Annotated in this window: 50 protein-coding genes, 2 tRNA genes, 1 other RNA gene and 1 pseudogene (1 of these 54 running past the window's edge); 21 read left to right on the top strand and 33 right to left on the bottom strand. The window is 43.2% G+C overall.

From position 1 onward, the window contains the following. On the top strand, positions 1 to 226 hold the 3' portion of the coding sequence (locus DWV53_RS00845) for a glycoside hydrolase family 127 protein (RefSeq protein ID WP_118150999.1). The gene continues 2,249 nt to the left of window position 1, outside the view; only the last 226 of its 2,475 coding nucleotides appear in the window; the start codon falls outside the window, past its left edge; it ends in the stop codon at positions 224 to 226. A gap of 230 nt (positions 227 to 456) precedes the next feature. On the opposite strand, the gene DWV53_RS00840 is transcribed toward DWV53_RS00845, so the two are convergent. Beyond that, positions 457 to 1,263 carry a tyrosine-type recombinase/integrase gene (locus DWV53_RS00840; RefSeq protein ID WP_118150997.1) on the bottom strand — a complete coding sequence of 269 codons (807 nt, stop codon included), beginning with the start codon at positions 1,261 to 1,263 and terminating at the stop codon, positions 457 to 459. A gap of 60 nt (positions 1,264 to 1,323) precedes the next feature. On the opposite strand from DWV53_RS00840, the gene DWV53_RS00835 reads away from it, so the two are divergent. Then, positions 1,324 to 2,679 carry a restriction endonuclease subunit S gene (locus DWV53_RS00835; protein ID WP_118150995.1) on the top strand — a complete coding sequence of 452 codons (1,356 nt, stop codon included), beginning with the start codon at positions 1,324 to 1,326 and terminating at the stop codon, positions 2,677 to 2,679. On the opposite strand, the gene DWV53_RS00830 is transcribed toward DWV53_RS00835, so the two are convergent. The 4 genes from DWV53_RS00830 to hsdR form a co-directional block, all read right to left on the bottom strand. Further along, positions 2,659 to 4,248: a restriction endonuclease subunit S gene (locus DWV53_RS00830; protein WP_118150993.1), complete on the bottom strand. Its 1,590-nt coding sequence runs from the start codon at positions 4,246 to 4,248 to the stop codon at positions 2,659 to 2,661. The two genes, DWV53_RS00835 and DWV53_RS00830, sit on opposite strands and share 21 nt — an antisense overlap. 135 nt (positions 4,249 to 4,383) lie before the next feature. Then, positions 4,384 to 5,490: a PDDEXK nuclease domain-containing protein gene (locus tag DWV53_RS00825; RefSeq protein WP_118150991.1), complete on the bottom strand. Its 1,107-nt coding sequence runs from the start codon at positions 5,488 to 5,490 to the stop codon at positions 4,384 to 4,386. Positions 5,491 to 5,576: 86 nt separating this feature from the next. Beyond that, on the bottom strand, positions 5,577 to 7,085 hold the full coding sequence (locus tag DWV53_RS00820; protein ID WP_118150989.1) for an HsdM family class I SAM-dependent methyltransferase: 1,509 nt from the start codon (positions 7,083 to 7,085) through the stop codon (positions 5,577 to 5,579). Positions 7,086 to 7,101: 16 nt separating this feature from the next. Next, entirely contained in the window at positions 7,102 to 9,456 is a 2,355-nt protein-coding gene (hsdR, locus tag DWV53_RS00815; protein ID WP_118150987.1) for an EcoAI/FtnUII family type I restriction enzme subunit R, read from the bottom strand. A gap of 655 nt (positions 9,457 to 10,111) precedes the next feature. Between hsdR and DWV53_RS00810 the strand changes: the two genes are divergently transcribed. Both DWV53_RS00810 and DWV53_RS16030 read left to right on the top strand, forming a co-directional pair. After that, a complete protein-coding gene (locus DWV53_RS00810; RefSeq protein WP_259318879.1) occupies positions 10,112 to 11,662 on the top strand; it encodes a VapE domain-containing protein in 1,551 nt (516 codons plus the stop codon). Continuing rightward, positions 11,640 to 11,942 (top strand): DUF3874 domain-containing protein, encoded by a 303-nt coding sequence (locus tag DWV53_RS16030; RefSeq protein WP_259318878.1) that lies wholly within the window; start codon positions 11,640 to 11,642, stop codon positions 11,940 to 11,942. The genes DWV53_RS00810 and DWV53_RS16030 overlap by 23 nt, the downstream gene beginning before the upstream one ends. Positions 11,943 to 12,084: 142 nt before the next feature. Here DWV53_RS16030 and DWV53_RS00805 read toward each other — a convergent pair whose 3' ends face one another. Beyond that, positions 12,085 to 13,530, bottom strand: a complete 1,446-nt coding sequence (locus DWV53_RS00805; protein WP_118150985.1) for a PepSY domain-containing protein — start codon at positions 13,528 to 13,530, stop codon at positions 12,085 to 12,087. Positions 13,531 to 13,689: 159 nt separating this feature from the next. Here DWV53_RS00805 and ssrA point away from each other — a divergent pair. Continuing rightward, positions 13,690 to 14,087: a transfer-messenger RNA gene (gene ssrA / locus DWV53_RS00800) on the top strand. A gap of 64 nt (positions 14,088 to 14,151) precedes the next feature. On the opposite strand, the gene DWV53_RS00795 is transcribed toward ssrA, so the two are convergent. The 4 genes from DWV53_RS00795 to rsmA are packed head-to-tail and all read right to left on the bottom strand — an operon-like array spanning position 14,152 to position 17,465. Continuing rightward, positions 14,152 to 15,066: a helix-turn-helix domain-containing protein gene (locus DWV53_RS00795; RefSeq protein ID WP_118150983.1), complete on the bottom strand. Its 915-nt coding sequence runs from the start codon at positions 15,064 to 15,066 to the stop codon at positions 14,152 to 14,154. Between the two features lie 49 nt (positions 15,067 to 15,115). Continuing rightward, positions 15,116 to 16,048 carry a ribosome small subunit-dependent GTPase A gene (gene rsgA / locus DWV53_RS00790; RefSeq protein WP_118150981.1) on the bottom strand — a complete coding sequence of 311 codons (933 nt, stop codon included), beginning with the start codon at positions 16,046 to 16,048 and terminating at the stop codon, positions 15,116 to 15,118. A gap of 34 nt (positions 16,049 to 16,082) precedes the next feature. After that, positions 16,083 to 16,643 carry a ribosome recycling factor gene (gene frr, locus DWV53_RS00785; RefSeq protein ID WP_006847159.1) on the bottom strand — a complete coding sequence of 187 codons (561 nt, stop codon included), beginning with the start codon at positions 16,641 to 16,643 and terminating at the stop codon, positions 16,083 to 16,085. 12 nt (positions 16,644 to 16,655) lie between these two features. Then, on the bottom strand, positions 16,656 to 17,465 hold the full coding sequence (gene rsmA / locus DWV53_RS00780) for a 16S rRNA (adenine(1518)-N(6)/adenine(1519)-N(6))-dimethyltransferase RsmA (RefSeq protein ID WP_022121436.1): 810 nt from the start codon (positions 17,463 to 17,465) through the stop codon (positions 16,656 to 16,658). A 228-nt stretch (positions 17,466 to 17,693) separates the two neighbouring features. Between rsmA and DWV53_RS00775 the strand changes: the two genes are divergently transcribed. The 4 genes from DWV53_RS00775 to DWV53_RS00760 all read left to right on the top strand — a co-directional run bounded on the left by DWV53_RS00775 (position 17,694) and on the right by DWV53_RS00760 (position 23,495). Continuing rightward, a complete protein-coding gene (locus tag DWV53_RS00775; protein ID WP_006847157.1) occupies positions 17,694 to 18,686 on the top strand; it encodes a lysylphosphatidylglycerol synthase transmembrane domain-containing protein in 993 nt (330 codons plus the stop codon). A gap of 95 nt (positions 18,687 to 18,781) precedes the next feature. Further along, positions 18,782 to 20,245 carry an aminoacyl-histidine dipeptidase gene (locus DWV53_RS00770; protein WP_006847156.1) on the top strand — a complete coding sequence of 488 codons (1,464 nt, stop codon included), beginning with the start codon at positions 18,782 to 18,784 and terminating at the stop codon, positions 20,243 to 20,245. Between the two features lie 318 nt (positions 20,246 to 20,563). Next, positions 20,564 to 21,490 carry a magnesium transporter CorA family protein gene (locus DWV53_RS00765; protein WP_022121433.1) on the top strand — a complete coding sequence of 309 codons (927 nt, stop codon included), beginning with the start codon at positions 20,564 to 20,566 and terminating at the stop codon, positions 21,488 to 21,490. 235 nt (positions 21,491 to 21,725) lie between these two features. Next, entirely contained in the window at positions 21,726 to 23,495 is a 1,770-nt protein-coding gene (locus tag DWV53_RS00760; protein ID WP_118150980.1) for a DUF349 domain-containing protein, read from the top strand. Positions 23,496 to 23,613: 118 nt separating this feature from the next. Here the strand turns inward: DWV53_RS00760 and DWV53_RS00755 are convergent. Next, positions 23,614 to 23,684: transfer RNA gene (locus tag DWV53_RS00755), tRNA-Gln, on the bottom strand. 25 nt (positions 23,685 to 23,709) lie between these two features. Next, positions 23,710 to 23,780 (bottom strand) — tRNA-Gln (locus DWV53_RS00750). A 212-nt stretch (positions 23,781 to 23,992) separates the two neighbouring features. Here DWV53_RS00750 and rsfS point away from each other — a divergent pair. The 3 genes from rsfS to DWV53_RS00735 all read left to right on the top strand — a co-directional run bounded on the left by rsfS (position 23,993) and on the right by DWV53_RS00735 (position 27,391). Further along, a complete protein-coding gene (gene rsfS / locus DWV53_RS00745) occupies positions 23,993 to 24,352 on the top strand; it encodes a ribosome silencing factor (RefSeq protein ID WP_006847152.1) in 360 nt (119 codons plus the stop codon). Between the two features lie 70 nt (positions 24,353 to 24,422). Then, on the top strand, positions 24,423 to 26,513 hold the full coding sequence (gene ftsH / locus DWV53_RS00740; RefSeq protein ID WP_117691719.1) for an ATP-dependent zinc metalloprotease FtsH: 2,091 nt from the start codon (positions 24,423 to 24,425) through the stop codon (positions 26,511 to 26,513). Positions 26,514 to 26,524: 11 nt separating this feature from the next. Beyond that, a complete protein-coding gene (locus tag DWV53_RS00735) occupies positions 26,525 to 27,391 on the top strand; it encodes a phosphatidate cytidylyltransferase (protein WP_022121429.1) in 867 nt (288 codons plus the stop codon). Positions 27,392 to 27,868: 477 nt separating this feature from the next. On the opposite strand, the pseudogene lpxB reads toward DWV53_RS00735, so the two are convergent. Together lpxB and surE are read right to left on the bottom strand one after the other, a co-directional pair. Next, positions 27,869 to 29,008: pseudogene (gene lpxB, locus DWV53_RS00730) on the bottom strand (lipid-A-disaccharide synthase); the annotation flags it as partial. After that, positions 29,005 to 29,769: a 5'/3'-nucleotidase SurE gene (gene surE, locus DWV53_RS00725; protein WP_181992370.1), complete on the bottom strand. Its 765-nt coding sequence runs from the start codon at positions 29,767 to 29,769 to the stop codon at positions 29,005 to 29,007. The pseudogene lpxB and the gene surE, both read right to left, overlap by 4 nt. A gap of 100 nt (positions 29,770 to 29,869) precedes the next feature. Between surE and DWV53_RS00720 the strand changes: the two genes are divergently transcribed. From DWV53_RS00720 to DWV53_RS00695, 6 genes are all read left to right on the top strand, one after another. Then, entirely contained in the window at positions 29,870 to 30,634 is a 765-nt protein-coding gene (locus DWV53_RS00720) for a ParA family protein (RefSeq protein WP_117586026.1), read from the top strand. Between the two features lie 56 nt (positions 30,635 to 30,690). Next, entirely contained in the window at positions 30,691 to 31,602 is a 912-nt protein-coding gene (locus DWV53_RS00715) for a ParB/RepB/Spo0J family partition protein (protein WP_022121424.1), read from the top strand. A 56-nt stretch (positions 31,603 to 31,658) separates the two neighbouring features. Then, the gene (locus DWV53_RS00710; protein ID WP_117691774.1) at positions 31,659 to 32,345 is read left to right on the top strand and encodes a DUF5683 domain-containing protein; all 687 of its coding nucleotides are present in this window, start codon (positions 31,659 to 31,661) and stop codon (positions 32,343 to 32,345) included. A gap of 80 nt (positions 32,346 to 32,425) precedes the next feature. Continuing rightward, entirely contained in the window at positions 32,426 to 33,796 is a 1,371-nt protein-coding gene (locus tag DWV53_RS00705; protein ID WP_118150976.1) for a lytic transglycosylase domain-containing protein, read from the top strand. Positions 33,797 to 33,861: 65 nt separating this feature from the next. Further along, entirely contained in the window at positions 33,862 to 36,147 is a 2,286-nt protein-coding gene (locus tag DWV53_RS00700) for a RelA/SpoT family protein (RefSeq protein WP_118150974.1), read from the top strand. A 137-nt stretch (positions 36,148 to 36,284) separates the two neighbouring features. Beyond that, positions 36,285 to 37,274, top strand: coding sequence for a pectinesterase family protein (locus tag DWV53_RS00695; RefSeq protein ID WP_118139814.1), 990 nt, complete (start codon positions 36,285 to 36,287; stop codon positions 37,272 to 37,274). Positions 37,275 to 37,302: 28 nt separating this feature from the next. Here the strand turns inward: DWV53_RS00695 and DWV53_RS00690 are convergent, their stop codons facing one another. Further along, positions 37,303 to 37,650 carry a MerR family transcriptional regulator gene (locus DWV53_RS00690; protein WP_118150972.1) on the bottom strand — a complete coding sequence of 116 codons (348 nt, stop codon included), beginning with the start codon at positions 37,648 to 37,650 and terminating at the stop codon, positions 37,303 to 37,305. A gap of 177 nt (positions 37,651 to 37,827) precedes the next feature. Here DWV53_RS00690 and alaS point away from each other — a divergent pair, with 177 nt between their 5' ends. Together alaS and DWV53_RS00680 are read left to right on the top strand one after the other, a co-directional pair. Then, positions 37,828 to 40,491 carry an alanine--tRNA ligase gene (alaS, locus tag DWV53_RS00685; RefSeq protein ID WP_118150970.1) on the top strand — a complete coding sequence of 888 codons (2,664 nt, stop codon included), beginning with the start codon at positions 37,828 to 37,830 and terminating at the stop codon, positions 40,489 to 40,491. 171 nt (positions 40,492 to 40,662) lie between these two features. Further along, positions 40,663 to 41,172: a gamma carbonic anhydrase family protein gene (locus DWV53_RS00680; RefSeq protein ID WP_118150969.1), complete on the top strand. Its 510-nt coding sequence runs from the start codon at positions 40,663 to 40,665 to the stop codon at positions 41,170 to 41,172. Positions 41,173 to 41,352: 180 nt separating this feature from the next. Here the strand turns inward: DWV53_RS00680 and DWV53_RS00675 are convergent, their stop codons facing one another. The 17 genes from DWV53_RS00675 to DWV53_RS00605 form a co-directional block, all read right to left on the bottom strand. Next, positions 41,353 to 42,336, bottom strand: a complete 984-nt coding sequence (locus DWV53_RS00675) for a helix-turn-helix transcriptional regulator (protein ID WP_118150967.1) — start codon at positions 42,334 to 42,336, stop codon at positions 41,353 to 41,355. A gap of 295 nt (positions 42,337 to 42,631) precedes the next feature. After that, a complete protein-coding gene (locus tag DWV53_RS00670) occupies positions 42,632 to 43,105 on the bottom strand; it encodes a DIP1984 family protein (RefSeq protein WP_118150965.1) in 474 nt (157 codons plus the stop codon). A gap of 55 nt (positions 43,106 to 43,160) precedes the next feature. Further along, entirely contained in the window at positions 43,161 to 44,069 is a 909-nt protein-coding gene (locus tag DWV53_RS00665) for a hypothetical protein (RefSeq protein ID WP_118150963.1), read from the bottom strand. After that, positions 44,038 to 44,853 (bottom strand): hypothetical protein, encoded by an 816-nt coding sequence (locus tag DWV53_RS00660; RefSeq protein WP_118150961.1) that lies wholly within the window; start codon positions 44,851 to 44,853, stop codon positions 44,038 to 44,040. Before DWV53_RS00660 ends, DWV53_RS00665 begins: the two co-directional genes overlap by 32 nt. Then, a complete protein-coding gene (locus DWV53_RS00655) occupies positions 44,816 to 45,583 on the bottom strand; it encodes a hypothetical protein (protein WP_118150959.1) in 768 nt (255 codons plus the stop codon). Before DWV53_RS00655 ends, DWV53_RS00660 begins: the two co-directional genes overlap by 38 nt. A gap of 72 nt (positions 45,584 to 45,655) precedes the next feature. Beyond that, positions 45,656 to 46,282, bottom strand: a complete 627-nt coding sequence (locus tag DWV53_RS00650; RefSeq protein WP_147468711.1) for a hypothetical protein — start codon at positions 46,280 to 46,282, stop codon at positions 45,656 to 45,658. A 42-nt stretch (positions 46,283 to 46,324) separates the two neighbouring features. Then, entirely contained in the window at positions 46,325 to 46,654 is a 330-nt protein-coding gene (locus tag DWV53_RS00645; RefSeq protein WP_118150956.1) for a hypothetical protein, read from the bottom strand. Continuing rightward, the gene (locus tag DWV53_RS00640; RefSeq protein WP_118150954.1) at positions 46,647 to 46,883 is read right to left on the bottom strand and encodes a hypothetical protein; all 237 of its coding nucleotides are present in this window, start codon (positions 46,881 to 46,883) and stop codon (positions 46,647 to 46,649) included. Before DWV53_RS00640 ends, DWV53_RS00645 begins: the two co-directional genes overlap by 8 nt. 5 nt (positions 46,884 to 46,888) lie before the next feature. Further along, complete coding sequence (locus tag DWV53_RS00635) at positions 46,889 to 47,473, bottom strand: hypothetical protein (RefSeq protein WP_118150952.1); 585 nt, start codon at positions 47,471 to 47,473, stop codon at positions 46,889 to 46,891. A gap of 96 nt (positions 47,474 to 47,569) precedes the next feature. Then, positions 47,570 to 48,724 carry an AlbA family DNA-binding domain-containing protein gene (locus DWV53_RS00630; protein WP_118150950.1) on the bottom strand — a complete coding sequence of 385 codons (1,155 nt, stop codon included), beginning with the start codon at positions 48,722 to 48,724 and terminating at the stop codon, positions 47,570 to 47,572. 90 nt (positions 48,725 to 48,814) lie between these two features. After that, positions 48,815 to 48,961 (bottom strand): hypothetical protein, encoded by a 147-nt coding sequence (locus DWV53_RS15560; protein ID WP_181992369.1) that lies wholly within the window; start codon positions 48,959 to 48,961, stop codon positions 48,815 to 48,817. Positions 48,962 to 48,986: 25 nt separating this feature from the next. Beyond that, complete coding sequence (locus DWV53_RS00625) at positions 48,987 to 49,325, bottom strand: hypothetical protein (protein WP_118150948.1); 339 nt, start codon at positions 49,323 to 49,325, stop codon at positions 48,987 to 48,989. A 448-nt stretch (positions 49,326 to 49,773) separates the two neighbouring features. Then, positions 49,774 to 51,720, bottom strand: coding sequence for a hypothetical protein (locus tag DWV53_RS00620; RefSeq protein ID WP_220431992.1), 1,947 nt, complete (start codon positions 51,718 to 51,720; stop codon positions 49,774 to 49,776). Positions 51,721 to 51,775: 55 nt separating this feature from the next. Then, complete coding sequence (locus tag DWV53_RS00615) at positions 51,776 to 52,894, bottom strand: radical SAM protein (RefSeq protein WP_118150944.1); 1,119 nt, start codon at positions 52,892 to 52,894, stop codon at positions 51,776 to 51,778. A 277-nt stretch (positions 52,895 to 53,171) separates the two neighbouring features. After that, positions 53,172 to 53,576, bottom strand: coding sequence for a hypothetical protein (locus DWV53_RS00610; protein ID WP_181992368.1), 405 nt, complete (start codon positions 53,574 to 53,576; stop codon positions 53,172 to 53,174). A 237-nt stretch (positions 53,577 to 53,813) separates the two neighbouring features. Next, entirely contained in the window at positions 53,814 to 53,939 is a 126-nt protein-coding gene (locus tag DWV53_RS16025) for a hypothetical protein (protein ID WP_259318877.1), read from the bottom strand. 26 nt (positions 53,940 to 53,965) lie between these two features. Beyond that, positions 53,966 to 54,784, bottom strand: a complete 819-nt coding sequence (locus tag DWV53_RS00605; protein ID WP_147468708.1) for a hypothetical protein — start codon at positions 54,782 to 54,784, stop codon at positions 53,966 to 53,968. Between the two features lie 733 nt (positions 54,785 to 55,517). On the opposite strand from DWV53_RS00605, the gene DWV53_RS00595 reads away from it, so the two are divergent. Beyond that, positions 55,518 to 55,829: a HigA family addiction module antitoxin gene (locus DWV53_RS00595; RefSeq protein WP_118150936.1), complete on the top strand. Its 312-nt coding sequence runs from the start codon at positions 55,518 to 55,520 to the stop codon at positions 55,827 to 55,829. 91 nt (positions 55,830 to 55,920) lie between these two features. Here DWV53_RS00595 and DWV53_RS00590 read toward each other — a convergent pair whose 3' ends face one another. Next, entirely contained in the window at positions 55,921 to 57,174 is a 1,254-nt protein-coding gene (locus DWV53_RS00590; RefSeq protein WP_118150934.1) for a DUF4421 family protein, read from the bottom strand. Positions 57,175 to 57,671: the final 497 nt, after the last annotated feature.

Genomic DNA, 57,671 nt, shown 5'->3' with positions numbered 1-57,671 from the left:
CGACGACCAGCCATGGGGCGGTTGCAAGGTGCCAGACAGCTGGAAGCTCTACTATCAGGACGAGGCAGGCAACTGGAAGGAAGTTCCAGGAGCCAATGCTTATCCATGCAAGCGAGGTGTAGCCTGCATCGTGAATTTCGACCCAGTGAAGACCAAGGCAGTTAAACTCGAGCTGAAGCAGCCAGAAACTCTGTCCTGCGGTTTGTTTGAGTGGAGCGTGAAGTAACAAGATTTATTTTTTAATATTTTTCTTTCAAGAATTGCCATATTGCCATACCAGCCAGTAATCTCTCTGATTACAAAGCTGTTAGGGATATGGCAATTCTTTATTTTTAGGGGTTATCTGCCATATATTGCCAATATGATGATAACATGATTTACTGACGTATTGATTTGTTGTCGTTTATATATGCATGTCATATGATAAAACGTTTTACATGAACCTTTATTGGCATTTTACCAAGTGATAACCTTATCTACGATTTCTTGTTGCTCCAAGCTACTTCTTCGCAGATAGATACGTGTTGTCTCTATGCTTTCATGTCCCATGAGGTCGGCAAGCAAGGCTATATCGTTGAACTTCTCCAAGAAATTCTTGGCATAACGATGGCGGAACGAGTGAGGGTACACCACTTTTTCATTCAAGCCATACTTCATCGCATAGTTCTTCAACTGCTGTGATATGCCTCTTGTCGTGATGCGCTCGCCAAAGCGATTAAGAAAGAGATAGCCACTTGTGCGGTTGAGTGTCTGCAACCACTTTTCTGTTTCCGTGCGCAATGTCTTGGGGATATAGATACGCCGTATCTTGCCACCCTTGGTGTAGATGTCGTAATAGCCTACTTGCACGTGCTCAACCTTGATTTGCACAAGTTCGCTCACTCTGGCACCAGTCGCAGCTAAGAAACGCACCACAAAGTACCACTCCAAGTTGTCTTCCTTCTTCAACTTGTTTTTCAAGAAGGTGTAGTCGGCATTGCTGATGACATTCTCCAGATAAGAACGTTGCTGCACCTTGACCGACTTCAAGCGGAGTTTCGTCTTGCCCACAAATACAAGGTACTTGTTCAACGCCTGAATACGGAGGTTCACCGTCTTTGGTTTGTAAGTCTCAATCAAGTAGGTCTTGTAAACCAACAAGTTTCTCTTGTTCAACTCTTTGTGTCGAGAGCCAAACTCCTTCACGGCATACAGATATGCCGAAATCGTGTTCTTAGCCATATTGCCTTGGCTTAGGAACTCTTCAAATTTGTCTAATTCCATTTCTATTCGTTTATTAGTGAAACATAAAGTTGTCCTAATAAAATAACATAAATTTGTTCTATGAGTTCCTATTATGAGAAGATACTTGCTACGGGAGAGGTGAAGTGCATTGATGAGGAGATACCATTTGAGATACCGCAGGGGTGGGAATGGGAGCGTTGGGGTAATATATCCCAATCTATTCAATATGGATATAATGCTCCGGCATTGGAACATGGTGCAATAAAAATGGTTCGCATTAGCGACATTCAAGAAAATTGTGTTCTTTGGGACAATGTGCCATATTGTCAAATCGCAGAAAACGATATTGATACGTACCTGTTGAAAGTAAACGATATTCTCTTTGCACGAACAGGTGGTACTATTGGAAAATCGTTTTTAGTTGAGGAAGTACCAGAAAGAGCTATTTATGCAGGGTATTTGATAAGAACTAGATACAGTTCTTTACTTAATCCTCGTTACATGAAATCATTTATGGAGAGCCAATTGTATTGGGAGCAACTCAAAAATGGTACTATAGCTACAGCTCAACCAAATTGTAATGGCAAAACACTTGCAAAAATGTTGTTGCCTATACCTCCAGCAAAGGAACAAGATAGGATAGTTGGAAAACTAACACAATTGTCTCCATTCTTGAATAATTATACTCAATGCCAAGAGAGATTGAATCTGTTGAACGAGGAAATAAAGGAACAGTTAAAAAAGTCTATTTTACAGGAAGCAATTCAAGGAAAACTTGTTCCGCAACTTGCAGCAGAAGGTACTGCTCAAGAATTGCTTGACCTGATTAAGATGGAAAAGCAGAAACTCGTCAAAGAAGGCAAGCTAAAGAAGTCTGTCCTCAATGATTCTGTTATCTTCCGTGGTGACGATAACAGGTACTATGAGAAGATTGGGAAAAAGTGCGTGGATATAACTGAAGAAATACCATTTTCTATTCCTGCAAATTGGCAATGGATTAGGTTAGATCAAGGGATTTCTTTGCTATCAGGCAGGGATTTAGACCCCTCACAATACAACGAATTACATCATGGAATACCATATATTACAGGAGCTAGCAATTTTGTCAATTCAAGCTTACTTATTAATAGATGGACAGATTCACCTATAACAATTGCAAATAAAGGTGATTTGCTTCTTACTTGTAAAGGAACAATTGGCTCTATGGCATTTAATGATATTGGCCAAATTCATATTGCGAGACAGGTTATGGCTATCACATCTTTTGGTATAGATTTGAAATATATCAAGTGTTTTTTGCAGGGTAACCTTAGTATTCTTGAAAAAAATGCAAACAGTATGATTCCTGGAATATCACGAAGTACTTTGCTAGGCATGCTGTTTCCGCTGTCACCATTTAAAGAGCAGCAACGCATTGTCGCTCAAATAGAAAAACTATTTGAGCAACTGCATTAATTGCTCTATCTTTTCAACAATGCGTTGTTGTTCTACCAAAGAAGGTAAGGGTATTAATAAATTCGACAAGCTTTTACTATTAAGAGTTTTACCTTTAATTGCATCTTTCGATTCTCCGAGATTAGCAATTAGAGGTAAAATTTTGAACAGGTAATCTCTCATAGCATATTCTTTATCAACAACAGGTCGTATTGTTATAATAGCCTCATTGTGAAATGCATCAATATCCAAAATTGAAGTCTTACCTATACTTAGTTTGAAACTCATAAGAAGGCATCCTTTTTCACTGATAGGAGCGGAGAAAACTTCTTTGACTGCCAAATCTGAAACCTTTTCTTTTGTTGTGGAAATTAAGCCTCCGTCTATCATATCTGATATTGAAACCCAATTGTATTTGCCATTTATCCAATATGTCTGTTCACCTCTTGCAGGCGTTTTTCCAATAGTCATTGATGCAATGTTGGAAAATCTGCACCAGCACCAATTGCATGGCAAATCGAATGGTATTTCATCGGTGATATCATTGCATTTTTCACTTATCTGCTCATAGTACCTGTTATCGTCACCACGGAAGATAACAGAAGAAGCTAAGGCAGACTTCTTTAGCTTGCCCTCCTTCACTAACTTTTGCTTCTCTGCTTTTATCTGTTCAAGCAGTTCCTTAGCTGTGCCTTCTTCGGCTATTTGTGGTACAAGTTTGCCTTGTATAGCTTCTTGTAAAATGGATTTCTTTAAATCTCTGTAAATGTCTGTATCAATATCGTGCAACTGCTCCTGTAAATTAGAAAAATGATTCACAAAATGCAATGTGTATTCTAGTTTTGAAACAATTTTAGTTTGTTCCGCAAAAGGTGGAATTGGGACTAATGTGTTTGCAATTCTAAAAATAGCCAACTTAGGTTGCCCAACTTGCTTTGTGTTATCTCGAAATTGAGATTGTGCGTATTCAGAACGTACATAATACAAAAGAAAGTATTTATTGATAGGAATATTTGTTAGTTTAACTGCGTTTTCTGTCAAATTCATGTTGTCAAACATTTTAGGAACAAGACCTGCCTTACCAATTGTTGAACCAACGATTGTTAGATACAAATCGTCTTTTCCAATAGTGTAATTTTGAATTTGATTATAAACATCATCAGTAATATACTTTAAATCCTTACTTACAATTGTACCATCTTGCATATCTGAAACCCGGATGTAAATGTGATTAGTTTTATTATCTGTTAATTTATATCCAGCAGGTAGTCTTTTACCTCCTTTAATATCAATTAAATTTCCAAGTCTCGCCCAACTCCAAGATGTAGGTATCTCAAATGGTATCTCCTCATCAATACATTTCACCTCTCCCGTAGCAAGTATCTTCTCATAATAGGAATTGTCCTCACCACGGTAGATAATAGATGCGTTCTTGTCACGCTTGATTTTCTTCTCCTTGATCAAGCGTTCTTTCTCTTGACGAATCTTATCAAGCAAAACGCTTGCAGGTTCGTCATTGGGGTCTTGCGGTACAAGTTTTCCCTGTATCGCCCATTGTAATATGCTGTTCTTTAATTGTTTTCCGTTCATTGTCTATAATTTCAATGTATCTTTAAAAGTTATTGGACTGCCTCTGAGTTTGAATTGGTCAAGCAATGCTTGACTAATTTGTGGGACAGTGTTCCACATTTTATAATTCGCCAACAACTTGTTGGCGAATTATAATTATTTCTTGTCTTCATCTAATTCTGCTTCCAACTTGAGGTTTTCTTTTATCTCCTCTGGAGTTGGCAACATTTCCACTGCTTTAAGAATCTCATTCTCATATTCGGCCACGCCCAATGGACGATCGACACCTTTGAAAGCCCATTCTACGGTCATGTCATCCTTGTGCTTGCAAATGAGTAGCCCAATAGTAGGATTATCATCTGCCCCTTTCATCAATTCGTCAACAGCAGAAACATAGAAGTTCAACTTACCTGCAAACTCAGGCTCAAAATCTACTACTTTTAATTCGATTACTACATAGCAGCGCAGCTTAATATGATAGAAAATCATATCTGGACGGTAGACCTTTCCTGATGGCATGACAAGTTCTTTTTGTCTTGCCACATAAGCAAATCCTTGCCCTAACTCTAACAGAAACTCAGTTATGTGCCTTGACAATTTCTCTTCAAACTCACATTCGCTGTATTCTTCCTGCATCTGCATGAAGTCCAGATTATATGGACTCTTTAATACTTCCTTAGCAAGATTTCCCTGTATCGCAGGTAACTTGTCTGAAAAATTAGTGTGGGCACTTCCAACTGCCTCATATAGGTGTGAATCCAAACAGCGATTTAATGCATTTCTGCTCAAATTCTCGCTTACTACTTTGTGAATATAAAACATCGCTTCTTCTATGCTCTCTGATTTAGAGATAATTGAGATGTGATGTCCCCATGGTACATAAGCAAACACCTCTGGCATTTCCAAATCGCCAACAAGTTGTTGGCGATTTACTTGACTTGAATTATAAAAGGCATACCACTGTCTGGCATATTTAAGATTGGTATATGAGAGACCTCTACTATGAGGAAACTCATGCTGTAAGTCCAAGCTTAGATTTTTTAAAACACTTGTTCCCCATTTTGCCTCTGCTTTCATCAGCATTATATCACGCCCAAGCGACCAATAGAAGCGAAGCATGCCTTCATTGACCTTTATCGCTGCTTTTACTTGTGACTGTTTGTAACGCTTGGTCAATTCGCCAATCCACTTCTTGTATTCTGCAGAAGGTATGGATAGGTATCTGTTTACGAATATTGGTTTTTCTGTTTCTTTATTTGCCATTATTTTTCTTTTTTGCTGTTGAAATTCAGAAAAGCAATGACAACATTGCTTTTCTGAATTTGTGAGACGGCGTCTCACAAATCTTGTCATTCATCAATTTTCACTTCTATTCCCAAGATACGCTGTATCTCTGCCAATGTCTTATCAATCTCATGATCAAGAGCCTTGCGCTTCTTGAAATAGTCGGCAAGCAGTTCGGCAGGAGGCAAGATTTCTTCATCCTCTTTCGGGAACTTGCACAAGTCGAAGTTGCAATCGGTGGCGATAAGGTCTTCAACCGAATAGCAACGAGATTTCTCGTCACCATCAGCAATAATAATCTCCTTACGGTCGTTCCACCACTCACGGATTGGGTCGCAATGTTCCGACTTCATGGACTTTGTCTTGGAGAAATGCTTGTAACCCTCTGGCATATCCAAACGGTAGAACCACGTTTCCTTTGTAGAATAACCTTCTGGAGCACCATCCGCACTGGTATTGTCGAAGAACAAAATGTTCGTGGCAATCGAAGTGTAAGGTGCAAAGATACTGCCAGGCAAACGGATAATGGTGTGCAAGTTGAAATCCCTGAGCAACTTTGTCTTAATGGCAATCTTTGTGTTATCTGCTCCAAAAAGGAAACCATCAGGAACAATGACAGCAGCACGGCCATTTTTCTTCAAGCGATACATGATAAGCACCATGAAGAGGTCGGCAGTCTCGCTACTGCGCATATCAGAAGGAAAGTGAGATTTCACGTCGGCCTTTTCATTACCTCCGTATGGTGGATTCATCAAAACAACATCAAACTTGTCTCCGTCTGTATAGTTGAGAACATCTTTGGTAAGCGAGTTGTCGTGATATACCAATGGCGTGTCGATACCATGCAGCAACAGGTTTGTCACACATAGCATATACGGGAATTGTTTCTTTTCTATGCCAAATACAGACTGATTGTACTCTTTGCGGTCTTCAGCAGTCTTTACCTTCTTGTCCAATTCACCCAACCAACTTGTGATGAAACCTCCTGTACCACAAGCGAAGTCTGCCATTTTCTCACCAATCTGCGGATTGACTATCTCTGCCATAAATTCGGTCAAGGCTCTTGGGGTGTAGAACTCACCTGAGGAACCTGCCGACTGCATTTCTTTAAGGATAGTCTCATATATCTCACCGAAAGCATGACTCTCTTCATAGTCACCAAGATTCAATCCGTCTATCACATTAAGCACCTGGCGGAGCTGAACGCCATCTTTCATATATTGGTTGGCATCCTCAAAAGTTGTCTTTACTATTGCCTGACGAATTGGGGTATCAGGTGTAACCTCTATGTTTTTGAGTTCAACAAACAAGGTGTTGTTGACAAACGAAAGCAGTTCGTCACCAGTCAAGGCATTGCCACTTCCATCATCATGTGCCCAGTTGCGCCAACGGCATTCTTCTGGAATAATTGACTTGTAATCATCATCGTCCAACTCCCAATCATTCTCTTTCTCGTCATAGACTTTCAAGAACAGCATCCACGCCATTTGTTCTATGCGTTGCGCATCACCGTTGATACCGGCATCATTGCGCATGATATTGCGTACTCGTTTTACGAAATTTGATAAACTCATTTTATATTGTTTCTTTTTATGCTATATTATATATTGTCTGCTCCAACTCTTTTACGGCCTTCAGATACTCTCTCTTGCCACCGAAGAACTTTACTATATTTGCCTTAGAGCCCAATCGGCGGAAAGGATCGTTTTCAAGCACAGTGAGACTTTCAAGTTCAGAAATGCCTTCTTCCATGTACTTCTCCAGCAAATTCTCAAGTACCAGCCGTGCCTGCTCACCATACTTGGTAAATATATCACGCTTTTTCACTTGCTCAGCACGTTCCCGCCTCGTCAGAGTCTTCTTGCCGTATGCGATATGGCAGATGAAATCAAAATCATCCACATTGCTCATTTCCTGTGAAGTTTTTAATTCTGCAAGATCTATGCCTCTTTCTTTCAGCATATCAGCAATATCTGACTTTTTCTTTATTTCATTCCATTTGGAGGTAAATGTATCAATGGTAGCAAACGAATCAAGGATATTCTTCTTCATGTAGTCGGTAATACTCTCCGTGCGAAGCAGCTTGCCATCGGCATCGTAAACGGACACTACCTTATTGACAACCATTACCTGGCAGCCATCTTTATCTACAAGAGGCTTTGGACGAGTGATAGGATCACCAACTATTGGCGGTGTATCATCTACAGGCTGAACTGGAGTTTCTGCCTCTCTGGACTTTATAGGATAATCGGGATCCATCTCGATAGGTCCGTCCCAATCTGGGTCAGCAAACAAGCGTGTTACATTTCGAAAGTCCATCACCGTGAAATTGGTCTTTCCCTCATTCTCACGAAGACGGGTTCCGCGTCCTATAATCTGCTTAAACTCCGTCATGGAACCAATCTGTTGGTCAAGCACTATCAGCTTTACCATCTTGCAATCCACACCGGTAGAAAGCAGTTTGCTGGTTGTTGCAATGACTGGATATTCCGAAGATACTGAAATAAAGTAATCCAACTTGCCTTTACCATACTCATCGCTACCTGTTATGCGAACCACATAGTCAGGATTTTTCTTGCACATATCAGCATTGGCATTGGTCAATGCCAGACGCATACGCTCCGCATGTGTTTCATCAGCACAGAACACTATGGTCTTAGCCATGCGGTCAGTGCTTTTCAGATAGTTGGTTATCTCTTGCGCAACTTCCCTTATACGGTCTTCTATAATAATGTTATAATCATAGTCGCTGTTGTTATAAATGCGGTCTTCCATCTCGTTGCCGTATATATCCTTTTGTCCCTTTGTCGGTCTCCACTCATCGCCAATGTTGGTTGTGATGTTGATTACCTTGAAAGGAGCTAGGAAACCGTCCTCAATTCCGTTTTTAAGACTATATGTATATATAGGCTCACCAAAGTAGCCAATACTTGACTGGTACTTTGTTTCTTTTGGTGTTGCTGTCATACCTATATGAGTAGCCGAAGAAAAGTATTCCAAGATGTTTCGCCAGTTGCTATCATCCTTTGCGCTACCTCTATGACACTCATCAACGATAACAAGATCAAAATAGTCTGGATTAGGAAACAACTCCTTATAGTTTTTGGCATCATTCTGTCCAATCAACTGTTGATAGAGTGCAAAGAATACTTGATAAGACCCCAATTCTTCCAAGTGGTTCTTGTCTTTTGAGTAGTCTATCTTGTGCGTTACCTTTTCTAATGGTTTGAAGTCTTGCTGTATGGATTGATCAACCAATATATTGCGGTCTGCAAGATACAACACTTTCTTCTTCAAACCACTTTTAAGTAAACGCCATACAATCTGAAATGCAGTATATGTCTTGCCAGTGCCAGTTGCCATGACAAGGAGCACACGGTTTTGTCCTCTCGCAATAGCATTGACAGTGCGGTTTACAGCATTGCGCTGATAATATCGTGGCGGGAATATATTCTGACCAGTGCAAAAAGGCTGCTTTATGATAGCCAGCTCTTGTTCGTTAAGTCCGTTTCCATCGTTAGCCTCATTTTTATATCTTTCGATAAGTTCTTCTTTTGTTGGAAATTCGTCCATAGCAAAAGTGCGTTCCTTGCCTGTCAAGAAGTCATGTTCGGCAAACCCTTCACCATTTGAACTGTATGCAAACTTCACATCAAGCATTTGGGCATAGGTCATGGCTTGTTGCAATCCATGAGAAACAGAATGATTGGCATCCTTTGCTTCTACAATAGCAATGGGTGTTGCCTTATTTGCATAAAGTACATAGTCGGCAAACTTCGGTTTCTCTCTATGCACAAGATTACCATGAAGGCTAATTTTACCGTCAGTAAATTTAACCTTCTGTTCCATGAATATACTATCCTTTGACCATCCCTTGCTTGTGATGGCTTCGTTGATATAGCGGAACTTGATGTCCTCTTCTGTTAAATCTTTGCTTATGCCCATATTCAAATAATATTTTATTATCAGAAGTTCTACAACATACTTGCCAAGATATCTTTTATCTTATCTTGTTTTGTTTCATAAATTCACTGAATTTAGCTGCAAATATACATTAAATTATGCGATAATCATTATAAATTAAGCTATTTTATGTAAATTATTCCAATATAGCGATTGTTATTTCGTGTAGTTATTGTATCTTTACTGCTGAGAAGAGTTGTTTGACAGCAAACTTATGCATATTGCAGAAATTGGGACTGTTGCCAAATCATTATCTCTATTGAGGTAAAAGACTCATAATTCGCTCATTTTAAGCTATTCAGCAGATTTCAGCGTATTTTTTGAGAAAAACACAGAAAGTATTAAGCAAAAAAGCATTTTTTCGGTTCAATGCTTGGGGATTTCAATCTTTTTTCGTAACTTCGCCATCGATGCGGAAGAAATTACGTCCCGACGTAGCATCTGATACATCGCGACGTAACAACAACTGCGTCACGACGCAGCATCAGATACGTCGCGACGCAGTTTCAGATACATCCTGGCTTAGCAAGTAATGCTTTCCGAAATCCAAGTGAGCCTCTTTTGAACTCCAAGTAAGCCCTACTCAAACATTACGTAAGCCTCACTCGAAAAAGAAATAACTTTAATAACAGGACAGATGAGAATAACAATCATCAGAACCAACCGGCAACACCAGCTTTGCGTTACCAACAGAAGTATCGGACACCTTTTGGAGCGTATGCTCAAAGATGATTCCAAGTTTACCATCCAGAAATTCAGAGATATGGTTCCTTCCATGAATTTCGGTTACGATGGGTATAAAGACATGCCCACCTGGCACCGGGTATACCCTGCCGCCGAGTTTCAGAAAGATGAGAACGGGGATCTCAGGATGAAGGCATTCAACGGCCTCTTGCTCCTATCGTTCAGGAATATACTGAAACCAGAAGACGTCCTGCTCGTGAAGAAACAAGCTGCCTTTCTCCCCTCCACCCTCATTGCCGTGACCGGAGCCGATGGCAGAAGCGTGGAAATACTGGTAAAATTCTCTGATGAAAAGGGTGAACTGCCTACAGATGAAGAACATGCCGACCGACTCTACCAAAGTGCATACCGACACATCCTGCCCATCTACCAGTCTGTCATCCATGCCGAGATAGCCAGCCAAAAGCCTTCGATAAGAAGCTATTTCCTCCTTACGCTCGATACCCAACCCTATTATAATCCTCAGGCTGTCGCCTTGAAAGTAGACGAGAAACTGATGCTTCAAGAACCAACCCCATCCATACCTGAGGCTAAAAGCGACCCGACTGACAAGAAAGAAAAAGGCATGAAAGGCTCGAAAGAGAACATCGAGAAGATGATGAAATATCTGAACGAGAAGTATGACCTGAGATACAACATGGTGATGAAATATACCGAATATGTACCGAAGGACAAGGAATGGATTGGATTTCAAGCCGTGGAACCGAGAGTACAGAAGAGTCTGACACTAGAAGTGCAACTGGCAGGTATCAACGTCAGCATCAAGGACGTTAGAAATTTCCTGGAATCCAATTTCATCAAGAACTATAATCCCGTAGAGGAATTTCTGTTCATCTGTTATGACAACTGGGACGGCAAGGACCATATACGTGCCTTGGCACGTACCGTGCCTACCAACAACCCGCACTGGGAAGACTGGTTCTACACCTGGTTTCTAGCCATGGTGGAGCAATGGCACAACCGCACCGGCAGACAGTATGGCAACAGCGTGGCTCCCCTGCTCATATCCAAACAGGGCTACAACAAGAGTACTTTCTGCCGCCGTCTGATTCCACCCCAGCTGCAATGGGGCTACACCGATAATCTGATTCTCTCGGAGAAGAGACAGGTGTTGCAGGCTATGAGCCAGTGCCTACTCATCAATCTGGATGAATTCAACCAGATTTCAGCCAAGGTACAACAGGGATTCCTGAAAAATCTCATCCAGTTGCCAAACGTGAAATACAAGCCACCCTATGGCAGCCATGTACAGGAGTTCCCCCGCACCGCCTCCTTCATCGCCACAAGCAATATGGACGACATTCTGACCGACCCTTCCGGCAACCGCCGATTCATCGGCATCGAACTGACGGGTCCTATTGATGTAAGCGTGCGCCCCAACTATCAGCAACTCTTTGCCCAAGCAGAAAAGGCAATCTGTAATGGAGAAAAGACCTATTTTTGATGCAGAACAGACGGCTCTCATCATGGAGAACAACAGGCGATACCAACAAATAGATCCAGTCATGCAATGCTTCAGCGAGAGTTTTACGCCAACAGAAGACGAAAATGAGGGTACTTTCATGACTGCCGCCGCCATTTTTAGCGAGTTAAAGGCGAAATATGGGGCATCATTGGAAGCAAAAAGCCTTCTTTCGTTCGGTCGATGCCTGAAGAACATCGATGGACTAAAGAGAAAAAGAACGATGAAAGGTACTGAGTATCTGGTTATAAGGCGAAAATAGCATTAAATTCTCACAATGGCAATATATGGCAATTCCCGGCGCTTTTCCGAGAATTGCCATACGTACTTTTACGCTGAGTATCAACCATTTGCACATACAATATGGCAATATGGCAATTAAAACAACGCATTCAAACTTTTTTTTATTTTTTCTTCACCAGTCTAATGACATACCCAGACCAAAGGCACCATACGGCAAGTATTCCCATCACGAAGATAAATATATATGTAGCAATACTACCTATGAAGATTCTACCGCTATGAGCCTCCAGAGCCACAGTCCATAATGACATGGGCAGTTGGTTCATATAAGCGGGTTGTGGCGCAAAGTCGGTTCCTTCATTATACTCAGCAATGACAGGCGTATCAGAGAAATCCTGACTCATACCTGCTATCGCCTTTTTTCCGAATGGTGCGCCAGCGTTCTTTAAAGCCGCTTTCCCGGTAGAATAATCAACGGTTGTCCCCTTCACTCTATCCCAAACAAAGAGACCACTAAACGAACCGCAATACCATTTACCATCTTTGTTTTGCTGAAGGACATTCAATCCCATAACACTGACTGGTGGAGTATTGGGTATTGACTCCAACTTTCCTGTCTGGAAATTCACGGAAAAGAAACCATCCGAAGTTGACAAGAGCCAGTCACCGAACTTTTCATCATAACGCACCACACGGAGTTTGTCATTCCAAGGGTTCTTGCTATGAAGCGTCGTCCCAGGAATAGACGGCATCTTGTTCAACACCAAGGCTATCATCACAGGTGGACGAAGGCACCAACCTGTCAGGGCTATCAACAAAGTAAGCATGATGGTGTATCGGCCTATTTTGTCATGCCATTGTAGCGAAAAGCGAAGCAACCTCTTCTGTTTAGGCTTTAACCAGAAGATAAGACCTGAGATGCAGAGCAACACCAGGATGATGGCAATGCCATCTACGATGAGTTTACCAATGCTACCAAACAACTCTCCACTGTGAAGCAGCCATATCGTACGAAAGACTGTAACCTTCCCATCATACTCCTTTGGCATAGGCAATTCTATCCGGTGGAAGTTCTGATAAGGTGGCAAGGAAACATAAGCATAGGAGCGGCTGAGAACCAAAAGCGTATCTCCATGAGCAGAAATGTCGCTCAACTTCTCTTCCGGCTCTGTTGGAAGAGTTACGCTTTTCCATATTTTGTGACTCCCCAACCGGTAGAGTGAAAATGGAGATACCGACCAGACAGAACCATCATCCGTTCTGATAACATTTCTTATCTGTCGGCAGTCTGCTCCTGCTGGCATCCCCTTATTAAAGTCCTTGAATGTGGATGCTGTAGAATCCGTTTGCCAGATTCCCCCGTTTCCATACAGCAATATGGCATCATCCAAAGCAAGCGTTCCCCTCAGCAACCCGCCATTCCAATTCTTAAATTCATAGCGGCTTGGCAGATATTTCCTGCTCACGTCCACATCTTTGATAAGCGAACGGTGGTTGAGCAGAATACCCGACAAGCAGAACATCAGCATGAAAAAGCTCATACCGATACCTAACCATTTATGTTGTTTTCTCCAAGTTATTTTTTTATTTAGCATATTCATAATCATTATTACTATCTTAAATCAGGCTGCAAAGGTACATATTTCTAAGAAGGTATGCAATACCTAAAAATAATGAAAATGAGGATGCTGGCAGTTTTTTCCCTAAAAATATTTGGTAATTTCAAATTTTCGCCTTATCTTTGCACCCAATATCAGAAAATTCTCGGGGTTGACTGGATTTGACGGCGAGATGAAATGGTACGTAAGCATGCGGAGGCTCGTTGGCTACCTCCTAAATCCTAGTGAACAAAAAATTAATTGGCGAAAATAACTACGCTCTCGCTGCCTAGTCGAAGTATAGTAAACTAGCTTTATTCCAGCACAGGGTGCTGGAACGAGACATCGCTCAACGGATGTTGTTCCGAATCTTGTTGATCAAGCGGTGCAGGTAAATCGGAAATAGTTCATGTACGCCTCGTTGCATGGATGAAATTTTAGAGGATAAGGGTATGATTGGTGGTCCAGGTCCTGTCATGCCTCGAAAACCGAAGGCTGGAATAAGCATGTAGAAAGCGTATGGTTTCCTTGTGCGGACGAGGGTTCGAATCCCTCCAGCTCCACCCTATTTGATAGAAACAAAAAACTCGCAGATTCTTTCTTTAGAATTTGCGAGTTTTTATTTTGCTGTTATTGTTTTCTCAAACTTTCACGATACTTCAGAGGTGACATGTGCAGATGCTCTCTTACATATTTACCGAAGAATGAGGTATTGGAGAAGCCCAGTATACCTGAAATCTCCTTGATTGTTTTCGTTGTAGAACGGAGATAATAGGTGATATCAGCAAGCGTATACTCCGTAATCCACTCGATGGCTGTCTTGCCGGAATGGCGCTTGCAGATGATGGAGAGATATTTTGGCGTGATGCAAAGCTGCTGCGCAAAATATTCTACAGGCTGATGCTTGATTTCGCTCTGCTGCAACATCTTCAGAAACTTATCAAAGAAATCGCTGGCACTGGTTCCCAAAGTTTCTTTCGGGAGATCTGTCAGCAAAAGATTGCTCACAGCAAGAAGAGCACTCTTCAGGAGCGTCTCCACTATCTCACGGCGATATGGTTTCCACGAACTGCGGTCGTTGAACTTCGGATCCAGACAGAGGCGCACCAAGTCGGTAAACTTAGAATAGAATACCATATCCACCTCATTCATCTTCAACACCGAAACCTTGCTCACATACATGGCACGGTTCCATACCGAGATATGAGAACGAAGAATACCAAGCAAGCCGTGATTGCTGACACACATGGCTGTGCATGCAAAATCTTCCGACACCTCTTTGATGTCGAGAATTGAGTTAGATGGACTGATAAATATATCGCCCTTCTCCACGGTGAATTCCCGCCCGTTGAGTTCTGCTCTCAGGCTGCCTCTCTGACAGGATGCAATCATGTTCATCTGGAATCTCATAGGGTCTGGGTTCTGCAACACCTTGACATTATCTATAATCAAGATGTCCTCATCCAGATAGCTCGCACTGATTTCAGCACTCTGTGCGAACTCACCTTCTTCGATACGCTGCCTGACGTCCTTCTGTTCTTTCATTAATATGATTTTTTTAATTTCTTCACTCTTCGTTCTTCACTCTTCCCTATCAAAAAGCCTCTCTGTATTTGTTTTCGTCCTTATCCTCCAACATAGAGAGATAACTCTGATAGCGGCTAGCTGCAATATAATGTTCCTCAACCGCCTTGATTACCGCGCACCCCGGTTCGTGGGTATGGGTACAGTCAGAGAACTTACAATTCTGAGAGAACTTGAAGATTTCCTTAAAATAGCTGGTCAGCTCTTCCTTTTCGATATCAAAGGTACCAAAGCCCTTGATGCCCGGAGTATCAATGAGATAACCACCTTCCGGCAGTTCCAGCATCTCACTGAAGGTTGTGGTATGCATTCCGCTATTATGCGCCTCGCTGATTTCGGCGGTACGCTGCTCTGCATCAGGAATGAGCTGGTTGATGAGGGTTGACTTTCCTACCCCGCTGTTGCCGCTCAACAAAGATTTCTTATCCTTGATAAGAGGCCGCAACAGTTCAACACCTTCTCCTGTAGCTGCCGACAATTCAATACATTTATATCCGATGGTTTCATAGAGTGTACACATCATCTTCTCGTAATGCAATTCTTCTTCTGAAAGTATGTCACTTTTATTAAAGATGATGATAACAGGCACTCTGTAGGCCTCAGCACCAGCCAGGAATCGGTCGATGAAGGTAGTAGATGTCTGCGGATAATTCACCGTTACCACAAGCAGCGCCTGGTCTACATTAGCAGCCAGAATATGACTCTGCTTACTGAGGTTAGGTGATTTACGAATGATATAGTTTTGGCGGTCTTCGATAGAAGAGATAAATGCCGTACCCTCCTGATTGGTAATAAGCTGCACATAATCGCCTACAGCCACAGGATTGGTGCTGCGGATGCCCTTCAATCTGAAATTGCCCTTGATTTTACTTTCAATCAGCTGGCCATCGTCTGTCTTGACGGTGTACCAGCTGCCTGTATTTTTAATAACGAGTCCTCTCATTATCACTTATTAAATAATGTAAGTTCAGAATGATTTAGACTGTCATGATTTCCTTCTCCTTCTCGTCCATCAGGTTTTCGAGCTGCTTGATGTACTTGTCGTGGAGTTTCTGCAAATCATTCTCAGCATCCTTCTCCAAGTCTTCAGAAAGTCCATCCTTGATAGCTTTCTTCAACTTCTCCTTGATTTCCTGGCGCACGTTGCGCACCTCAATCTTAGCACGCTCAGCAATCTTATTACACTGCTTTACGAGTTCCTTACGGCGCTCACCTGTTGGCTGAGGAATACCCAAACGTACGATTTCGCCATTGTTCTCAGGAGTGATACCTACACCACTATCCATAATAGCCTTTTCGATATCCTTGATAGCCTTTTTGTCCCAAGGGCGGATAGCGATAGTACGGGCATCAGGGGTTGTAACTGTAGCTACCTGGTTCAGAGGAACCATACTGCCATAACTATTTACGCGCACACCATCGAGGATGGCGACATTAGCACGACCAGCACGAACATGAGAGAGTTCCTCTGCGAGATACATTGCTGCCATCTCCATACGCTCTGCTGCAGAATTCAAAGTTTCTTTAACGTCTATCATAATTATATGTTTTTATTTTATTAATTCTAATCTTTTCAATTCTTCGCCCACATAGTTGGTGAGTTCTACAAACTGCTGGATAGTGAGCTGTTCAGGACGCTTGGTCATGATGTCGGTGGTGTAGAAATCCTCGCGTGGGGTTACACCCGGGAACATCTGCTTGAGGCTTACACGGAGCATCTTGCGACGCTGGTTGAAGACTGTCTTAACCAGACGCTTAAACAGTTTTTCATCACAGCCAAGGTCAGTCACCTTGTTACGAGTCATGCGGATTACCGCACTCTTTACCTTTGGTGGTGGGTTGAACACATTCTCATCTACCGTAAAGAGATATTCCACATCATACCATGCCTGGATGAGCACACTGAGGATACCATAGGCTTTGTTGCCTGGTTCTGATGCCATACGCAATGCCACCTCGCGCTGAATCATTCCGGTACAGCAAGGAATGAGATCCTTGTAATCGAGCATCTTGAAGAATATCTGCGATGAGATATCGTATGGATAATTACCTGTCAGTACAAACTGCTTTCCATCGAATATCTGGTTCAAATCCATTCTCAGGAAGTCTTCACCAATAATATTATCCTTGAGTGTCGGGAAATTCTCATGAAGATACGCCACCGACTCCGAGTCGATTTCCACTGCCTTGACGGGTCTTGGTTTCTCTACGAGATATTGGGTAAGAACGCCCATACCTGGTCCGATTTCGAGAACAGGAATATCCGGGCAGGCATCCACCGTATCGGCGATGCGCTTTGCTATATTGAGGTCGGTCAAGAAGTGCTGACCGAGATTCTTCTTAGGCTTTACAGCTTTCATATCTTATCTTTATATTATATATTTTGCAAAAATACGATTATTTTTTGAGAATCCACACGAAGTATGCGATTTTTTTTATCTTTTTGGGTAAAAAAGGGAAAGAGCCACTTGTTTCTTAAAAAAAAGGCTATACTTTTAGCCATAAATGGCGCCCAAGCGTTTATTTATGCTAAAAATATGCAGATTCGAACGATATTGTCAATAAAAGTATTATCTTTGCATCTAATTATGGATATAAAGAAGATAGCAAACAACATATGGAAGGTGGCTTTGTCGCTCATTCTGGGTGGCGCCATCCTTTATTGGATGTATCGCGGATTCGACTTCAAGCAAGTAGAAGATGTTCTGCTTCACAAGATGAGTTGGACCTGGATGCTGCTGTCGTTCCCTTTTGGCATCTCTGCCCAGGTGTTCAGAGGATGGAGATGGAAACAGTCGCTGGAGCCATTAGGCGAGAAGGCCCGCTCCAGTATCAGCATCTACTCCATCTTCCTGTCCTATGCTCTGAGTCTTGTAATTCCTCGTGCAGGCGAGTTTGCCAGATGCGGCGTATTGAAGAAATGGGATGATGTTTCGTTTCCGAAAGCCTTGGGTACCGTCGTTACAGAAAGAGCCATCGATTCACTCCTCGTGCTGCTGATTACGGCGCTGGTCTTTGTGATGCAGATTCCGGTATTCCTCAATTTCTTTGAGAAAACAGGCACTAGCATGGACAGTTTACTCTGCCAATTTACAGCCACAGGTTACATAGTGACTGCTATCTGTGGCATAGCAGTACTCATCCTGGCTCACTATCTGCTCAAGCGACTCGCTATATATAATAAGGTGAAAGCAACACTGGGAGGACTCTGGCAAGGTATCATCTCGCTGAAAGGTGTCAGAAATGTACCGCTCTACATCGCCCTTACACTGGGCATCTGGTTGAGCTATTTCTTCCACTACTATCTCACCTTCCAATGCTTCGAGGCAACCTCCCATCTTAATCTGATGTGCGGTCTGGTGACATTCATCGTGGGCAGCATAGCGGTCATCGTACCAACTCCTAACGGAGCCGGACCTTGGCATTTTGCCGTCAAGACAATGCTCATACTCTATGGCATTCAGGCAAACGATGCCCTCTTCTTCGTTCTCATCGTACACTCCGTGCAAACCCTGCTTGTAGTCCTTTTGGGAATCTATGCCTGGATAGCACTGGCGTTTACCGGGAAAGTTAAAAGATAAAAGTTAATAGTTAAAAGTTAATAGTTGATAGCGGCTACGCCGTATAGCGAGAATGCCCTATAAACTATTAACTATAAATTTTAAATTAAATAAATATGGCTGACATTAAGAATTTGAACCCAGTTGAAATCTGGCGTAACTTTGACAAGTTAACACAAGTTCCACGTCCATCTGGACATTTGGAAAAGATTCAGGCTTATTTGCTCGATTGGGCAAAAGAAGCAGGTGTAGAGGCTTTCCAAGACCCAGCAGGCAACATCGTGATGCGCAAACCTGCTACTCCAGGTATGGAGAACCGCAAAGGCGTTATTATGCAGGCGCACATGGACATGGTTCCTCAGAAAGCACCAGACAGCAAGCATAATTTTGAAACAGACCCTATCGAAACCATCATCGATGGCGACTGGGTACGTGCTAATCATACAACACTCGGTAGCGACGACGGACTTGGCGTAGCTACAATCATGGCTGTAATGGAATCAAAAGATTTGCAGCATGGTCCTATCGAGGGCTTGATTACCGCCGACGAAGAGACAGGCATGTATGGTGCCAACGATCTCCCTGCAGGCGAACTGAACGGCGACATTCTCTTGAACTTCGATACCGAGGTTTGGGGCGAGTTCGTTATCGGTAGCGCTGGCGGTATCGACATCACAGCAACTCTCGATTATAAAGAGGTAGAAACCGACAAGGAAGATGCTGCCGTTAAGGTAACCCTCAAGGGATTGAAAGGCGGTCACTCCGGTATCGAAATCAACGAAGGCAGAGCGAATGCCAACAAGTGCATGGTTCGTTTCGTGCGTGAAGCTATTTCAGAACTCGATGCCCGTCTGGCTTCATGGCAGGGCGGCAACATGCGCAATGCCATCCCATTCCAGGCTGAGGTTGTTCTGACCCTGCCTAAGGAGAACATTGAAGCTTTGAATGACCTGGTAGCAGACTGGAAGGACGAAATCTGTGATGAGTTCGAAGGCATTGAAACAACTGAGAACATCGAGTTCTTCGCTGAGAATGTAGAGACTCCAAAGATGCAGGTTCCTGCCGAAATCCAGGATAATCTTGTAGATGCAATCTACGCTTGCCACGATGGCGTATTGCGTATGGCTCCATCTATGCCTGAAATCGTAGAGACCTCTTCAAACCTCGCAATCGTTGAGATTGGTGACGGCAAGGCTGCCATCAAGATTCTGGCCCGTTCCAGCCACGAATACTACAAGATGTATCTTGCCACAATGGTAGAGAGCTGTTTCAACATGGCAGGCATGAAGGTTGAATTCAGCGGCAGCTACATGGGATGGAACCCTAACCCTAAGAGCGACATTCTGGAACACGTATTGAAGGTTTACAAAGAGCAGAACGGCACAGACGGTAAGGTACAGGCTGTTCACGCAGGTCTGGAGTGCTCTATCATCCTGAGCAAGTATCCTAACCTCGATGTCGTATCATTCGGTCCTACTCTTCTTAGTCCTCACACAGCCAATGAGCGTTGCCAGATCAGTTGCGTTGCTCCTTTCTGGAACCTCGTCAAGCAGCTCCTGACAGAGATTCCTGCAAAGTAAAAAATGGGGAACGAAATTACAAAAAGATTAAAAAAGAAAGCCGAGAGTGAAAATTCTCGGCTTTTTTGTTCCAGTTTTCAAAAGAAATCATTACCTTTGCAGTCGATTTCGCAAGTCTTGTAAAATCTCTGTAGCAGATTATACAAATTCACTTGCATAAGTTTCATTAAAATAACACCAAAATGGACGATTATCACGCGGAGAACAATAATGAATTGTAAGGCGTGGAGATTCAGCAACGATGAAGCCTTTCAGTAGGCCGTACCCAAGCGCTAGTCTCCATACCCCAAACTTTTATTATGTGGAGATTAGCAAACTATGAAGACTTATTGGAATATAGACAAGAATCTGACTGTACTCAATGAGTGGCAGCCAAACTGCTGGATACAAGTAACATGTCCAACTGATGAAGACCAGCGCTTGCTGGAAGAAGAATTCAAGATCCCTGATTATTTCCTCTCGGATATCAGCGATACCGATGAGCGTGCCCGCTATGAATATGACGATGGCTGGATGCTCATCATCCTCCGTATCCCTTATGTCAAGGAAATACGCAGCCGTACCCCATACACCACCGTGCCTCTGGGTATCATCCATAAGCGCGATGTTACCATCACCGTATGCTATTATGAAACCAATATGATGATTGATTTCGTAAGCTACCAGCAGAAGCGCAGCGAGGGGTTCACCGACTATGTAGACATGACCTTCCGTCTCTTCCTGTCATCAGCGGTTTGGTATCTGAAGCGATTGAAACAGATCAATTCGCTCATAGAAAAGGCAAAACGAAACCTCGATCATGGTGTGAACAATGAGAGCCTGATTGGCCTGAGCCGCCTGCAGGACTCCCTTACCTACTTCATCACCTCTATCCGAGGCAACGAGAATCTCCTGTCTAAGTTGAAGTTCAAGCTGCAGGTGGACGAACTTGATGCCGACCTCATCGAAGACGTAAACATCGAGATGACACAGGCACGCGAAACTACAAGCATCTACTCCGACATTCTGGAGTCGACGATGGATACCTATTCGAGCATCATCAACAACAACATGAATACCACGATGCGTACCCTGACCAGTATCAGTATCGTCATGATGTTGCCTACGCTGATTTCCTCATTGTTCGGTATGAACTTAATCAACGGTATGGAAGACAGCCATTACGGATTTGCCATTGCCCTGGTTATCTCCGTGCTCGTTTCTGCACTTTCATGGGGCTTCCTCAGATACAAGCGCCTGCTCTAAGCATATACCACTCTGATATGCATTAAGTAGCCCGAAAGAGCCCATAAAACGATGATTAGCAAGAAAAAGGCAATTATAAATACAAAAAAAATTAAAAAATCGAATATCATGGCATGATATTCGATTTTTTTTTTTAAGTTTGCAACTTATTAATAATATAATTTTGTATGGGGTCGAATTGCAGATAAGCGACTACCGGCCCAAGAAACTCGAATCATAAACTAAACAAAGTGACATGATGGACTCTCAAGAAAAAGCTCTGTTGCAGCAGAGCACCCTGGAAGACCCTGCCAAGAAGGCTTATGCCACCAAGCAGGAAGTGCTCGAAAGAGTAAAGGAAATCGCTCATAGCAGCGAAAATCCAAACAAGGAGGAACTCGACCTACTCAAGACAACTTTCTACAAGATTCATCTCGCAGAAAGAGACGCACAGATGAAAGAGTATCTCGCAAAAGGCGGTGACCCAGAGAAGTATATCCTTCTACCGGATGACACCGAAGAAGCCTTCAAGGCTGAGATGCAACTCATCAAGGAGAAAAGAGCCAAGATCTTCCTGGCACAAGAAGAAGAAAAACAAGATAATCTCCGCAAAAAAGAGGAAATTATCGAAAAGATAAAGGCCATGACCACCTCACCGGAGGAGGCCAACAAATCATATCAGGACTTCAAGGCCTTGCAGCAGGAATGGAAGGAAATCAAGAACATCCCTGCAGACAAGGCAAACGAGGTATGGAAGAACTACCAGCTCTATGTAGAGCAGTTCTACGACATGCTCAAATTGAACAGCGAAGCCCGCGAATATGACTTCAAGAAGAATCTTGAAGCCAAGACCAAACTCTGCGAGGCTGCAGAGAAACTCAATGAGGAAGAGGATGTTATTTCTGCCTTCCACCAGCTTCAGGACCTCCACCAGCAATATCGTGAGATTGGTCCTGTTGCCAAGGAGTTGAGAGAGCAGATTTGGGAGCGTTTCAAAGCTGCCAGCACTGTTATCAACAAGAAGCACCAGCAGCACTTCGAAGACCTGCGTGCCAAGGAAGAGGAAAACCTCGCCAAAAAAACTGCCCTCTGCGAAAAGGTAGAGGCTGCCAACCAAGGAGAATACAAGACTGCCAAGGACTGGGAGAAGGTTACCCAGGAAATCATAGAGATTCAGAAAGAGTGGCGCACTATCGGTTTTGCCCCTCAGAAAATGAACGTCAAGATTTTTGAGCGTTTCCGCATCGCCAACGATGAATTCTTCAACAAGAAGGCAGAATTCTTCAAAGGACTGAAAGATACCTACTCTGCCAATCTCGAAAAGAAACAGCAACTCGTAAACAAGGCAAAGGAACTGGCTGACAGTACAGACTGGAAGAAAACTGGCGACAAACTCATCGCTCTCCAGAAAGAATGGAAGAAGGTAGGTACCGTACCTCACAAACAAGGCGAATTGCTCTGGAAGGAATTTCTGGATACCTGCAACAAGTTCTTCGAAGCCCGCAACAAGCAGAATGCCGGTTCACGCAGCGAGGAACATGCCAATCTGGACAAGAAGCGCAACATTATTGCCCAGCTCAAGGAACTTGTAGTTGCAGAGATTTCAGACAACGATTTCCAAAAGAAGCTCAAAGATCTTGCCAAGCAATACAGTGCAATCGGACACGTTCCTTTCAAAGAGAAAGACAAGGTCTATAAAGAGTATCATGAGGCTATCGATGCAGCCTACGAGAAACTTCATGCCACCAACGCAAAGCGCCACTTCGACAACTTCAAGAACAACTTGAAGAATGTTGCCAAGGAAGGCGGCAATGCACTCGGCAATGAGCGTGGCAAACTCTTGCGCCGCTACGACCAGTTGCGCAGCGAGATTACTACCTACGAGAACAACCTCGGTTTCTTCAATACGGCCAGCAAGAAGGGCAACAGCCTGGTAGAAGAAATGAACCGTAAGATTGAGAAACTCAAGGCTGACCTCGAAATGGTAAAGCAGAAAATCAAGGCTATTGATGCCGAGAAGAAATAAATACAATAAACCCCAGGGCGAAAGCTCTGGGGTTTATTGTTATGAATACTCCATAAAACAGAATTCCTATAAACAAAAAAAACACCTTTCATTACTGAAAGATGCCTTACCGTATGAGTTGGGATACCCGGACTCGAACCAGGAATGACAGGACCAGAATCTGTAGTGTTACCATTACACCATATCCCAAACTTAAAATAGAACTTTTTGATTGTTGGGATACCCGGACTCGAACCAGGAATGACAGGACCAGAATCTGTAGTGTTACCATTACACCATATCCCAATATCAGCAAACGAGATGTTCATTTCTCAATTGCGAGTGCAAAGGTACTAGTTTTTTTTGAACCTACAAAATTTTTCGGCACTTTTTTCTAAAAAAAGCGCAATTTCTTTAATTTTCCACATTTTTTTTGCCTTTTAAGTCGATTTTCCATTATAATAATGTATCTTTGCAGAAAAATAGAGAATATAAATTAAGTAAGAAAGAAAAGATAAATGAACACAGTTAAACAACTCGTAGAGACTATTAAAGAAGGTATACAAGAAAAGAAAGGTCAAGACATTGTTATCGCCGACCTGACAGAAATCGATGGAAGCATTGCCAAGTACTTCATCATCTGCCAGGGAGGAAGCCCTACTCAGGTTGAAGCTATCGCAGGTTCTGTGGGAGACATCGTGCGCAAGAACCTGAAAGAAAAACCTGTAAATGTAGCAGGTCTCGGCAACGACCAGTGGGTGGCAATGGACTTTGTTGACGTATTAGTACACATCTTCCTTCCGGAAGTACGTGCTTATTACGACCTCGAACATTTATGGGAGGATGCAAAGCTCACCCATATACCTGATCTCGACTAGTCAGTCTCTCCCATCCTACATGATGGATCAGACATTGTTTTTCGACTAAAAGTTATACATATAAAATAAAATGGAACAAAGCAATAATATGAAGCCTCGTGGCAATGGCGGACCCAAGATGCCACGATTTAATATGACCTGGCTTTTCACCATCTGCCTCATCACCATGATCATCCTCTTCTTTACTGGAGGAGGCGATGCGATTGGAGGCAGCGCTGCCAAGGAAGCCACATACACCCAGTTCAAACAGTATGTAGACAAGGGTTATGTGCTCAGTGTTGTGGCCAATAAAACAGAAAGCACCCTCAAGATATACATCAACCCGAAATATACGCGCGATGTATACAATATGCCGGCAAAGTCTGTAGGTCCTAACCCATACGTAAAAGTACAGTTCGGCTCGGTTGACGAAGTGGAACGCTATGCCAACCAGATGTTGAAGGAAAAGAAGATACGCTCCTTCAGCTACGACAACCAGAAGGATAACGATTTCTTAAGCACGCTCTTCAATCTGGCACCTCTGCTCTTCTTCGTATTCTTCATCCTTTGGATGTCTGGAAGATTCAGCGGCGGTATGGGCAGCGGCGGTATGGGCGGCGGCATCTTCAGCGTGGGCAAAAGCAAAGCTAAGATGTACGAAAAGGGAAATGCCATCGGCATCACCTTTAAGGATGTGGCCGGACAGGAAGGTGCCAAGCAGGAAGTAAAGGAAATTGTAGACTTCCTGAAAAACCCACAAAAATATACCGACTTGGGTGGTAAAATTCCAAAGGGAGCCCTTCTCGTAGGCCCTCCGGGAACTGGTAAGACCCTCTTGGCTAAGGCTGTTGCCGGCGAGGCTGGCGTACCTTTCTTCTCCATGAGCGGTTCCGACTTCGTTGAAATGTTCGTAGGTGTAGGTGCCTCACGTGTACGCGACCTGTTCCGCCAGGCTAAAGAGAAATCACCTTGTATCATCTTTATCGATGAGATTGATGCTGTAGGCCGTGCCCGCAGCAAGAACCCAGCCATGGGTGGTAATGATGAGCGCGAGAACACCTTGAACGCTCTCCTTACAGAGATGGATGGTTTCGGCACCAACAGTGGTGTCATCATCCTTGCAGCTACCAACCGTGTAGACATGCTCGACAGCGCCTTGCTCCGTGCCGGACGTTTCGACCGCGAAATTCACGTAGATCTCCCTGGTTTGAACGAACGTAAGGCTATCTTCCTGGTTCATCTCAAACCTATCAAGATAGACGAAACTGTAGATGTTGATCTCCTGGCACGCCAGACTCCAGGTTTCTCGGGTGCAGATATTGCCAACGTTTGTAACGAGGCAGCCCTCATTGCTGCACGCCACGACAAGAAGGCTGTTTGCAAACAGGATTTCCTCGATGCAGTAGACCGTATTGTAGGCGGTCTTGAGAAGAAGACTAAGGTGATGACTGCCGACGAAAAGCGTAGCATCGCTCTCCACGAAGCAGGCCACGCAACCATCTCATGGTTCTGCCAGTATGCCAACCCTCTCATCAAGGTTACCATCGTGCCTCGTGGTCAGGCTCTCGGTGCTGCATGGTATCTGCCAGAAGAGCGCCAGATAACCACCAAGGAACAGATGCTCGACGAGATGTGTTCATTAATGGGTGGACGTGCCGCAGAAGAACTCTTCACCGGTCATATTTCGTCAGGAGCCATGAACGACCTGGAGCGCGCCACAAAGAGTGCTTATGGTATGGTAGCTTATCTCGGTATGAGCAAGACGTTGCCAAACATCTGCTTTTACAACCGGAACGAATATGCATTCCAGCGTCCGTACTCTGAGTCTACAGCCCGCGAAATAGACCAGGAAGTTCTGAAGATTGTCAACGAACAGTATACCCGTGCCAAGAACATCCTGATGGAGCACAAGGAAGGCCACAATGCCTTAGCAGAACTTCTGATCAAGAAAGAGGTGATTATGGCAGAAGACGTAGAACATATCTTTGGCAAACGCCCTTGGTTGAGCCGTTCGCAGGAAATCATGGAAGACGAACAGCCTAAGATAGACGATGACGCCGTAAAGGAACTTCCTGAAGTTCAGGCTGCCATCAAGGAGCATGAAGAGAACCAGAAGAAGAATGCAGATTCTGATGAGACTTCCAAGAAGGATGAAGGTTCGGAAGAAAACAAGAACGAATAAAACAAACCGATATGACTGACAAACAGAAGAATCTAGTGATAAGATCCATCACAGGCGTATTTTTCGTAGTGTGCATGGTATCTTGCTTTCTCAATCCCAGGGCAATGGTTATCCTGTTCGCCCTCATTACAGGATTGAGCATCTGGGAGTATTGCGGATTAGTTAACCAGAAGGAGAATGTTACGGTAAACCGTTTCATCAGCACCGTGGCGGGTGTTTACTTCTTCCTTGCCGTGGCTGGTTTCCGCATGGGCATTGTGGGCAATTTCGTGGTTTTCGTACCTTATCTGCTCACCATCCTCTATCTCTTCATCAGCGAACTGTATACGGGCAATAAGGATGCCATCAACGATTGGGCTTACACTATGCTCTCTCAGTTGTACATCGCCTTGCCTTTCTCAATGATCAATGTATTGAGTTTCGAGACATCAGCTTTCGATGGCCAGATACATTACGACATGCTGTTGCCTTTGAGCATTTTCATTTTCCTCTGGACCAATGATACCGGTGCCTATTGCAGCGGTTCGCTTTTCGGCAAGCATAAGCTCTTTCCTCGCATCAGTCCAGCCAAGAGTTGGGAAGGCAGCATAGGCGGAGGCATATTCGTACTGATAGCAGCAGGCATTATCGGCTATATTGCCAACGATGGCGAAGCCCATCGTCTCAGCATTCTCGGTTGGGAAGGTTTAGGTCTGGTTGTGGTATTCTTCGGCACATGGGGCGATCTGGTAGAAAGCCTCTTCAAGCGTACCCTCGGAGTAAAGGATAGCGGCAACATCCTGCCAGGACATGGAGGCATGCTCGACCGCTTCGACTCTTCGCTCATGGCGATACCGGCAGCAGTAATCTACCTATACACCATCCAGTTGTTTGGATAATACTTCTTTTATGAGATAAAGGCCAAACCTATAGTTTGGCCAAGCACAAAGAAAGGCAGGGATTCCTCAAAGAACCCCTGCCTTTTTTTTCATATCACCATAAAAAACGCAAGTAGCTCCGATGGATCACGTAAGTACTTGCGATGACCCATGAAAAAGCTATACACCTTTTTTCTGTTCTTCTTCAAAGCGTTCACCCTTCTGGGCTTCCTGCGCCTCATACTGTGCCTGGGCTGCACGCTGCTGAGCCTCACGTGCCTTAGCCTCAGCCGCCAGTCGGGCTTTTTCTGCTCTTATTCGTGCCAGTTCAGTCTCTTCTTCTGCCCGTTTCTGCGCCGCCAAAGCTTCCTCTTCGGCACGTTTCTTAGCAGCCTCGGCTTCAGCTATCGCCTTCTGTCGCGCACGTTCTGCAGCCTCAGCTGCAGCTTTGGCTTCAGCTTCAGCACGCTCACGAGCCATACGGAGAAGCATTTCCCTACGCTTAACCAGAAGATCAAACATGATGCCCGCAGCCTCATCCGGCGCAACCTTATCGCCTAACTGAGTTCGAACTTCCTGATATTCTGCCAACATCTTATCCCTGCCAGGTTCTCCCGGAAGAATCAGATAAAGTTCGTTGGCAATACCATCAACCGTAAAGCGGTCGGCAAGCATCTCCGGCACAATCTCCTTATTGGCGATAAGATTCACCAGCGAGATAAACTTCACCTTGATGATATGCTTGAAACCGAAACGGATGAGATGAGGTACAGGCGTTTCATAACATACCACCTGAGGCACATCGAAAAGAGCCGTCTCTAAAGTTGCAGTACCACTGGTAACAAGAGCTGCCGTAGCATGCGACAAGAGCGGATAAGTCTTGTTACGCACCAGTTTGACAGGTGTACCTTTGATAAACTTCTCATAGTAAGCATCATCTATCGAAGGAGCACCGGCAAGCACCATCTGATAATCTTCAAAACGCTCAGCCACCTCAATCATCGCCGGCAGATTGTCTTTGATTTCCTGCAGACGGCTTCCTGCCAGCAAAGCGATAACAGGGCGATAAGTGTCAAGATTATTCTCCTGACAGAATTCCGTAAAACTCTGATGATATCCCGACCTGAACTCCCCTACTTCCTGAGCCGTAGGATTACCTACATAGTGAATAGGATAACGGTGCTTCTTTTCGAAGAACGGCACCTCGAATGGCAAGATTGAGAAGAGTTCAGCAATATCACGTTTGATGCTGCGGATCCGCCACTCCTTCCATGCCCATATCTTAGGAGAAATGTAATAATAGGCAGGGATATTGGTATTCTTTTTCAAGAACTTAGCTATCTTGAGATTAAATCCCGGATAATCTACCAGTATCACTACATCCGGCTTCCATTTCACAATATCTTCCTTGCATCTCTTCATGTTCGAAAAGATGGTACCCAAATGTAGCAGTACAGGCACAAAACCCATATAAGCCAACTCCTTAAAATGCTTGACGCGAGTGCCACCTTCAGCAGCCATCAAATCACCGCCGAAGAAACGGAATTCAGCAAACTCGTCTATTTTTTTCAACGAGCGCATCAATCTGCTGGCATGCAAATCTCCACTAGCCTCGCCTACTATCAGGTAATACTTCATAATTCAAAATTCTTTAACCAATCATAATCCGTTACATCAATCTTAGTTGGGGTAATAGCGATGTAACCATGATTCACAGCCCACTGGTCGGTATCCGTTGCCTCCGGTTCGTCATTACGGTATTCACCCACCATCCAATAATAATCATATCCATGCGGATGAGTGCGATGATCCACCTCATTGATCCAGGAGCCATGAGTCATCCGGCAACCCTTGAAACCCTTGAACGGAGGCAAAGCCGGGAAGTTGACATTCAGACAGGTATATTCTGGCAATCCCTTCTCCAGCACCATCTTAACAACCTTCAGTACCCCATCGTGCAAAGGAGTGAGATCAGCATTTTCATCATAATTGCAACTGCTGAAGGCTATGCTTGGAATATGCTGCATACAACCCTCCTTAGCTACGCCCATAGTTCCCGAATAATGATTGTTCACGCTCGAATTGTCACCATGATTGATACCGCCGATAATCAGATCAGGCTTGCGATCTGCAAGAAACTGATCCAACGCCAGTTTCACACAGTCAACCGGTGTGCCGCTACATGACCAAACCTCCACATCATTCCCCATATTGTGGCGACGCTTCAGGCGCAAGGGAGTAGTAGCCGAGAAGGCACAGGCGAATCCCGAACGGGCACTTTCCGGTGCTACAACCAGCAGGTCGCACCAGTCTTTCAGAAAGTTCACCAGGGTCTTGATTCCATTGGCATGATAGCCATCATCATTCGAAATTAATACTAACGGTTTCTTATTTTCCATAAAAATATCTTTCTTTTTGGTGCAAAAGTACGAAAAAACCTTTAAAGATAGCGACTTTCTCACAATATTTTTGTATCTTTGCCGAAAATTTACTAAGAAAATGGGAAAAATCATCGCATTAGCTAACCAAAAAGGCGGTGTAGGAAAGACTACTACCACCATTAACTTGGCAGCATCGCTTGCCACGCTAGAGAAAACTGTACTCGTAGTGGACGCCGACCCACAGGCAAACGCTTCCAGTGGATTGGGCGTGGACATCAGCGAGGTAGACTGCTCGCTCTACGAATGCATCATCGACCATGCAGACGTGCGCGATGCTATCTACACCACCGACATTGATGGACTCGACATCATTCCTAGTCATATTGACCTGGTAGGTGCCGAGATAGAGATGCTGAATCTCAAAAATCGCGAAAAGGTGATTAAGACATTGCTGCAGCCTATCCGTGACGAATACGACTACATCCTGATAGACTGTTCGCCTTCGCTCGGCCTCATCACCGTCAATTCGTTGACGGCTGCCGACAGTGTCATCATCCCAGTTCAATGTGAATATTTCGCTCTTGAAGGTATCAGCAAATTGCTTAACACCATCAAGATCATCAAGAGCAAGCTGAATCCGAAACTCGAGATAGAAGGTTTCCTGCTCACCATGTATGATAGTCGTCTACGCCTTGCCAACCAGATATACGACGAGGTGAAACGCCACTTCCAGGAATTGGTGTTCAAGACCGTAATCCAGCGCAACGTGAAGCTGAGCGAGAGTCCGAGCCATGGTCTCCCAGTTATCCTTTACGATGCAGAAAGCAATGGAGCCAAGAACCATCTGGCCTTGGCAAAGGAGATTATCAACAAGAATAGTTAAGATTTGGAAATTGAACCCTTTTAGAAAGTTCAATGTTCAAAATTAAAAGTAAAAAAATGGCAGTACACAAGAAATACAACAACGGTACAAAGAGCAACGCTTTAGGACGCGGACTCGATGCCCTCATCTCTACCGAGGGAGTGCGCACCCAGGGCAGCAGTACCATCAATGAAATTCCTCTCGACCAGATTGAGGCGAATCCCAATCAGCCACGCCGGGAGTTTGACGACGAAGCCCTACATGAGCTCGCCGAAAGCATCAAGGCCATAGGCATCATCCAGCCTATCACCTTAAGACAGGTTTCAGAAAACAGATTCCAGATTATCGCCGGTGAACGCCGCTGGCGCGCTTCACAACTTGCGGGGCTGACAGCTATCCCTGCATACATCCGCACCATCAGCGATGAGAACGTAATGGAAATGGCGCTCGTAGAGAATATCCAGCGTCAAGACCTCAACGCCATAGAAATAGCACTCGCCTACGAACACCTTCTGGAAAACGAGGGTATGACACAGGAGAAAATTTCAGAACGTGTGGGCAAGAGCCGTGCAGCTATCGCCAACTATCTGCGACTGCTCAAACTTCCTGCCCAGGTGCAGATGGCACTACAGAAGAAAGAAATCGACATGGGTCATTGCCGTGCCCTACTGGCCCTCGACTCACCTTCGCTGCAAATCAAGTTGTTCAAGGAGATACAGAAGAACGGCTACTCAGTAAGAAAGGTTGAAGAGATGGTACAGCGACTCAAGAGCGGAGAAGACATCGAGAGCGGTAAGAAAACCATCACGGCTAAGGCTCAGATGCCTGAGGAATTTACTCAACTCAAAAACCGCCTGTCACAGTTTCTCAATACAAAAGTGCAGTTCACCTGCTCAGCTAAGGGCAAGGGAAAAATCAGCATTCCATTCGCCAACGAAGAGGAGCTGGAGCACATCATGAATGTTTTCGATCAGTTAAAGCAAGAATAAAAGTGAAACTCAGTATATCACAAATCTGTTTGGCAACCCTGCTGCTCCTGGCACCGATGGGCGCACAGGCACAGAAGTCGAAACAAAAAAAACAAGTGACCGATGTGCCAACCATTGCATCAGCCGACTCGGCAAAAATAGCCATAGACTCGATGCTTACCGCACAAGACAGCAGCAAACTGGCAAGCCTCACCCAACCAGCAAAGCCTGTACGCAAAAAGCGCAACTGGGCAACCTGGCGACCTGATACCAAGCGTGCCATGTGGTTGGCACTTGTATTACCTGGTGCCGGACAGATATACAATCGCAAATATTGGAAACTGCCTTTCATCTATGGCGGTTTCGTAGGCTGTACATACGCCATCACCTGGAACAACCAGATGTATCACGACTATTCGCAAGCCTACATGGATATTATGGACGATGACCCCAACACCCAAAGCTACAATCAGTTTCTGCACTTGGGTGCCCAGATCAACGAATCGAACATAGAACGCTATAAGGAAATCTTCCGCAAGCGAAAAGATAAATATCGCCGTTGGAGAGACTTGGGAACCTTCGTCATGATAGGCATCTATGCCTTCTCAGTGATTGATGCCTACGTAGATGCATCGCTCTCGGAATTTGACATTTCCGATGATCTCTCGCTCAGAATAGAGCCTACCATGCTGAATAACGGCAACAAGACTGCCAATCCGCTGCGGTCTGGAAGCCTCGGCGTAAGTTGCTCACTCACATTTTAATGCGTGAGGAGTTAGAATACACCTATATATATTATAACGCAAAATAGAAATTAGAAACATAGACGAGATAAAACATCAATATGAAGAAAATACTAGTCATGGCAGCAGCGATGCTGTTCAGCTTACAAGGCATTCATGCCCAAACCGACGTTACAGAAGAAACAGATAACGATGATATCATCACCGTTACCGACAAAGACGGAAAGCAGGAGGAAATCGAAGTACCTGAGGGAATGGAAGATAACCTCGACAGCCTGCTCCACCTTTACAATGCACAGACTTACATGATGGCAGATACAACCTGCAAATACCGCGATGTAAACCCTGTCTTCGAGAAGGAAGTGTATATCGACCGTCTGAAGAGAATGCCTACCATCATCGAAATGCCATACAATGAGGTAGTACAGAAATTCATAGACCGTTACAGCGGTAAACTACGCCGTTCGGTAAGTTTTATGTTGGGAGCAAGTAACTTCTACATGCCTATCTTCGAAGAGGCATTAGAGGCTTACAACCTGCCACTGGAACTGAAATATCTGCCAGTTATCGAATCGGCACTTAACCCTAAAGCTGTATCACGCGTTGGTGCCACAGGTTTATGGCAGTTTATGCTGCCTACCGGCAAGCGATATGGACTGGAAGTAAACTCACTCATCGATGAACGCCGCGACCCGGTAAAAGCATCCTATGCAGCCGCTCACTATCTGAGCGACCTGTACAAAATATTCGACGATTGGAGCCTCGTGATTGCAGCTTACAACTGCGGTCCAACCAATGTCAACAAGGCCATCCATCGTGCAAAAGGCAACGCCGACTACTGGAACATCTATCCATATCTGCCAAAGGAAACACGTGGATATGTACCAGCTTTCATCGCTGCCAACTACATCATGAACTACTACTGCGACCATAACATCTGCCCTATGGTAAGCGAACTGCCAGTAAAGACAGACACTATCGTAGTATCAAAAGATATCCACCTGGAGCAGATTTCCAAAGTGCTGAACATCAACATTGAGCACCTGCGCAATCTGAATCCACAGTATCGTCATGATATCATCAACGGATTGAACCATCCGATGGTATTGCGTCTTCCATCTACCCTCATCGGTAGTTTCATCGACCAGCAGGACAGCATCTGTGCTTACAGAGCCGATGAACTCTTCCTGAAGCGCGCTACCGTAGATGTCAATGATGCACAGCCAACCTATAGCCGCCCACGAAGCAGCTACAGTCGCCACAGCGCTTCTTCACGCAGCAAGAAGAGCAGCAAGAAGAGCAGCAAGCGAGATAGAAACAGAAAACAAGGCAGCAAGAGTGTAACCATCAAGAATGGTGATACCCTTTCTGAAATAGCAGCACGCAACGGAACAACCGTCAAAAAGTTGCGCAAACTGAACGGCATCAAGGGTAACAGTATCCGTGCCGGAAAGAAAATCAAAGTGAAATAAAAGAACTACGTATGCTGTAGTTCTTTCAGTCTAATTAAGAACATTATTTATTGGAGGGACCCACTATGGATGACCAGAACTTGAAAGACCTCGAAAGAGAGCAGGCTGATAACCAGTTGATTGGCGATGCCTTTCAACACCTGCTTGACACCTACCTGAGTTCGCGACACCGCAAGAAGGTAGATATAGTGACCAAGGCATTCAACTTCGCCAGACAGGCGCACAAAGGTGTGCGCCGCCTCTCGGGCGAACCATATATCATGCACCCTATCGCCGTGGCTCAGATAGCCTGCGAGGAGATGGGGCTCGGCTCAACGAGCATCTGTGCCGCACTGCTTCATGATGTGGTAGAAGATACCGACTACACAGTAGAAGATATCTCAAACATCTTTGGAGCCAAGGTGGCACAAATCGTTGATGGACTCACCAAGATCAGTGGTGGAATCTTCGGCGATAAGGCATCAGCACAGGCAGAAAACTTCAAAAAACTGTTGCTCACTATGAGCGATGACATCCGTGTTATCCTTATCAAGATTTGCGACCGCCTGCACAACATGCGCACGCTGGAATCGCAACCGGCCAACAAACAATACAAGATTGCGGGCGAAACCTTGTATATTTATGCACCTCTCGCCAACCGATTGGGCTTGAACAAAATCAAGACCGAACTCGAAGACCTCAGCTTCCGCTACGACCATCCACAGGAGTATGCCAATATTGAGCATAAACTTGCCGATACCGAATCGCAGCGAGATACCCTCTTCGAGAGTTTTACTGCACCTATCCGCGAAGAACTCGACAAGTTAGGCGTAGAATACAAAATCAAAGCACGTGTGAAGAGCCCTTATTCTATTTGGAACAAGATGCAGAACAAGCACGTTACCTTCGATGAGATTTACGACATTCTTGCTGTGCGCATCATCTTTACGCCAAAGGTGAGAGCAAACGAAGTAAACGAATGCTTCAATATCTACGTAGCCATCAGCAAAATCTACAAGAGCCATCCAGACCGTCTGCGCGACTGGTTGAACCATCCGAAAGCAAACGGTTATCAGGCACTCCACGTTACCCTAATGAGTAAGCAGGGAAGATGGATAGAAGTGCAGATCCGTTCCGACCGTATGGACGAGGTAGCAGAAAAGGGGTTTGCTGCCCACTGGAAATACAAAGAAGGAAACGAAGGTGAATATACAGAAGATGAGAACGAACTGAACGACTGGCTCAGCACCATCAAGGAGATTCTGGACGATCCGCAGCCGGATGCCATGGACTTCCTCGATGCCATCAAGCTGAACCTCTATGCTTCAGAAATCTTCGTCTTCACTCCAAAGGGAGAAATCAAGACGATGCCGGCAGGCTGTACTGCCCTCGACTTCGCCTTCCAGATTCATACCTTCCTGGGCAGCCACTGCATCGGAGCCAAGGTAAACCATAAGCTGGTTCCGCTGAGCCATAAGCTGCAAAGTGGCGACCAGGTTGAGATTCTTACTTCCAAGAGCCAGCATGTACAGGAAGAATGGGTAAACTTCGTCAGTTCAGCCAAAGCAAAGAGCAAGATTCTGGCCATCTTGCGCCGCGATTCACGAGAGGTTCAGAAGAAGGGAGAAAACATACTCACCGAATGGCTCAAGAAGAACAGCATCGAGATGAGTGCATCGGTGGTAGACCGCCTATGCGATTTTCATAATATCCAGAAGCCTGAAACCCTCTTCCAGTCATTGGGAGACCATCAGATTATCCTAGGCGATAAAGATTTCGATGAGTTGCAGGGCAAGCCTAAGAAACAACAGGCCAGCAGCTGGCGCAATTATATCCCATTCCTGGGCAAGAGCAAGGAGAAGGCTCAAGAAAAAGGCATCGTGAAGCCTCAGGATCTTTTCGTGGTGGGCAAAGACTTCAACAAAAAGAAGCCACTCATCCTGACCGAGGAGAATATCAACCAGTTTATCTTCCCTAGCTGCTGCCATGCGATTCCTGGCGATGACGTTATGGGCTTTATCGACAACAAGAACCGCATCGAAATCCATAAGCGCTCTTGCAGCATAGCAGCCAAACTGAAGTCCAGTTTCGGCAACCGCATCGTAGATGCCAAATGGGATATGCACAAGCAGATACTCTTCGATGCTACCATCGAAATCAAGGGTATCGACCGTAAGGGCATGCTGTTGGATGTAAGTAAGGTGATTAGTGACCAGTTAGGCATCAATATCCACAAGATAACAATCAGTAGTGATAACGGTATCTTCGACGGAACCATCGAACTCCGTGTTCACGACCGCGAAGAAGTTAAGACCATTATGAACCAACTCCGGAATATTGATGATCTGCAGGAAGTACAGAGAATCCTGTAACTTAGGAGTTTATGATAATAAAGAAAAGATAAATAATAGAGAATCGCCGGATTTTAAAATCCGGCGATTCTCTATGAAATCATACAGATTTCAACATCTTATAAAAACAGATTCAAAACAACAAGCTTAAAAACAATATGAAAAAATTATTCTTATCATTTTTAATGATGTTGACCCTGTTGCCTCTGGCAGCAGCCAACAAGTATGACAACCCCGACACGATTGTAGTATCCCGTGATGGTACCGGCGAATTCCGCACCATCGACGAAGCCATCGAAGTATGTCGTGCTTTCATGGATTACAGCAAGGTAATCTACGTAAAGAAAGGCGTATACAAGGAGAAACTCATCCTCCCTTCATGGCTCACCAACATCACCATCTGTGGTGAAGACCGTGATAACACTATCATCACATGGGACGATCATGCCAACATCAAGATGCCTGTAGGTGGACTCGATTCAGAAGCTGCTGTAAAGGGTAAACCGATGGGCACATTCCGCACTTATACCCTGAAGGTACAGGGCAGTTACATCACCCTGAAGAACATCACCATCGAGAACAATGCTGCCAAACTGGGACAGGCTGTCTCCCTGCATCTTGAAGGCGATCATATCCTGGTTCAGAACTGCCGTCTGCTGGGCAATCAGGATACCGTTTATACAGGTATAGCTAACAACCGTTCAGCCTTCTATGATTGCTACATCGAAGGAACCACCGATTTCATCTTTGGTCCGGGAAGAGCATGGTTTGAGAATTGTGAGATTCGCAGTAAGGCTAACAGCTACATCACAGCCGCCTCCAGTCCTGCCGGTCAGGAATATGGCTATGTATTCAACAAGTGCAAGCTTACCGCCGAACCGGGTGTAGACAAGGTTTATCTGGGCCGTCCATGGCGCCCTTATGCAGCTACCCTCTTCATGAATTGCGAAATGGGCAGCCACATCCGTCCAGAAGGATGGCACAACTGGGGCAAGCAGAGCAACGAACAGACAGCCCGCTACAGCGAATATAACAACCACGGTGCAGGTGCTGCAACCAAGGGTCGCGTAGCCTGGAGCCGCCAGCTCACCAAGAAAGAAGCAGCTAAAGTTACCATCAAGAATGTCTTCGGCGAAGAAGCGTGGTAACCCTAGCTAATCATAAAGTCCAAAGTTACTAAACCAGTCCATCGAGCTGCCTTTTGAGTTCTTTGAGCTGGTCTCTTACAGAAATAAGGGTGTCGAGAACTTCAGAAGATTTCTCGGCACCCGTTCTGTTTTGGTTCAGATACTTACGGGCAGCCGCAATCTTCAATCCCTTCACCTTGATAAGGTTGTAGATGAGCCTTACCTGCTCAATATCCTTATCGGTATACTGACGCACTTTATTGCCAGCAACCTTCGGTTTGAGAAAAGGGAACTCCTTTTCCCAATATCTCAACGTAGAGTCGTTTAGACCAAACATTTCACCTACTTCCTTGATAGAATAGTACAATTTCGTTGTTTTATCTGGAATTATTGCCATTTTTTCCGTCTTTAATTTCAAAAATAATTAATTTAGTTGCAAAATTAAACAATTCTTCTTATCTTTGCAAAGATTTTCGGAAGAAAATGCCCTTAAGGGCAAAAATATTTTCTGAGAGGACTCTCAATCCCCTCTCCAAAACAGGAAAAAGAAATTAAAGATAAATATAAAAAAGATATGATGACAGCTAATGAAGTGCGCGAATCCTTCAAGAAATTCTTCGAAGGTAAAGGCCACAAGATTGTTCCATCAGCACCTATGGTTATCAAGGATGACCCAACGCTGATGTTTACAAACGCTGGTATGAACCAGTGGAAAGACATCATCCTCGGTACAAAAGACCCAGGCAAGGATGTTCGTCGTGTTGATACTCAGAAATGTCTCCGTGTAAGCGGTAAGCATAATGACCTCGAAGAGGTGGGTCACGATACTTACCACCACACCATGTTCGAGATGCTCGGTAACTGGAGCTTCGGCGACTACTTTAAGGAGGGTGCCATTGATTTGGCATGGGAGTATCTTACTGAAGTTTTGAAACTCAACCCTGCCGATCTCTACGTTACCGTATTCGAGGGTAGCAAGGAGGAAGGTCTGGAACGCGACAACGAGGCTGCAGGTTACTGGGCTAAGCACGTGCCAGCCGACCACATCATCAACGGTAACAAGCACGACAACTTCTGGGAGATGGGCGAAACAGGTCCTTGCGGTCCTTGCTCAGAGATTCACGTGGATTCTCGTACTCCAGAGGAGAAGGCTCAGGTGCCAGGCCGTGAGTTGGTAAACAAGGATAACCCACAGGTCATCGAAATCTGGAACATCGTGTTCATGCAGTACAACCGCAAGGCTGACGGTTCTCTCGAACCACTCCCAATGCACGTTATCGATACAGGTATGGGCTTCGAGCGCTTGGTTCGCATGTTGCAGGACAAGCACTCTAACTATGATACTGATATCTTCCAGCCAATCATCAAGGAAATCGAGGCTATCTCTGGCAAGAAGTATGGCTTCACTACTCCTACAGGTGAGAATGGTGAGGGCAAGGATGAGCAGGAGAAGATCGACATCGCTATGCGTGTCTGCGCCGACCACCTCCGTGCCGTAGCCTTCTCTATCGCCGATGGTCAGTTGCCAAGCAATGCCAAGGCTGGTTACGTAATCCGCCGTATCTTGCGTCGTGCCGTACGTTACGCTTACACATTCCTCGGTCAGAAGCAGGCATTCATGTACAAGCTCGTCAATGTATTGGTAGAGCAGATGGGTGCAGCCTTCCCTGAGTTGCCAGCTCAGCAGGAGCTCATCACCCGCGTGATGAAAGAGGAAGAGGATTCATTCCTCCGCACCTTGGAGAAGGGTATCAACCTCCTCAATGGCGATATGGACGAGCTCAAGGCTCATGGCGAGACTCAGCTCGACGGCGTGAGCGCATTCCGCCTCTTCGATACCTATGGTTTCCCTCTCGACCTGACAGAGCTTATCTGCCGTGAGAAAGGTTACACCGTAGATGCTGCAGGCTTCGACGAGGAGATGAAGAAGCAGAAGGAACGTGCTCGCAATGCTGCTGCTGTAGAGAACGGCGACTGGGAGGTTTTGAAGGAAGGTGACCAGAACTTCGTAGGTTACGACTATACAGAATATGAGTGCCACATCCTGCGCTACCGCAAGGTGACTCAGAAGAAGAACTCTTTCTATGAGTTGGTACTCGACAACACTCCATTCTATGGTGAGATGGGTGGACAGGTTGGCGACAAGGGTGTGCTCGTAAGCGAGGATGAGACCATCCAGGTTATCGACACCAAGCGCGAGAACAACCAGAGCATCCACATCGTAAAGGAGTTGCCAAAGGATGTAAACGCTGACTTCATGGCTTGCGTAGATATCGAGAACCGCGAGGGAAGTGCAGCCAACCATACAGCTACCCACTTGCTCGACTACTGCCTGAAGCAGGTTTTGGGCGAGCACGTAGAGCAGAAGGGTTCTTATGTAGATAAGGATACATTGCGTTTCGACTTCTCTCACTTCCAGAAGGTAACTGATGAGGAGCTCCGCAAGGTAGAGCACATGGTAAACGAGATGATCCGTGCCGACTATCCATTGGATGAGCACCGCGATACTCCTATCGAGGAGGCTAAGGAGCTTGGCGCTATCGCCCTCTTCGGCGAGAAGTATGGCGACAAGGTTCGTGTGGTTCGCTTCGGTCCATCTGCTGAGTTCTGTGGTGGTATTCACGCCAAGAGCACTGGTAAGATTGGTTTCTTCAAGATTATCTCTGAGAGCAGCGTAGCAGCCGGTATCCGCCGTATCGAGGCTTTGACAGGCAAGGCATGCGAGGAGGCTATCTACGGCTTGCAGGATACCATCGTAGCCTTGAAGGGCTTGTTCAACAACGCCAAGGATCTCGAGGGTGTCATCAGAAAGTACATCGACGAGCACGATGCCTTGAAGAAGGATGTTGAGAAGTTCCAGGCTCAGGCTGTGGAGCGTGCCAAGGATAAGTTTGTAGAGAATGCAAAAGAAATCAATGGTGTGAAGGTTGTTACAGCCGTATTGCCAATGGAGCCAGCAGCTGCCAAGGATTTGGTATTCAAGGTTCGTGAGGCATTGCCAGAGAACATGATCTGCGTGGTAGGTTCTGTTTATAACGACAAGCCTATGCTCAGCGTAATGTTCAGCGATGATATGGTTAAGGATCACGGTTTGAACGCAGGTAAGATGATTCGCGAAGCTGCCAAGTTGATTCAGGGCGGCGGTGGCGGTCAGCCTCACTATGCTCAGGCTGGCGGTAAGAACAAGGACGGCTTGAGCGCTGCAGTAGATAAGGTTGTAGAGTTGGCTCAGCTGTAATTTGCTTCCACATTTGAATATATGATAGAGTTATCTTAACTCTTATATATAATAAGGTATAAAGGGTTGCAATCCATCTTTTCGAGGATTGCAACCCTTTTTCTGTAAAATGCTGCGTATGATTCCAATATTTTTGTTACCTTTGCACCCAAATTTAAATATATATTCAATATGGCTATTATAAAGACAGTAAAGGGAAAAAATCCTCAATGGGGAAAGAATTGTTTTATCGCTGAGAATGCCGTACTGACCGGCGACTGTATTCTTGGTGATGACTGCAGCATCTGGTATAGTGCGGTATTGCGCTCTGACGTGGATGCCATCAGATGTGGAAACAGAGTGAATGTACAGGATTGCGCCTGCATCCATCAAACCGGTACGATGCCTTGCATCCTGGAGGATGATGTATCTGTGGGACATGGTGCCATCGTCCACGGAGCCACAGTTAGGAAAGGTGCTCTCATCGGAATGAATGCCACTGTGCTTGATAAGGCTGATATTGGCGAAGGAGCTATTATTGCTGCAGGTGCTGTAGTAACCCATGGCACCAAGGTTCCTGCACATGAGATTTGGGCGGGAATTCCAGCCAAGAAGGTGAAAGCTTGCGCTCCCGGCCAAGCCGAGGAGTTTGCCAAGCATTATTCCGGCTACATCAAAGACTGGTATCTGAAGGAAGATTAATTGTTACAACGAGCATTTAATATCATTGAAACGATACCATCTATAAGTTATAAAAACTAAAAATATGGCAACTATTATTCGTCAATCATATATCGACAAGATAGAAAGGTATCTTGGTAAGGAGACTATCATCGTATCCTCAGATTGGGCACACAGTGTGTTCCCGATCTGAGGATTCTTTTACTCCTCCCCATTCAGACATTCGCCCGTCTCATAACTCTTCGTCATATTCTTTAAGATACCAATCATCTCCTGCCTCAGACTCTCAGGCTTCAGTACGATGAGGTTTCTGCCATGCCACAACAGTTCCTGAAGGAAATCACGGCTGGGGTGAATGGTGAGGGTATATTCCCGATACATTCCGTCTTTCGACTCCTTCACTTTCTGCTGACTCTCGTGCAGCGGAACCTCCTCGATGTAATTGTATTCCGGATAGAAGGCACGGATGCGGATTTTCTCCACCGGCACATCTTCCATCCGATAGATGCCAAAGCAATCTTCATAATAATTCTCTGGAGTCAGGAACTTCTTCATCTTTGCCGACAACGGATGCTTCTCGCAAATAAGCTTCAGAAAACTGATGCGGTCGAAAGGAAGAACCCTAATGAGTTTCCTCACATCTTCCTCTGCACTTGAATTGGCTTTCCCTTCGGACGCCGAACGTTGTTTCTTCACTCCCACAACGTACCACCGTTGTTTGAAGTATCTCACGAAAGCCGGTTGTAGCACGATATCGCTCTCTGCTCCGAAACCCGAAACGTATTTAAACTTCAGCAGATATTGCTTATCTATCGCAGCAAGAATATCATCCAGATATTCCGTGTTGTATGGCGGCGTATCGAGCATCACCTTGTTATGAAACTTCAGCATATCACCTAACGAAGCCAACCGCAGGGAACTCAGCATCCATTCCGTCACATCATCATTAGCGATCGGATCACGCTTCAGATAATACCGATAGCCGTCGCTCTTGTCGCATTCCACAGTAATGCCAAACTGCGACTGGATATTTTCACGATAACGATGAAAGGTACGTTTGTCCAGCTCAGCCTCATCCTGATTAGCGTTGGCATCACGCCACTCATTAGCAATCTCCTCAAAGGTAAGATGCTTACGATCCAAGAGGCCTATCAGCCAACTATAGAATTTTACACGATTGTTCATAATCTCTAAACATCTAATGAATATTTACAAGAAATGCCTAAAAAGAGGAGAAAAGATAGCCAACAAAATGGTAATGCTAAATGCTGACGTTTCTGACTTTTGTCATATACCAATGCGCGATACACTTGTGCCCGATGCTTGAAATGAACTGTGAACAAACTCGTCTCTTTGCATGAAACACATGAATTTTTAATAATGCTAACACAGACCTATTGCCTGATGTCAGCCTCTTGCTGCCTCTATCTTTTCTCCAAAAATTTTAATCTACTCAATGAAAATTTCAATCCTCGCTCCATTATCGGGGCAAGTCTTGCAAATCTACCAAATCTACAGTCCAGTTCAAACTCTGAATTTTCAGGTCGAGCTCCCGATACTGCTTGGCATAGGTATCAGCCTCCTTACGAAGAGCCTTTATATCTATGGTTCTAACATATTTCAGTTCGTTTCTGCCAAAGCGAGTATCGTTGGCAGCTACGTAGTTCACCACCTCTTTCAATGCCTTGACACGCATCGACAAGACGTCTCTCTTGGCTATCAATCGAGTCAAGGAGTCTCCGTCCTGAACTATCTGAACGTTGGTGATGTTAATACGATAAACCAGATCTTCCAACTGAACGAGTGCTTCGTCCAGTTCCTTGTACAGTTCCTCCACGTTATCGCAAGGCTCATCGCCCTCCTGTACCTTGGCGCTCTCCTTGATACGTTCTTTCAGTTGAGCCACTTTCTTCTGCAAGTCGGCTCTGATGCTCAATGCTTCTGCTAACTTCATAATCTTCTATTTTTTATATATGACGTTAAACTTCTTGTTTTATTATGTCAAGGTCTCATCCTTTTTGTGTTCTATCCAAGCAAGGCACATTCTCAGGCCAATGAGGATCAGTTTCATTTCCATCATCAGCATAACGAATATCTCGCTGTTCGGATATATTGCGGTCGTATTTCAGTTCCACGCTCACCGTGAAGTCATCCATACGAAGAATATCTGGCAGGCACCAAGGCTCATGAGTATGCAAGGCATGCATCGCATAACAGATACACAAATGGTCGTACGCCTTGTTGTGCAGATAGCCTTCCGCCCACGACGTGCCATCGTCGAGCGTATCAGTCAACTCTCTCAACGTATCCTCTTCGTTGTCGAAAAAGTTGGCAGACGCACCATTCACGATGGTATCCATCTTGCAATGTCCTGTACTGAGCAACTCATCTGTCAGATGAATCATATAGTCGAAGTCGGAACCGTAATAGTCATCATTCTCCAGATGCAAGACCGAGTCTTTGTCAGCATACTCGAATCGAAGCGTACTGTCCAAGTCGTAGCAGAAACGGTCGTCCACCTTGTATGGCGAACGGTAGAGCGTAAGCCAAAGGTTACGGCACTGCTCAAAACACTCCAAGGTGAGTTTGTAGAGTTTGTCGTTCAACTGGCTCAATCGTTCCACCTCGGCAGCAGTAGGATGAAGCATCATCTCGTCGAGCGTCACCTCACGAAGCCCGAGCAAATCGTCCAGCAAATCCCGCTCCGTATCACTGAAGTTACGGAAGAACCCATCTGGATTATTATCCTCCCGATTCACCACCTTCTTGATACGACGTTCCACATCTTGTATGATGGCACGCTTGTCCTCTATCGTTGACTTTTCTCTTATAAAGTCTAGAACTTTGAAGTAAGGATCAGTATTATGGCTACGGTCGTTCTCTACATCATCTATCAGTTTCATCCATTCCTTTTCCATTTTCTTCATGTATAAAAAACACGTTTCCTTTTTTCCATTGATACACCTCTCGCTCATATCTCAAGCTGACATCCGTCCAAAAATCATCCATACGGAGGATGTCTGGCAAAGAGTAATGCTCATGACTATGGAGCGAGTGAAGGAGATGGCAGATGCAAAATCTGTCGAAAGCCTGATTGTCGAGATAATCCAAATTCCAGTTGGTCCCATCATCAGCCACTAAAGATTCCCCATACGAATACCGCCCACTATCCCTAAAATTGCAATGAAAATGGAGCATATACTCGAAGTCTGAGCCATAATAGTCATCATTATCCATCTTGAGGACGGAATCCTCATCATTCCAACTGAAATCAACGTGCTCCTCCACATCATAATAATCCTCGTTTGCCATCAAGCTCGGTGAGTGCAACAAAGACTTCCAGAGGTTGCGACCTTGCGCAAAGGCATCCTTCGACAGTTCATGAAGTTTATCGTTCTGATGTCCCAAACGCTCAATTTCTTCCTCTGTAGGATTTAACATCATCACATTGAGAATCTTTACCCGAGTACTCCAAAGGGAATCAAGCACCTCCCGCTCCTGTTCGCTAAACTTACGGAAGCGGAAACTCTTGTCCGCATCATAACGGGCAATCATCTTGATGCGACGCTCTACTTCTTGTACAACTCTGCGCTTGTCATCATCCGACGCTTCGCCCACATACTCCATCAAAGCGAAGAAAGCCTCCGTTTCAAACGGATCTTTCTCAATTGTATCGATAAGTTGAATCCAATTTTCCTTCATCTTCACCTACGATTTCACCATTACTAACTTCTATTATCTTATCATCGCCAAAGCTTCCTCCCCGTATTTTGTAGGGAGAGTTTCGCTTCAACGTCTTCTCCAAATACTCCAGGTCCTTGGGACGGAGATGAGTGAGAGCGAAATCCACCTCATTCAGCTGCGACTGATTGCTCAAGGCAAGATGCTGGAGATTGTGACACATGAAGATGTCCAAGCGACGCAACTTGTCGTTCTTGCTCAAATTCAAAGACACCAAATCTTTGGCTCCGTCAATATGCAACTCCTCCAAGAGAGGATTGGCAGAGAAATCCAATTTCTCGTTTCTTATCTCGTGGAAGTCGATGAACTCCAGCAAAGGATTCTTGCTCACGTCGAGTTTCTCCTCGCCATACCCAGAATAGCCCAAGATACGCAAGTTAGGACATTCCGTGAGAATCACATCCAAGGTTTTCACCTCGAACATGCCACATCCATCAAATCCGATAATGGCATCCTCCTCTTCCGAACAGATGGTAATGGTGTAGTACATGCCCTTCTCCGGATAGGCATGACCTGCCTCCACCCAAGCCAACTTTTCGGAAGCAGGTTTCTGTTTACCTGTCACGACCTGTACCTTTCCATCGCCCCAAGCGATTCTTGCCTTGCTGCCTTTCTTCAGCATCAAGTGCAAGCCTACGGTCTCTCCCATTGTCCAGTCCAAAGTCTGGATATTGATTGTAATCTGTGCCATAATTCCTTGTTTTATGTTTACAGGTGCAAAGGTACAGGTTGGGTGTGTCAAATCGTGACGCAAGCGAGAAAATTATCTCAAAAATCTTTGTATCACCTTGTACCAATAGTCCCAGGAGTATCCTACGGAAGGATGATTCACCGCCATCACTTTCACCAGCTTGCCATTACTCAGAAGATAAGCACCTGTAGCAACAGGATAACCATCCACTACGATGTCGTCGCCATCTTGCCAGCCTACATTAGGAAGATTATTCCAAAGCCTCTTGCCCCATACGATGATATACTCAGGTTGGTACTTTTCGATGACCTCGAAGAAAGCCTTGCCAGCCTGGTGATATTGTTCGGCTGTGCCAGCCTCGCGAGGACCACCCATCGCCACTTGCAGATAGTTGAAGAAGATGACCGAGTTCCAAATCTTCAGCCTCATCGCTTGATTGGTCTCCTCACCCACTAACGAACGCTCAAACTTCAGGAAAGTCCGCATCCAGTTCTGCCGTTCCTTGTTCTCATTGAGATAATCATCAAGCACCTGCTGCGTAAAGTTCATACACTCGCTATGTAGCTGGCAGTCGCCACAATCCGTACAACTCTCATCACAATAATGGCTCTCGCCCAATATCATGATTCGCTTGCCGAATATCCCCCCGTAGGCATAATCCTTGCCAACGAAGGGTTGAAAGAAAATGTTGCTACTCATATTTTAGAATAATGAAACAATATTCATCGTATTTATATTTATTTATTCTTTATCACTACCTACAAATACCGATGCCTTCATAAAAGAGAAGGTTGCATCAACGAGCCAACCGATACAAGAGCCAACTGTAGCTATCCACCAGGCAACAAGATAACCAGTAGTACAATTGGTAGCCTTGAAAAGGACATCACCGTCAAAGAGATGCCTCACCAGATTAGGCAGGAAGAACAATCCATGCGCCAAACCAGCTTGCCATCCATACAATTCCGTACCATTGATGTTGACAAACAGTATCGCTGCCACCAATACAACTATCGGTCGCCAGGGCAAAAAGATGTAGACCATAGCTAGATACCCCAAAATTCTATCCATATCTTCTTTTATATTTTATATGTCTAAACACTAACCAACCATAAAAGCCACACATTACAGCCATGACATAGAACAAGAGGGAAACTAAATTCGACCATTTACCTTCCACACCCACAACATAGAATCTATCTTCTATATGTTTGGGCACCACATCTAGTGCTCCTATAGACAAACCCAAGAAACACAAGGCTAAAACTACAGCCAACACCAATCTTATCTTTACATTCATACCCCTTAGAACAATTGAAATCGTTTATACTCTTTTCTCCAATCTTCAAACTCTTTATCAGTAGGCTTACCAAAAGCTGGATACATCTTATCATATTCAATCTCCGTATGAGTAGGTTTCTCATTGAGATAATCCTTCAAGGAATCCTTCTGCACCTGAAATCGACTTGATTCTACGAAGATTAAACTTTTACAAATTCTCTTCTCAATTCTTTCCTCCATCCATTCTCTGCCATTGGTGAGAAAAGACATATACCAATATCTCATCTCAGCCCAAGCATTCCTTGTAGGGTGCGCTGTGCCATGAATGAAGTCACGATAAACAGAAAGCGAGAGACCGGTTAGCCAACAAACCTTGACAGAATCCCCCTTAGCCATTAGCGTCATGTCCGACAACATCTGTTGCATTGTCATCTTCTCCGACTTCCGCCAAAGCATTTGCTTTTCCATGTATTCATTTTTTTCAGCTTCTTTCTGCTTTTGCCAATAGCCATGAGGGTTCAAGAAGAACCAATAGCCAAATAACACTACCAGCATGGCACTCAATACCAATGCCAACCTACACACTCTTTTCTTGATATTCTTTTCCATAATTTCTATCTTTTATTTGTTATTACTCACAATACACTTACATAACCATTATATTTTTTAAGCGTTCAACTAAAAAGTCCTCCTTTCAAAAGGTTCTTATGCTACCTTTTTCTGGTAACACGTTAATACATAATTAATCAAATCAGCATTCTTCAATTGTTTTTTACCAGCATCTCCACGTACATATAGTTCACAGCCATTCAAAAGAATAATGCCACCCTCCCATTTAGGGATAGAGATTCGGCAGAACAACTTACCTTCAATCGTTTTGTACCAAATCATTTTGATTTGAGATACAAACGAATAATTGTCTATCGCTTGGCTCAGCTGATTCATGAAGTCAGCCTGAAAATCTGCACGATTTTCAAAAGGTGCCTCATTCAATAGTTCATCTTCAACACCACGTATTGTACCATCATTCCCTACTCCAACATACACATCACCCATCTCATGACTATTGCCAAATGCTACAATCTCTTTAAATATCTGCTGATTTTGGAAACTTCGTTCACTACGAAGAGGATTGGCACTGTGCATAAATGAGCTTTTAAATTCACGATGAAAGTTTTCTTGCTTTCCTAAATCTACCGAATTTACCCCCAGCAATGTTCCAAGGTATGCACTTTGCTCCTTTTCTGAGGACTTACTCTTCACATCCATAGCCTGAAGTATTGCATCTACAGTCAGTTCATTTTTTCTCAATTTGTCCGCAAACATGTTCCACAACTCATCAAGGGATACCGATTGATATAATTGAGCATCTTCGTATAAACTCTCTTTGCTCATCTTCTTCGCCTTAGCAGGAACCGATGGTTTTTGCAAAGGATTTGCTCTATGTTGATAGCTTGTACTTGGATAGATTTTTCCATCCTCCATTTCACGTAGTTTCAGAATCGTTCCAACGACTACATGTCCGTCAGAATCTATACACTCATTAGGCAATACCACAAAACTTGTGATACACCATTCAGGAACAATCCCCTCTTCACCATTATTCATATTTACATAACGCAAATATTTACCTGTTGATAAATTCTTAACCTCAATCACTTTAGCTTCAAAGCTTCTTTTTGTTGTTGCCATAATAGTTTTAATTAAATTGTTTAAATAATCAGATTGCTTCCGAAAGGCTCTTGCTTTAGAAAATTTCTGCTTTTGCAAATAGAATCGTGAAAACCGATTATCTTTCAACAAATATTTGTCCAAAGCTCGTAGCACAATCTGATTGTTTTGAATAATAATCTGATTCATAATCCATCATGATTTTACAAAGTAAACCTCAGGTTTATTTCGATGCTTCAGCCAAGACTTCCAACAGCTTGGCTGAAGCTTTTATGACACCTAATCATCTTCCATTCCATTGGGGAACATCATGTCAAGAGCATCTTGATTAGTATTCTCCGTCACTTCTTCCCAATTCTCAGGATTGTTCTCATAATCCTCGTACTCTTCTTCCGAGAGATCAAAAATTGTTCTATCGTCACTCATTGTTTTGTGAAATTAAAGGTTTATACTAAAGTTTACCCAAATCAGAGATAGCCTTTGCCTTAAGTTTCTTTGACCAAGGTCCTTTCTCGATTTTCCTTCTAATAGTTTCTTTGGTTTCACCATTCTTATAGAGTTTCTTAATTACTGCCTTAAACAAGGCATCAAAGCCAAACTCTGTTAAAGCTGAAGTTATCGCACCAGCCAACAACAAGAAGGCAATTCCACCAAGCATTCCCCCAGGACCAAGCAGCGCCAACGCTGCTGTTATTGCTGCTGCACCACTCAATCCTGTCATAGAGATTGCTACCATTAACATTATACCAGGTACTCCTAGACCTGCAATTTTATTAACTATTCTATCCATTTTCTTATATTTTTATGGATTAATAAACTTTGGAAGCAAATTTGCATAAACGCAGGCAGGCTTCCTTACTACCTTTTGTTCCTTGCTGGTTGTGGAAAGACCTGGGGGAAACAAAAGAATAGCAGGAAGCCTAATATCTTTAGTATTGACTTACAAAACTAATCATCTTCAGTATCCGCCCTTATCAAATTTCCACATTCGCAAGGTGTGAAGAATCAACTTCATAATTGAAATGAGATTTGCTATGTCACCATAATTAATTCAAATTTAATAGTTTATTACTTGAAGTCATTCAAACTGCCTATAGGCTATCATAGAACCACTTCGTTAACTAACTCTGGTGCAAAAGTATAAAAAACAAATAAGCGTAGCAAATTTCTAAAGAACTTGCCACGCTTATTATCCACACAATTTTCTAACTGTTTAACTATCAAATACTTATAATTATTTATTTTTTTATTCTTTCAAAAGCATCTTCAAAATCTGCCTTTTTTGAAGAATTAATGCATAATTCTATTAACTTGACCTGAACCTCCAATTTAGAACTTATTAATTCTTTTTTAGTTTTAGAATATGACACTTTATCCACATATGTATGCCCGAAGAGACACTTTATCACCGCCCCTCTTTTCCCTTTATAATTACTCAATATTTTATCATATACTCCACGACAAAACATATTGAAACATTTTTTAAGCCCGAAACCACTCTTATAGACTATCGTTTTATTAGGTTCTATTGATAGTAAGCCACATCTATATGCATTATTTATGACCCTTGTAAGTTGCCCAACAATATATTTATTTGCGTCAATCTTTTCTTCTACCAACTGCTTAATTTGTTTCTCCATTGCAAGCTGTTGCGTTCCTGTCTCAATGACCTTATGCTCTAATTCTACCTTATCATAACTACTAACATTTAATTTTGAAGGAATAAGGCTTGCCAACCTACGATTAGATATACGACGATCTTTACCCTCTATTATAACTTGACAATTATCTTTTGGGGTATTGAATAATTTTATATAAAGATAAGCTTCATTCCCTATAGCCTTTGATTTTATTGTACAAAGTCTATTAGAATCCTTTAGAATACCAAGGTATCTATTATCATTTTCTTCACTACTTTTCATTATTATCATAGAAAAGCTCCCTTTATCTAACTTTCCATCAAATAAGTGTTTGAAGAAAGCCTCGGAAACAGGATGTTCCTCACCTATATAAACGACAAAGCCTTTCGCCAGCACATTTTCATCGATAAAAGTTTTACTACGTAATCCATCAAAGGAAAGACCAGTAAACGCTAACAAGTCCTTCTCCTCATATTTCTTTAAGGAATAATGAGAACAATCTTGTGGATAAAGACCAACAAGAGGACGCACCTGCATATCACGATAAGGCTGTAACTGCACATTAGAATAAACAATATCATCTTTATAATGCAGGATGTTATAAGGTACATTCTCCAAGACCTGGTTAATACCTAACTGCTCTTGAATTCGACTAACCAAATAGCTCAACACATCCGAATCCCAAGCAAAACACTCAACAAATTCCAACATATTCTTCAAATCATCAGAAAGAACTGAAAGTTGAGTAAGTAAAGCCAAATCTTCTTCTGTCTTGAACATATTCCATCTAAGAAGCCTTAATACAACTTGCTCTGTCGAAAGCTCCCCTATACGTCCATACTTTTGTTCAAAAGTCTTAGTAAATTGAATAATAGCCGTATCTGTCTTCTGCGACTTTTTTTCATTATACACAAATCTGAACATACTCTTGGTTGGAACACCTAGATCATCAACCAACTGTAAGTTTCTTCCTGTAGGCATTTTTCCTTCCTTTATTTTTCGTAACAGAAGATTCTTTATATCTTTATGCCATACAATTACGAGCTTAGGTTTCAGGTCATGCAGAACATCCAAAAAAGCCTTAAAATCATCATCCTCTTTTTTAGACAACGCCTCTTCTACCCCATACATACTTGTATGAGTAAGGCTCATCTTTGTAAAATGTTGAATGTAATTATAGAAAGCAAGATGGTTCCAATATTTTCTTTGCTCATCTGGTTCCATACAATCTTGTGTTCCCGTTATATATAGCAAGAACTCCTTAAAACATTCATAGCCAGGGAAATGCTCTAAATAACAGTTGAAAGCTTCATAGGTAGTATATCGCAAATCATATTGCACAGTCCCATCAACCTCACTCACAGCCCAGTCGCAATTTTTATCATATTCTTTACTATTACAATTTACGACACAGTCCTCATAGTGTTCACAGCCTTCATTTGGGCACCAGTGATTGATACCAACAACCAAAGTTCCCCCTTCTTTCCACTCCTCGGTTATTCTTGGATTGAAAAGATACTTCGGAGTCTTATGACCTTTACCCATACACTTCTTTAACATATCATTATAGAAGCTAGAAGACTGACTATCTATATACGTTCTATCCATTTATCAAATTCTCCTCTATTAGTTTTATCATTGGATACCATTTCTGTATTGCCTGCATCTTACTCACATCATGAAGTGTAGGGGATTCTAATTTCATAATACGTGCATACTCGTACTTAAATAGAACCACAAAGACTATCTTTTGATAACCACACAATGATGTATCTCGACGAGAAACAGAACCACGCATGATATAATTCTCGGCATAACAAGTCTTGCATATATTGATGAAAGGGCAATGAATACAACATTCTTCTTTATGCTCATTGTCTTCCTTCATCTCTATATGTTCTAATTCACTTGATTTTTTTTCACCACAAACAGACGGAAAACACATATGGCATGGATAATATTTTCTTGTCTGAAAGTCGAAAGCTCGACAATTACCTATGTTACATAGAGCCGTAAAACTTTCGTCTGCCAAAGTCCACGATATGTCATAACTAAAGAACTCGCAAGGTACTATAGTTGGATTATCCAAATAAAACTGAGCCAAATTCAACATTTGGTGATAAAACTCCTTTTCCAAATGACATTTTTTCCAATCTGTCATTAAAGAAAAACGAGAATATATTTGATTGAAGCCTTGCGAATGTAAGTACTTTACATTTTCAGCAACATATAACAACGTTGCTGGTGTGATAACCATATTAAGCCTAACATCCTTCCAGGTCTGAACAAAAAAATCCAAATCAATCTTATCAAAAGAATTAGAGCGATTTATATTATGAGATTTTCTGTTACCATCTAAGCTCAGTTTCAAAGTTATCTTATCTCGATTCTCATACAACCATCTCTTTATTTCACCATGAATCAGCGTACCATTAGTTGTCACACTAAAATGATAATATTCGGGAAATTGTTTCTTCCAAAGAGTTTCACATAATTGTTTTATCTTAGGGAACACTAAAAAAGGTTCACCTCCATGAAGCTTTATCTTAGTTCCATGTTCAGTTTTCTCCATCAACATTTTTTCCAAGATAGAGACCGCTTCATCTACATCAAATTCTATATCATTCTTATTCTTCTCAAAACAATACACACAATTAAGGTTACAACTAAAATTAGTTGAAACATATATTCTCCTACTATATTCTAATGCCGTATTCATGATAGAGATTTTAGTTTAGCTAACACTTAGGTCCATAAAATCGTTCAACTTTATAGACCTACCATGTTATATTTCATTTAACCATACCATTGACCACAAGCCTTTATAATATTAGGCTTTGCATCATGTGGATTAACTCTTGTCTGGTTCTTCTCCAGCCACAACGTTACAGCATCTTGCTGAATCTCCATTCCGCTTTTCATCTTACTAACGCAAGTGGAAAACATTTTTCTACTACTTTTGTCAAACATAATTTTTACTTTTTAAAAAAACACTTTTATTTTGCTGCATATCCTATAGCTTGCCATACAGTATAGATATGTGTTCCTCCCTTTGGACCTTCTTCCTCACCAGTGTCACTACGCCATCTTAGATTAACAATATGAGTACATCCTAAGTATTTAGCCATTGTTTTGATTTCTTCTTCCGCATCATATCTATCTCTGTAAAAACTAGATGATATTTTTTGCACTTTTGTCAGACTACGATAGCGCTCTCCATTATAGTTATTTGATACAAGCTCTATATCATCATTATCCGCATCTATAGCACGTCTCATATTAGCTACTTTTTTTTCATAAACTCCAGCACATTCCTTACATAATTCATAAAAAAGATGAATACTAAAATAAGAAAATTGAATTGGTTCAGGATATGAAAATGAAGGTTCAATCTTCATCAACAACTTACATGCATAATCATCATAGTTAACTTTAACTCTGCATTTTTTGCACATCGGCTTACCACAATTATTACACTTGTGCTCTGAAAAGAAGCCTAAATCTTTATGACAATAATAACATTTCATTTGCTGTACATTTAGTTAAATTACAAAAACAATTAATAGCACTAGAACTTCTCATTCTACACATTAGCTTACCGTCTTAATTCTTGCCCTTTAAAAAAGAACAAGTTTTTGTCATTTACCTTTTCTCAATACTTTAGCTGCTCCTGCTACGGCTATAATTGTACCTGCTACAGCACCTACGAAATGTACACCCTCTTTGATGCCATTCCAAACTTTTGTTTTTGTTTCCTTTTCCATTTTAAATTCTATTTTAAGTTATGCATTTATTTTTCCTCATGCAATTTCTTTAACTCCTCAACCTGCTCACTAATACGTTCTTGCAAAGCAAGCCATTCATCCTTACTATCCTCATGCTCACAATACTTAATTGCATTTGCGATACAACTCTTGACAGCATAGGAGTAATGAGAGAGCTGAGACTCGGAAAGACTTTCCAACTCATTCTTATGGATGGTCAAAGCATAGAAGAGAGCATTGTAGATGCTTGCAGCTTTTTCAAAGTAAGCATCATCTACGTCCATTTCATTTCTCTTATAGAAATCATCCCAAAGAGCCAAAGCTTTCTTTGCATCATTCACCTTCGAGTCGGTAATAATCTTCTCTGGTGTACGTAACTCTTGTATCTTCTCATCCACTTCATTGAAATCATGTACAAATGCGAATTTTGCTTTCAGTTGTTCAAGTTCATCCTTGTAAGTTTCAAGTAAAGAGGAAAGATAATCAGCATCAACATCCTCTTCATTCTCTATCAGGGAAATGAGCTCGGTTATCTCAGCTTGCGCTGCGTTTGCATCAATCGAACTTAACTCCCCAATACTATTCATTGCATTCAAGCCTTTCAATATAAGACTTGCCTTTAATGAATTGTATTGAAAGCCTTTCACGACCTCATACTGCGTATAGAATTTGTCCAACACACTAAGAGCTTCATCTAATCCTTCATTATCAAGAGTCTCAAATGTCTTTTCCTGCAATATCGCAACTGCCGCAGAATAGAGACATCCCTCTTCTGTTTCCTCGTTTTCCTGTTCGAGTTCAGCTTGCGATTCCAACAGAGTTTCTTGCTTAAAATCTTTACTCATAAGCATTCCGTATTTAAGTTATTGTCCATATAGAAAAAGAATGGTGCGAACTCCTACATATCACACTTTCTTGTAAGTTAGGCTCTGGTAAAACCCGTAGAAAAGAAAATATGAAAGAGGAATCCACACCATATACTGGTGTAGACTCGCTCAAACAATAACTTCCGTTCATTCTACGTTCAAATTTACCAGATTTCAACTTACTGAACTGTATTGTCTGCACGTGTCCACAAGATTTTCTTGCTTCTTTGCATGGTAGCCACTTCATACAAGTATAAAAACTTGCCCAGTCGCATACCGATTGCAAATATAGAAAAAATTCGGATAACATCCAAACATTTCCGAAGTTTTCTTTGCGGATTCCCCTATTTTTCTTCATATCATTCTTTTTTTAGTTCATAAAACAATATATTTCGGGGCAAAAGTAATAAGAATTATTGAATAAAACAAGTCCATAATGGTCCACAAAGTAAAAAAGTTCATTTATGAGGTATGACATAACAATATAAGATAAAAATCCCTAAAAATATTCGCAAATATAGTGAATACTAATAATATAGTATTACCTTTGCATAAAATAAGCTGCACCTCAGCATAACAATCAAGCAATCTTGTTGTTCTGCGTTCGGTTTGCATTATTTTTGCATAAGAAAAGCTGCACTCGGCAATTTGAAAGCAAGCTTTCATTGCTCTCGTTTGCATTATTTTTGCAACCAACAAAACATATAGGATTATGAAAACGACATTGGATGGTTTTTACCCAACTCACCCTGGTGAGGTTTTGAAAGATGAATTAGAGGAGCGTGGCATTTCGCAAAGAAAATTTGCGGAAAGCATTGGTATGGGATATTCCGTACTTAACGAAATTCTGAATGGCAAACGTCCTGTTACCACAAATTCAGCTCTGATGTTTGAGGCTGCATTGGATATTCCTGCCGATTCTCTCCTGAAACTGCAGATGAAATACAATATGCATACTGCCCGGAAAGATAATGCTTTGGTTGAAAAGCTCAAGCAGATTCGCAGAGTTGCAGCCATGTTATAAAAAAAGAAATGCGTCCGCACAATACGGCCGCATTTCTGTTTTTGTAAAGTTACCACACAACAACTGATATGCAATTTGCTATAGAATATTCCTAGAACCTGAATCCGAAGAACATTCTTACTCGCCATTTATTTCTCTTCACCTGAAGATGATCCTCGTCTCCGGCTACTGAGAAATTATAAACAGCAGTGGCGCCGGCAAACTTGTTGCGCCAGGAATACACGGCTGCACCTCTACCGGTAATGATGGCAGACGGGAAATGATACTTCATGCTGTTTTTAACAGTTGGGATTTCTATATCACTACTCCCCTCTTCTGCTTCAGCCCTCATCTTGGTATAGTCGTGGGAATATACCGTGATGGTTGGCAAGGCTGACAGATGGAACAGCAGATGAGAAGATGGAACGAGATTATATCCATAGCCCGCACCGAGTGCCAACTCGTTAAGGCGGATAGTCATCCCCTTCACCTTCGTCTTGGAACCATCAAAACTGGCGCCTACCATCCAACTTCCGGCACTTCGCTTCTGAATGTAGCTCTGGCTGAAGGCTGCCGGGAAGGAGAACTTGCGATAGTTGAAGGCATAATAGAAATTAAGATTCAGAGCCTTCTGCGAGATTTCTCCCTTATGGATATCTATCTCGCTACCTCCCATTTCCTGATGACCATGGAATGTCTTGGACGAGAGATAGACCACATCAAAGCCATAGCGGTTGCTATAGGAATTGAGGTTGAACTCATAGTCCTGATTCTTGCCAGCCAGCTTGGCTGGGTTCACAGCCAATCCAAGTCCCAATCCCCGGTAAGCCACTGCCATAGAGAGGGTTCCACGGCAGTCTGCCATCACCTTGGTATGCGTTTCCGTTCCATCCGTCTTCGCTGTAGTTTCCAAATCAGCTCCCGAAAGATTGCCTCTCAGTTTAATGGTCCATCGGGCATTTGGACGGGAGATGTAGGTAGTATCATACTTTATCTTGTAATAATTGGCTGCCAACAGTGAATCTCCTCTGAACAATTGGCGGTCGTATAGGCTCAATCGTCTTTGAATCTTGGCATAATGCTTCATGAACCTTTGCTTTTTCTTCTCACTCATTTTGCTCTTACCCAATTCTGCCATGAGAAGAGAGTCGCCCCATTGGAGCATACGTCCCCTATCAGCAGACTGTCGCAACTGGAGTCGCAGGCTATCTGCCATCATCAGTAGTTCTTTCAGCTTCTTTCGAGGTTTCCTGTTCTGTCCGTTCTGGGCAATGGCAGGAGCAAGTATTCCCATAGGAAATACCACCACAAGAAATGATGCTTTCACCATCACCATTGACCCAGTTTTCATTTTTCGTCTATTCATCTTATTTATCTTTCTTTCCTATTCCGGTACAAAAGTACGGCAAAACTTCGAAACAGAAAAGGAAAAAGCAAAAAAAAATAAGAAATGAGGAAAGAAAAGATCAAAAGAATTGATTTTTCGTAGAACTTTAAAAGAAGATAAAAATCAGTATCCGAAACTGTGGTTTCGGAAACACAATCACCTCCCAAACAAATAAAAAAAAACTTAAATCAGCAAACAAACAAGCTGATATTCAAGCATTTTTATTATCTTTGCATTCGAAACCACCATTTCCGAAACAGCGGTTTCGAAAAATAACATCAAAAAGAAACTGTAAAATTATAGACTAAACTTTCGCATGTGGTTCAAGTACGGGCTGAAGGCCCAAAAGCTCCTAGACCAGGGTGTGTGGGGACATGATGTTCTTCTGATGCCTGGGGCGTGTGGTGCTTACATGCGAAACTTGAGTTTTTTAAAAATTGCTCAGATTCTTAATGATTTCCAAAGGTAGCTGGGTA

The organism is Segatella copri (assembly GCF_003465495.1).
In the GTDB taxonomy this organism is placed as follows: Bacteria; Bacteroidota; Bacteroidia; order Bacteroidales; family Bacteroidaceae; genus Prevotella; species Prevotella copri_G.
The sequence above is the reverse complement of the archived record's forward strand: the minus strand, read 5'-3'. Positions and strand labels throughout refer to the sequence as shown.

What these genes read in the sequence shown, in the direction of transcription:
- DWV53_RS00840 (WP_118150997.1), bottom strand. Translation starts at nt 1,263, where the DNA reads ATGGAATTAGACAAATTTGAAGAGTTCCTAAGCCAAGGCAATATGGCT.
- DWV53_RS00835 (WP_118150995.1), top strand. Translation starts at nt 1,324, where the DNA reads ATGAGTTCCTATTATGAGAAGATACTTGCTACGGGAGAGGTGAAGTGC.
- DWV53_RS00830 (WP_118150993.1), bottom strand. Translation starts at nt 4,248, where the DNA reads ATGAACGGAAAACAATTAAAGAACAGCATATTACAATGGGCGATACAG.
- DWV53_RS00825 (WP_118150991.1), bottom strand. Translation starts at nt 5,490, where the DNA reads ATGGCAAATAAAGAAACAGAAAAACCAATATTCGTAAACAGATACCTA.
- DWV53_RS00820 (WP_118150989.1), bottom strand. Translation starts at nt 7,085, where the DNA reads ATGAGTTTATCAAATTTCGTAAAACGAGTACGCAATATCATGCGCAAT.
- hsdR (WP_118150987.1), bottom strand. Translation starts at nt 9,456, where the DNA reads ATGGGCATAAGCAAAGATTTAACAGAAGAGGACATCAAGTTCCGCTAT.
- DWV53_RS00810 (WP_259318879.1), top strand. Translation starts at nt 10,112, where the DNA reads ATGAGAATAACAATCATCAGAACCAACCGGCAACACCAGCTTTGCGTT.
- DWV53_RS16030 (WP_259318878.1), top strand. Translation starts at nt 11,640, where the DNA reads ATGGAGAAAAGACCTATTTTTGATGCAGAACAGACGGCTCTCATCATG.
- DWV53_RS00805 (WP_118150985.1), bottom strand. Translation starts at nt 13,530, where the DNA reads ATGATTATGAATATGCTAAATAAAAAAATAACTTGGAGAAAACAACAT.
- DWV53_RS00795 (WP_118150983.1), bottom strand. Translation starts at nt 15,066, where the DNA reads ATGAAAGAACAGAAGGACGTCAGGCAGCGTATCGAAGAAGGTGAGTTC.
- rsgA (WP_118150981.1), bottom strand. Translation starts at nt 16,048, where the DNA reads ATGAGAGGACTCGTTATTAAAAATACAGGCAGCTGGTACACCGTCAAG.
- frr (WP_006847159.1), bottom strand. Translation starts at nt 16,643, where the DNA reads ATGATAGACGTTAAAGAAACTTTGAATTCTGCAGCAGAGCGTATGGAG.
- rsmA (WP_022121436.1), bottom strand. Translation starts at nt 17,465, where the DNA reads ATGAAAGCTGTAAAGCCTAAGAAGAATCTCGGTCAGCACTTCTTGACC.
- DWV53_RS00775 (WP_006847157.1), top strand. Translation starts at nt 17,694, where the DNA reads ATGGATATAAAGAAGATAGCAAACAACATATGGAAGGTGGCTTTGTCG.
- DWV53_RS00770 (WP_006847156.1), top strand. Translation starts at nt 18,782, where the DNA reads ATGGCTGACATTAAGAATTTGAACCCAGTTGAAATCTGGCGTAACTTT.
- DWV53_RS00765 (WP_022121433.1), top strand. Translation starts at nt 20,564, where the DNA reads ATGAAGACTTATTGGAATATAGACAAGAATCTGACTGTACTCAATGAG.
- DWV53_RS00760 (WP_118150980.1), top strand. Translation starts at nt 21,726, where the DNA reads ATGATGGACTCTCAAGAAAAAGCTCTGTTGCAGCAGAGCACCCTGGAA.
- rsfS (WP_006847152.1), top strand. Translation starts at nt 23,993, where the DNA reads ATGAACACAGTTAAACAACTCGTAGAGACTATTAAAGAAGGTATACAA.
- ftsH (WP_117691719.1), top strand. Translation starts at nt 24,423, where the DNA reads ATGGAACAAAGCAATAATATGAAGCCTCGTGGCAATGGCGGACCCAAG.
- DWV53_RS00735 (WP_022121429.1), top strand. Translation starts at nt 26,525, where the DNA reads ATGACTGACAAACAGAAGAATCTAGTGATAAGATCCATCACAGGCGTA.
- surE (WP_181992370.1), bottom strand. Translation starts at nt 29,769, where the DNA reads ATGGAAAATAAGAAACCGTTAGTATTAATTTCGAATGATGATGGCTAT.
- DWV53_RS00720 (WP_117586026.1), top strand. Translation starts at nt 29,870, where the DNA reads ATGGGAAAAATCATCGCATTAGCTAACCAAAAAGGCGGTGTAGGAAAG.
- DWV53_RS00715 (WP_022121424.1), top strand. Translation starts at nt 30,691, where the DNA reads ATGGCAGTACACAAGAAATACAACAACGGTACAAAGAGCAACGCTTTA.
- DWV53_RS00710 (WP_117691774.1), top strand. Translation starts at nt 31,659, where the DNA reads ATGGGCGCACAGGCACAGAAGTCGAAACAAAAAAAACAAGTGACCGAT.
- DWV53_RS00705 (WP_118150976.1), top strand. Translation starts at nt 32,426, where the DNA reads ATGAAGAAAATACTAGTCATGGCAGCAGCGATGCTGTTCAGCTTACAA.
- DWV53_RS00700 (WP_118150974.1), top strand. Translation starts at nt 33,862, where the DNA reads ATGGATGACCAGAACTTGAAAGACCTCGAAAGAGAGCAGGCTGATAAC.
- DWV53_RS00695 (WP_118139814.1), top strand. Translation starts at nt 36,285, where the DNA reads ATGAAAAAATTATTCTTATCATTTTTAATGATGTTGACCCTGTTGCCT.
- DWV53_RS00690 (WP_118150972.1), bottom strand. Translation starts at nt 37,650, where the DNA reads ATGGCAATAATTCCAGATAAAACAACGAAATTGTACTATTCTATCAAG.
- alaS (WP_118150970.1), top strand. Translation starts at nt 37,828, where the DNA reads ATGATGACAGCTAATGAAGTGCGCGAATCCTTCAAGAAATTCTTCGAA.
- DWV53_RS00680 (WP_118150969.1), top strand. Translation starts at nt 40,663, where the DNA reads ATGGCTATTATAAAGACAGTAAAGGGAAAAAATCCTCAATGGGGAAAG.
- DWV53_RS00675 (WP_118150967.1), bottom strand. Translation starts at nt 42,336, where the DNA reads ATGAACAATCGTGTAAAATTCTATAGTTGGCTGATAGGCCTCTTGGAT.
- DWV53_RS00670 (WP_118150965.1), bottom strand. Translation starts at nt 43,105, where the DNA reads ATGAAGTTAGCAGAAGCATTGAGCATCAGAGCCGACTTGCAGAAGAAA.
- DWV53_RS00665 (WP_118150963.1), bottom strand. Translation starts at nt 44,069, where the DNA reads ATGGAAAAGGAATGGATGAAACTGATAGATGATGTAGAGAACGACCGT.
- DWV53_RS00660 (WP_118150961.1), bottom strand. Translation starts at nt 44,853, where the DNA reads ATGAAGGAAAATTGGATTCAACTTATCGATACAATTGAGAAAGATCCG.
- DWV53_RS00655 (WP_118150959.1), bottom strand. Translation starts at nt 45,583, where the DNA reads ATGGCACAGATTACAATCAATATCCAGACTTTGGACTGGACAATGGGA.
- DWV53_RS00650 (WP_147468711.1), bottom strand. Translation starts at nt 46,282, where the DNA reads ATGAGTAGCAACATTTTCTTTCAACCCTTCGTTGGCAAGGATTATGCC.
- DWV53_RS00645 (WP_118150956.1), bottom strand. Translation starts at nt 46,654, where the DNA reads ATGGATAGAATTTTGGGGTATCTAGCTATGGTCTACATCTTTTTGCCC.
- DWV53_RS00640 (WP_118150954.1), bottom strand. Translation starts at nt 46,883, where the DNA reads ATGAATGTAAAGATAAGATTGGTGTTGGCTGTAGTTTTAGCCTTGTGT.
- DWV53_RS00635 (WP_118150952.1), bottom strand. Translation starts at nt 47,473, where the DNA reads ATGGAAAAGAATATCAAGAAAAGAGTGTGTAGGTTGGCATTGGTATTG.
- DWV53_RS00630 (WP_118150950.1), bottom strand. Translation starts at nt 48,724, where the DNA reads ATGAATCAGATTATTATTCAAAACAATCAGATTGTGCTACGAGCTTTG.
- DWV53_RS15560 (WP_181992369.1), bottom strand. Translation starts at nt 48,961, where the DNA reads ATGAGTGACGATAGAACAATTTTTGATCTCTCGGAAGAAGAGTACGAG.
- DWV53_RS00625 (WP_118150948.1), bottom strand. Translation starts at nt 49,325, where the DNA reads ATGGATAGAATAGTTAATAAAATTGCAGGTCTAGGAGTACCTGGTATA.
- DWV53_RS00620 (WP_220431992.1), bottom strand. Translation starts at nt 51,720, where the DNA reads ATGGGTAAAGGTCATAAGACTCCGAAGTATCTTTTCAATCCAAGAATA.
- DWV53_RS00615 (WP_118150944.1), bottom strand. Translation starts at nt 52,894, where the DNA reads ATGAATACGGCATTAGAATATAGTAGGAGAATATATGTTTCAACTAAT.
- DWV53_RS16025 (WP_259318877.1), bottom strand. Translation starts at nt 53,939, where the DNA reads ATGGAAAAGGAAACAAAAACAAAAGTTTGGAATGGCATCAAAGAGGGT.
- DWV53_RS00605 (WP_147468708.1), bottom strand. Translation starts at nt 54,784, where the DNA reads ATGAGTAAAGATTTTAAGCAAGAAACTCTGTTGGAATCGCAAGCTGAA.
- DWV53_RS00595 (WP_118150936.1), top strand. Translation starts at nt 55,518, where the DNA reads ATGAAAACGACATTGGATGGTTTTTACCCAACTCACCCTGGTGAGGTT.
- DWV53_RS00590 (WP_118150934.1), bottom strand. Translation starts at nt 57,174, where the DNA reads ATGAATAGACGAAAAATGAAAACTGGGTCAATGGTGATGGTGAAAGCA.